Raw genomic sequence first — 54166 nt, forward strand, 5'->3', positions numbered from 1 at the left:
GCTGGCGGGCAGCCATCAAGCGCGCTTTTACCGCGTCGGTGAACGGCTACCAGGGGGCAGCGTGTTGCGGCGGGTCGAGGTGTCGCACGTGGTGCTGTGGCGCAACAACCGCGAAGAGCGCCTGCTGCTCAAGCCGCCCGGTCGTCATGTGTTACCTGCCGGCCAAACGCCCGCCACACCGGCCCAGGCCACCTCCCTTTATCTGCGGCCCCTTGCCGAACAACCTTAGAGAAGCATCATGACCAGGCCCAACGTGTTCGGCATCGGCCGTCTTTTACTGTGTAGCCTTGTGCTCAGCACCGCGCTAGTGCAAAGCGATGTGCTGGCCGATGAGCCGTATTGGCAGTTGGCAATGAAAGACGCCGAACTGCGCGATATCGTGCAGGAAATGTCATCGGTGCTGGGCGCCACCATTGTGCTCGACCCTCGGGTGCAGGGCCGTATCACCGTCATATCTGAGGCGCCGCTGGACCGTGCCGGGGTGCGCGAGCTGTTTTACGCGGTACTGGATGCCCACGGTTTTGCCGTGGTCGACCAAGGTGATCGTTTATTGATCATTCCCGCTGCCGAGGCCAAAGCCCGCGCGGGCAACCCGGATGGCTCCGAGCAGGCCTTTGTCACCCAGGTCATCGAGCTTAATGCCAGCGTCGCGGCTGACGTGGCGGGCCTGCTGCGGCCCTTGGTATCGACCAACGGGTATGTCGGGCCTTCGGCGTCGGCCAATGCGTTGATCATTACCGACACCGCCTCCAATGCCCGGCGTATTGCCGAGCTGGTGCGCCAACTGGATGGCGGCACGCGCCATGACTATTCGGTGGTCGAGTTGCGCCATGCGCAGGCCAGTGATGTGGCCAAGGTCATGCAGCAGTCGCTGGGCAAAAAAGCGGAAGGGCCGGGCAGCCAGGTCATTGCCGATGCGTCGGCCAACCGGCTGGTGATTCTGGGCAACAAGGCGGTGCGTGAGCGCTTGAGCAAACTGGCGCATTCGCTGGACACACAGCCGACCCGGCAGTCCGAAAACTCGCGGGTCATTCGTCTTCGTCACAGTGATGCCAAACAATTGGCCGAGGTGCTCGATACCGTTGCCCAGGGCATGCAACAAGACACCGCGCTGGCTGGCGTTGCACAAAAGACCTCCGCCAGCGAGGTCATGGTGGCCGCCGATGAAAGCCAAAATGCGTTGGTGATCATGGCTGATCCGGCGAAAGTGCGAAGCCTGGAAAGCATCGTGCGCCAACTCGATCAGCCGCGCTCGCAAGTGTTGATCCATGCCGCCATTGTCGAAATCTCCGGCGACATTGTGAACACCCTGGGCGTGCAATGGGGGGTGAACAGTGGCAGCGTCCAGGGCGGTATCACCTTTCCGGGCACCAATATTCAGGTCGGCGCGCTCTCGGGGCCCGCTCCTGCGCTGCCCGAAGGGGCCGTGCTGCAATTGGGCGGTGACCGCTTCAATGCGTTGATCTCGGCGTTGGCCAGTGACACCAACAACAACGTGCTGTCCACACCCAGCTTGCTGACGCTGGACAATCAGGAAGCCGAGATTCTGGTGGGGCAAAACGTGCCCTTCAAGACCGGCTCCTACACGGGCACGGGCGATAGCTCGCAAAACCCGTTCACCACGGTGACCCGCCAAGACATCGGCATCAGCCTCAAAATCAAGCCGCACATCAACGACGGCAGCTCGTTGCGTTTAGAGGTTGCACAAGAAAACTCCGAATTGGCCCCTTCACTGCAAGGGGTGGATTCATCCGACCTGATCACCAACAAGCGCTTCCTGAAAAGCACCATCCTCGCCGAAGATGGCGAAATCATCGTCATCGGCGGCTTGATCAAAGACAGCGTGCGCACCCAGGTCAGCGGCGTGCCGTTGCTGCGCGACATTCCTTATTTGGGGGCGTTGTTTCGCTGGAGCAAAGATACCCACACCAAAACCAACCTGATGGTGTTTTTGCGCCCGACCATCGTGCGCAGCAAACATGATATTCGCGAGATCAGAGAAGACCGCTACAACGCGTTGCGAAACCTCAGCCAGCCATCGTCCAAAGACACTAACTCGTTGCTGCTGCCCAGCGACCCGCACCAGATGTTTGACGGCAACCTGCAAGACCCGAACGCCGTCGATCTGCGCCGTCCCGAGGCTGCCCGCCCATGAACCAGCCGCCGGTGCGCTTGCCTTATAGCTTTGCCCGGCGTTTCGGGGTGCTGCTGGACACCTCGACCCAGCCTGCAAGCCTGCTGATACGCAGCGACACGCCGCTGACCGTGCTGGCCGAAGTGCAGCGCCGGGCGGGCGTAGAGGTGCACGTGCAACGGGTATCGGATGCACACTTCAACGAGCGTCTTACCCACAGCTACAGCGCCGGGCAAAGCGCGGCCGAGCAAGTGGCGCAAGGGCTCGACAGCGAGCTCGACCTGATGAGCGTGGCCGAGCAAGTGCCGCAAACCGCCGACCTGCTGGAGCAGGAGGGCGATGCACCGATCATTCGTTTGATCAACGCGCTGCTGCGTGAGGCTATGCGTGAAAAAGCCTCGGATGTGCACCTGGAAACCTTCGAGCATTACCTGTCGGTGCGCATGCGCATCGATGGCCAACTGCGCGAAGTGCTGCGGCCCAAACGTGAGCTGGCGAACTTGCTGGTGTCGCGAATCAAAGTCATGGCGCGCCTGGACATCGCTGAAAAACGCGTGCCGCAAGACGGCCGCATCAGCCTGCGATTGGCCGGGCATGAAGTCGATGTGCGCGTCTCAACCTTGCCTTCGGCCCATGGCGAGCGCGTGGTGATGCGCCTGCTCGACAAACAGGCCGGGCGCCTCGACCTGCAATGCCTGGGCATGCCCGCAGCCACCCTGAGCCGCTTTGAACACATCCTGGCCCGGCCCCACGGGATTTTTCTGGTCACCGGGCCCACCGGCTCGGGCAAAACCACCAGCCTGTATGCCGCGCTCAGCCACCTCAACGCGCCGACCCGCAACATCCTGACCGTCGAAGACCCGGTGGAATACCACCTGCCGGGCATCGGTCAGACGCCGGTCAACAGCAAGGCCAACATGACTTTCGCCCGTGGGCTGCGGGCGATTTTGCGCCAGGACCCGGACGTGGTCATGGTCGGTGAAATCCGTGACCACGAAACCGCAGACATCGCCGTACAAGCCTCGCTCACCGGGCACCTGGTGCTGTCGACCCTGCACACCAACAGCGCAGTGGGCGCGGTCACCCGCCTGGTCGACATGGGCGTCGATGCCTACTTGCTGGCGTCTTCGCTGGTTGGCGTACTGGCCCAGCGCTTGTTGCGCACCCTGTGTGCCGACTGCAAAACCCCGTATCGCGCCGACCCGCTGCAATGCCAGCGCCTGGGGCTCGATCCACAGGCTGGCATCACCTTGTACCAGCCGCAGGGCTGCCGCCAGTGCCAGCAAGGTTATCGCGGGCGCACCGGGATTTACGAACTGGTCGGCATCACCCCGGCACTGGCCGAGCTGATTCATCAGGGGGCCAGCGAGCCGGATCTCATACGCGTGGCGCGCGAGCACGCTCCCAGCTTGTTTCAGGACGGCCAGCGCTTGGTGATCCAGGGCCTGACCAGCTTTGACGAACTGCTGCGCGTGACCTTGGAGGACTGAGCATGCCGACCTTTGACTACCGGGCGCAGGACGCCAACGGGCGCAACTGCCGAGGCCAGCAAGAGGCCGACAATGCCCGGCATGCGCGGCAGTTATTGCGCGAGCGCGGTTTGCGCCCGAGCCAGTTGAGCGAAGCCAGAACACACCGTGCAACGCGTTCGCGGGGGCGGCTGGGCGTTACGGATCTGGCCCTTGTCACGCGGCAACTGTCGACCTTGATCCATGCCGGTTTACCCCTCGAAGAAGCCCTGGGCGCGGTGGCGGCGCAGAGTGCCAAGCGCCATGTCAGCAGCGTATTGCTCGCGGTGCGTAACCGCGTCACCGAAGGCCATGCCTTGGCGACGGCGCTGTCAGCGTTCCCTCGGGCCTTCCCGGAATTATTTCGCGCCACCGTGGCGGCGGGCGAGCGCAGCGGCCATTTGGGCCATGTGCTCGAGCAGCTCGCCGACTACACCGAAGCCCGCCATGCCTCGCGCCAGAAGATCCAGCTGGCGCTGGTGTACCCGCTGATTTTATTGATTGCCTCGTTCGCCATCGTCGGCTTTCTGCTGGGCTATGTAGTGCCGGATGTGGTCAAGATTTTCGTCAACAGTGGCCAGCCGCTGCCCGTGCTGACCCGGGCGATGATCGCCCTGAGTACAGGGTTGCGTGACTACGGCTGGCTGTTGTTGCTGCTGGTGCTCGCCGCCCTGGGTGCGGCGCGTTGGGCGTTGCTGCAACCAGCCTTGAAGCTGCGCTGGCATGCGCTGCTGCTCAATGTGCCCATGGTCGGCGGGGTGCTGCGCGCCATGGAGGCGGCGCGTTTTGCCAGCACCTTGTCGATTCTGGGCAAAAGCGCCGTGCCGTTGGTGGATGCCCTGGAAATCTCGGCCACGGTGATCGCCAACCTCGCCATTCGCCACCGCATGCTCGATGTCGCCCGCACCGTACGCGAAGGCGCAACGCTGGCCAGCGGTCTGGAACGCAGCGGCGACATCCCTCCGATGATGCTGCACCTGATTGCCAGCGGCGAACGTGCCGGCGAGCTGGACAGCATGCTGGCGCGGGCCGCCGAACAGCAGGAAAAAACCCTCGCAGCGCGCATCGCGCTGGTGGTGAGTTTGTTTGAACCGATCATGTTGGTGCTGATGGGCGGCGTGGTTTTGCTGATCGTCATGGCCATCTTGTTGCCGATCCTTAGCCTCAATCAACTGGTGAATTGACCGATGAATACCCTTCGTACATCAACTCAACGTGGCTTTACCCTGATTGAAATCATGGTGGTGGTGGTCATCATCGGCGTGCTCGGCGCCATTGTCGTGCCGCAGTTCATGAGCCGCCCTGACCAGGCCAAAGTCACCGCGGCGCACACCGACATCCAGGCCATCAGCACCGCCCTGGAAATGTACCGCCTCGACACCTTCAACTACCCCTCGACCCAGCAAGGCCTTGAGGCGCTGGTGACACGCCCGTCCGGCACGCCGCTGGCGAGAAACTGGAACCCCCAGGGTTACCTCAAAAGCCTGCCGGTCGACCCTTGGGGCACGCCGTACCAATACCTCAACCCCGGCACCCATTCGGCCGGGTATGACCTGTTTTCCTTTGGCGCAGACGGCGTGCAGGGTGGCGAAGGCTTTGCCACGGACATTGGCAACTGGAGCAACTGAGGCATGCGCGATTCATCGCTGGGCTTCACCCTGATCGAACTGATGGTGGTGATCGTCATGATTGGCGTGCTGGTCTCAATGGTGCACATCAGCCAAGGTGACAAACGCGCCCGCGATGCGCGGCAAGAAGCGCAGGTCATGCTCGCCCTGATGCAGGGCCTGCGCGAAAAGGCCGTGCTGGAAGGCCAGGAATACGGCCTGCGACTGGAGCCCGAAGCCTACCAACAGATGCGCCTGCAAGGGACGATCTGGCAGGCCGTCGAAGCACCGGTGACGTTACCCCCCGGTGTGCAATTGACCCTGGTGCTGGAGGGGCGTGTGCACCGCCTTGGCGCCGGTGAACACACCCCGCAACTGCTGTGGCTCAGCAGTGATGAAAACACCCCCTTTGCCCTGCACTTTGAGAGCCCGCCGCTGCGCTGGCAGAGCCTCTACAGCGATGGCCTTGGCAACCCGTTGCTCGAAGCGTCCGAGGTCACGGATGCGCACTGAAAAAGGCTTTACCTTGCTGGAAGTGATGATCGCCCTGGCCATTTTCGCGACCCTGGCGGCGGCGGTCATGTCGGCCAGCCAATACGTCTTGGGGCAAAGCGCCCGGGTCCAAACCCGGCTGTTGGCGGGCTGGTTGGCCGACAATCATCTGAGCGAGCTGCACCTGCAAAGCGCGACCCTGGCCATGGGTTCAAAAACCCTCAACCAGCGTTTTGCCCAACGCGAGTGGCGCCTGTTTCAACACATCGCCAGCGAACCCGACACAGGCTTGTTACGCGTGGAGTTGAGTGTCAGCCCGGCGGGCAGTGATCAGGTATTGCTCAGCGTGACGCACTGGCTGGCGCGCAACCATGACTAAACCGCAAGCGGGCTTCACCTTGCTCGAACTGGTGATCGCCATCGCCATTTTTGCCTTGCTGGGCGTGGCCTGCTGGCGACTGTTTGACGGCGTGCTGCGCGCCGAACGCAGCAGCAGTGCCCACGAGCAAACCCTGCGCGGCTTGCAGCGCGCGGTGGCGTTGATTGAACGCGATGTATTGCACCTGCACACCTCGGCCAAGGCGCCGGGGCTGGCGCTGTATCCCAGCCAGCTCAATCTGCGCCGCGCCAACTGGCGCAACCCGCTGGGCCAGCCGCGCAGCGAACTGCAAGACGTCAGCTACAAATTTGAAAACGGCGAGCTTTGGCGCTACAGCCAGGGGCTGGAAGGCGGCGAACTGCAAAAGCAAAAACTGCTCACCGACGTGCGCGATCTGCGTTGGCGGCTGTACGACCCCGCGCTGGGTTGGCGCACCGATTGGCCTACCGGCAAAGCGGCCCCCAAGGGAACGCCTCAAGCCCTTGAATTGCAGTTTTCGGCGGGGCGATTTGAGCAGCTTCGTCGCGTGATGCTACTGCCGGAGGGCCAATGATGCGCAAGGGTCAGCAAGGCATTGCACTGCTCACCGTGCTGCTGGTGATGAGCCTTGCGCTGCTGGTGACTGCCGGTATGTTGCGCAGCCACCGCCTGGCCCTGCACAGCAGCGCTCAGCAACTCCATCAACTGCAATTGCGCCAGTCGGCGTTTGCTGGGGAAGCCTGGGGGCGAGAGCGTTTATACACGCTGCTGGCAGACCCCAAGTTGCCCGTTGCAGCAGGCCAGGCCTGGGCCAAAGGCCGGCCCGAATGGCTGATCGACAACGGCCAGATTGAGGTCGACATCGAAGACCTGGCCGCCCGTTTCAACGTCAGCACCTTGCTCACTCAAGGTGCTGTCGACGAGGTGCTGAAACAACGTTGGTTGCGCCTGCAAACCCGGCTCGACCTGCCGCCCGTCGACGCCAGCGCACTGCACGGCCTGAACCTGAGCGACATCAGCCAATTGCGCAGCGTGCCGGGTGTCGATGCCCGCTGGTACACGCGCATGCAGCCCTGGATCGCCCTGCTGGGCAAAGACGCGACCCTCAACATCAACACCGCCTCCGTCACGTTGCTCGCCACCCTCGAAGGCGTGACACCGGACATGGCCCGTCGCTTGGTGAGCGAGCGCCCGTTGCAGGGGTACGCCAGTGTTGAGGACTTCACCTTCACCCCGGCGCTGATCGGCCTGGGGGTTCAGGCAGCAGGGCTGGGCACCGCCAGCCGCTGGTTTCGCATCACCACCCACGTGCGCGTGGGGCAAAGCCGTTTACGCCTTGAAAGCGATATGGCCCGCAACCTCAAAACCGGTCGCTGGCACCTTCTCCAGCGGCGCTTTTTAGCCCCTGTACACAGCGAACCTTCTTGATGAACAGCCGGCTTTATCTCACCGCGCACAGCGATACGCGGGTCTACCTGTGGCACGGCGAAATAACCGCCCACGAAACCTCACTGAACGAGGCCGCCGAGCGACTGGGCGGGCACGATGTGCAGCTGATTCTGCCGATGGAAATGTGCAGCTGGCTGCTGACCGAGCCCTGGCCGGGTAGGCGCCGCCCCAGCGTTCAGGCCTTGGCCTTTGCGGTGGAAGATCAACTGGCGGATGACCTTGATGAACTGCACATCGCCGTCGGCCCCCTGGATGCGCAACGGCGTTATCCGTTGCTGGTGATTGAGCGTCAGCGCTTCAAACACCTCTTGGCGCAGTTACAGGCGCTCGGGTTGAACATCGTCAGCGTGTACGTGGATGCCGACCTCTTGCCCCGCGAGCAACCGGGCATCGCGTGGTGGGACGGGCGCTGGCTGGCGGGCGGCGCGCTGGACTTGCGCCTTGCGTTAACCCCTCAGGCGCTGGAGGCCCTGAAAGACGGGCCCCTCGGTACGGCGGTTGAACACACGTTTGATCCTGCTAGCGCACCGCCTGGCGCCATCAACCTGCTGCAAGGCGAATACCGGCGCACGTCGCAGCGGCTGCCGTGGCGGGGTGTCAGTGTGGCCGCCTTGCTGATTGTTGCCATGGCTGTGGGGGCGAGCCACCTGCGCAGCAGCTTCCTTGAGAGTGAAGCGGCGAGCCTCTACGCCCAGAGTGAACAGCGCTTTAAAGCGCTGTACCCGGAGCACACCCGCATCGTCGATTTGTCTGCGCAACTCAATGCCCTGCAACAACAAGGCGCGGCCCGGCAAAACGGGCACATGGCGCGCTTGCTTCAGCTAACCCAGCACGTGATCGGTGCCAGCAGCGTGGACGTGCAACGCATGGAATGGCGCGCCACAGTCGGCTGGACCTTAACCATCACCGCCAACAGCTTTGCCGAGCTTGAACACCTGCGCGAGCGCGGCCTGCAAAGCGCGCTGCCGATCACCTTGGGCAACGCCAGCCAACAGGGTAACCGGGTGCAAGCTTTACTCACCCTGGAGGACGCTTTATGAAGGCCCGTGTGCGTGAGCGCTGGCGGCAACTGCCACGCCGTGACCGCCAATTGTGCGGTGTACTCGCGGTATTTTTGCTGGCTGTGTATGGCTTCTACGGTGTGTGGCAGCCCGCGCAACAACGGCTGGCGGCGGCGCAAACGCTGTATGCCCAGCGCGTTGCTCAGGCGGCGGAGGTGCAGCGAGCACAGCCCACGCGCGCGATCCGCGTTTACACGCAACCGTTGAGCAGCCGCCTCAGCGAAAGCGCCGCGAGTGCGGGGCTTCAGGTGCAGCAGTTTGACGTGGACACCCAACGGTTACGCATCAGCCTGAGCGGCAATGCCATGGCGGTGCTGGCGTGGCTTAACCGTATCGAACAAGAAGGCGCCGAGTTCGAGAGCTTGAGCCTGGAAAAAAGCGCTCAGGTGCTGCAGGTGCAGCTACAGATCAGCAATCTATAAATCCGCTCTCACTATTACAGCCTGCTCATTCACGCGTTGTGGGTATTACCCGGCAGCGCGGGCAGCTTGGCCAGACGCAACGCCACCAGCAGGGCAATCACCAGCAAAGCGCCGATAAACGCGCCGATGCCGTTCCAGCCCGCGTAGTGCCAGAAAAAACCCCCGGCGGTCCCGGCCACACTCGACCCGGCGTAGTAGCAAAACAGGTACAGCGACGAGGCCTGGCCTTTGGCTTTGGTTGCACGGCGGCCGATCCAGCTGCTGGCCACCGAGTGCGCACCAAAGAAACCAAAGGTGAACAGCAGCATGCCGATAATTATCAGTGCGATGGGTTCGAACAGCGTCAGCGCGATGCCCGCCAGCATCAGCACAATCACCGCCCACAGCACTTTGCGACGGCCCAGCTTGTCCGCCAGTGCGCCAATCTGCGCCGAACTGTAAATGCCCGACAGGTACACCACCGAGAGTAAGCCCACCACGGCCTGGTTCATGTTGTACGGGTCGGCCAGCAAGCGATAACCGATGTAGTTGAACAGCGTCACAAAGCTGCCCATCAGCAAAAACGCTTCGAGAAACAGCCATGGCAAACCGGCGTCACGAAAGTGCATGGTGAAGCCGTTCAACAGGCTGCGCGGGTTCATGGTTTGCGGGCGGAAGTTACGCGACTCCGGCAAGATCTTCACAAACACCATGGCCAGCACCAACGCCAGGCCGCCAATCACCAGCATCGCCGTGTGCCAGCTGACAAAGTCGATCAACACGCCGGTGATCAAACGCCCGCTCATCCCGCCAATCGCATTGCCGCCGATGTACAACCCCATCGCCAGGCCAATGTGCTGCGGGTGGATCTCCTCGCTCAAGTAGGTCATGGCAACGGCGGCCAGCCCGCTCAGCGACAAGCCCACCAGCGCGCGGGTAATCAGCACGCCTTCCCAGCTCGGCATCCACGCACTGAGCACAGTGAACACCGCCGCGCTGAACAGCGCCGAGACCATCACCGGCTTACGCCCGATGGCATCAGAAATAGGCCCGGTCACCAACAGACCGATAGCCAGCATCCCGGTGGCCACTGACAAAATCAGACTGCTTTGCGCGGCGTTGATCTCGTATTCATGGGACAGCATCGGCATCATCGGCTGCACGCAATACAGCAAGGCAAACGTCGCAAAGCCCCCCGAGAACAGCGCCAGCACCGTGCGCATAAACATCGGCGTGCCTTTCTCGATAAATACGTCATTGAGTTGAGCGACAACATCATCCAGCGCCGTGGGCGGGACTTCGTGAGCGAGCGGGGCGACAGCAGTTTTCACGGGGACCTCATAACGCGTATAGCCAAACGGCAATGGCAAAAGAATATAGCCAGCTAACGATTCTTTCCAATATATTATTCGACCTGTTTGATAGGTTTAACGACTCAATGGAGCTTGCATGGAACTGCGCCATTTACGCTATTTCATCGCCGTCGCCGAAGAACTGCACTTTGGCCGGGCCGCCCAGGTGCTGGGCATCTCTCAACCGCCGCTGAGCCAGCAAATACAGGCGCTGGAAGAAGAGTTGGGGGCGCGGCTGTTTGAACGTACCAACCGTCGGGTCGCCCTTAGCGAAGCCGGGCGATTGTTTCTTGACGAAGCGCGCCAAGTGCTGGCGCAGGTGGATAAAGCCGCCGACGTCGCCCGCCGTGCGCAACTGGGCGAGCTGGGTGAAATGAAAATTGGCTTCACCTCTTCAGCGCCGTTCAATTCAAGCATTCCGCAGGCCATTTTTGCCTTTCGTCAGGCCTTCCCGGCGGTGCACTTAAACCTCCTGGAAATGAGCAGCCGCGACGTAGCCGAGGCATTGGTAGAAGAGTCGATAGAAATCGGCGTCATGCGCCCGTTCCCGCTGGCGGACTCGCTGGTGGCCGTCGAACTGTTCCGCGAGCCTTTGGTGGCGGTCATTCAGGCAGAACATCCGTTGGCCGAAGGCAGCGAAAGCGGCCTCTACATCGGGGCATTGGCTGACGAACCGTTCGTCTTCTTCCCGCGCAGTTATGGCAGCGGGTTATATGCGCAACTGCTGAGCCTGGCGCGCCAGGCCGGATTCAGCCCGCACATCGCCCAAGAAGCGGGCGAAGCCATGACCATCATTGGCTTGGTCTCTGCGGGTTTGGGCGTGTCCGTACTGCCAGCATCGTTCCAGCACATGCGCATCAAAGGCGTGGTCTACCGGCCCCTGCTCGACGCCGACTCCAGCACCGCCGTGTGGCTGGTGCAACGCAAAGGCAACCCCTCGCCAATGGCCAAAGCGTTTGCTGAACTGGTGACACGCAAGATGGTGAAGCCCGAGAAGTGAACGGATATCGCTGACATAACAAAAAGGCCTTCCTGACGAGAGGGAGTGTTAGGGGCTGATTCTTTGGGTGAGTTTCTTGGGTTAAACAAACAAGCGCGACTGATAGCCAAAGACTGGAAGGAGTACACCCTTTGACCGAAAAATTCACCCGCTGGGACAGCGCCGAATTCCTCAAAACTGAAGAGGATATAGGTTATTACCTGGAAGCTTGCATGGAGGAGGCTGGCGATGACCCTGCCTTTATTGCCAAAGCCCTTGGCACCATTGCGAGAGCGCGTGGCATGAGCCAAGTAGCGCGTGATGCAGGTCTTTCAAGAGAAAGCTTGTACCGAGCGCTGTCCGGGGAGGGCAACCCGGAATTTGGAACCATTCTTAAAGTAGCCAAGGCGCTGGGGCTAAAACTACACATCTCCAAGTGAACGGATGGGGCCTTCCTGATTCGGTTAGCGCCATATCACGGTTCATGCCGACGGCTGCGCTCGGCAGCACAGCGGCCAAGATCAAAAGATCGCGAGCAAGCTCGCGCCTACAGGGTGGTGTGGCGCACGCAAATCTTGTAGGAGCTGACGAGGTACGAAGGCTGCGATCGGCAGCGCAACGGCCGCAAAACCGTCCACAAGGGCCAAGATCAAAAGATCGCGAGACAAGCTCGCTCCTACAGGGTGGTGTGGCGCACACAAATCTTGTAGGAGCTGACGAGGTACGAAGGCTGCGATCGGCTGCGCAGCGGCCGCAAAACCCTCCACAACGGCCACGATCAAAAGACCGCAGCCTGTGAACGTTTTTTACCCGGCCAATAACTTATCCACAGACGCTTTGACCTGATGGATCAAATGCACCACCGCCAACGCCACGTCGCGGTTCAGGCCTTGCAGGTTATCGGCCGACGCATACGCCGTCGCAAGCGCGCACCGCAACAGTTCGTCAGTGTGTTCGAGGTTTTGTTCGTATTCGGGTGTGTGAGTCATGGTTCAGATCCTTTTGCTAATGAATAGCTGAACCCGTTTGCTTGCACACAAAGAGGGTGGCAGCCGTACGCGGGTGTGCAAGACCGGGGCAAAAGGAACCCGGCAGACCTGACGATCTCCCACGCACAACCGCCATAAAACCTGGGTATTAGGCGGTGACGCTTGATTTACCTTTTGCTATTCGAACTTGCACGTCCGGCCATCCATGAGGGATGACGAACCGCAGGCTAGCGATCGAAAGAGGCAGGCGCAAGGCCAAGGGATTCTCTAGGAATAGTCCTGCAAAGGAAAGAGACGAGACCTGCGAGTGACTGGGTGAGGCTGGAGATTGAGACATGTGCGGTCATAAAACTCGCCTGGTCCCTTGAAGGCAAAGTTGCTCAGAATCGTTTCTTTTACTTCGGGTTCAACCAATGCCCCTCCTTTATCAGCCAAAAGAAGGCAGCGTACTTATTTGTGACTTCAGGGGCCATGAAGTACCTGAAATGGTCAAAATCAGGCCTGTTGTGGTTATTCGTAAACACCGCACCAATAAACAGTTGGTGACGGTTATTCCTCTTAGCACAACTGAGCCCCAATCCATGCTGGGGCATCACCTTGAGTTGCAGAGTCATTTGCAGGGAGCGAACCCTATGTGCTGGGCAAAATGCGACATGCTGTCGACCGTTAGCCTCGCCCGACTGGATCGAATAAAAACGCGAGACCGTCAGGGCCGTCGTTGTTATGTGGTTTCACAACTTGAAACAGATGAGTTTATTGCAATCAAAGCCGCGGTCCGCTGCGCTCTCGGCTTGTGACACGCGTTTGATTCGACCAACGGGACGTACTCAAGGTTGCCTTAAGCCTCCTTCAGCGCAATACTCGCCACGTTCCCGAAAGGGGCTTGTGAGACTCGGAGGATCCTGGGCAACCAGCCATCACCGAGCCGGACAGACACAGCGCGATGACAAGCCCGTCTGTTTGTGAATAAGGCGCCGCGAGGCGCCTTTGTCGTTTTTGGGGCCAGCCCCCAGACGCTCAATTCACCTTCGACAAATCGCCTTTCAGCGCCACGCCCGCAATGATCGCGCCTGCGTGGCATTCGTAGGTTTTCGGGTCTTTGCGTTCGTTGCGTTTGTAGTAGCTGGTGATGTCGGTCACGGCGTTGGCACCGGCTTTTTTGGCCGCGTCATGCAGGGTGATCAACGCCGATTGCAGCGCCCAGGAACACGCCTGGTAGTCAGTTTTGTTGAAGGCGTTGGTCTTTTTGTTGGTCACGGCGCCGGGGCTGAGTACGCTGACTTTGCCGCTCGGCGTGTTGCCCGCGAGGTAAAATTTGACGCTGCCGTCGATTTTGCCGGTGCTGATGGCTTCGGTGACCACCTGATCAAACGGCAAGTACAAGGTGGTGTCGCGGGCCTGGCTCACGGCAGGCAGGGCGGACAGCAGAAGGGTGGCAGCTGCCAACGTTTTGATGTTCATAGGGGGTCTCCTTGACCTCATGACCAGCGGCGAAAAATCAACGAGGTGTTGACGCCGCCGAAGGCAAAATTGTTGTTCATCACATAGTCGTTGTGCATCACGCGACTTTCGCCGCGCAGGTAGTCCAGTTCAGCGCAGCGTGGGTCTACGTTGTGCAGGTTAAGCGTGGGCACGTAGCGGTCGCGGTTCATCATCTCGATGCTGAACCACGACTCCAGCGCGCCACAGGCCCCCAAAGTGTGGCCCAAAAAACTCTTCTGCGAGCTGATGGGCATGTGTTTGCCAAACACGTCATGGGTGGCCTGGGTTTCGGCGATGTCGCCTTGTTCGGTGGCGGTGCCGTGACCGTTCACATAGCCGATGGCCTGAGCGGCAAGTCCCGCGTCTTCCAGCGCCAGTTCCATGGCCCGGCGCATGGTGCTGACCTCGGGGCGGGTGGTGTGCTGGCCGTCTGCATTGCTGCCAAAACCGACGATTTCAGCATGGATGTGCGCACCGCGAGCCAGTGCATGTTCCAGCTCTTCGAGCACCAGCATGCCGCCCCCTTCGCCGATCACCAGACCATCGCGGCCACTGTCATAGGGGCTTGGGCTGGTGTGCGGGGCGTCGTTTTTAAGGCTGGTGGCGTACAGCGCGTCAAACACCATGGCTTCGGTGGGGCATAACTCTTCTGCGCCGCCTGCGAGCATCAACGGCAGGCGGCCGAACTTGATGGCTTCGTAGGCATAACCAATGCCCTGGCTGCCGCTGGTGCAGGCGCTGGAGGTCGGGATCAACCGCCCGGTAAGGCCAAAGAAAATGCTGATATTCGCAGCCGTGGTGTGCGGCATCATGCGCACGTAGCTGTTGGCGTTAAGACCTTCGGCCACTGAGTTGAGCAACATGTTGCCGAAGGCTTTGATTTCGTCCGTGCTGCCGGTGGACGAACCGCACGCCACGCCCATGCGCCCGTCCTGAATGATCGGGTTGCCCAGCAAGCCCGCGTCTTGCAAGGCCTGCTCCGCTGCCCCCACCGCCAGGCGCGAGACGCGGCCCATGCTGCGCAGTTGTTTGCGGGTCCAGTGTGGGGGCACGGCAAAGTCATCAATGGGCCCGGCCAAACGGGTGTTGAGTTCGGTAAAGCGGTCCCACTCGTCCATGCGCCGAATGCCGCTACGCCCCGCCTCAAAATGGGCCACGATGCTGGCCCAGTCACTGCCCAACGAGGTGATGCCGGTCATGCCGGTAACGACGACGCGCTTCATCAGCACAAGCCTCCGTTGACGGCCAGCACCTGGCGGGTGATATAGCCCGCTTCGGCCGACATCAAAAAGTTGACCGCCCCGGCGACTTCTTCCGGGGTGCCCATGCGTTGGGCAGGGATCATTTTCATCAGTTCTTCAACGGGTACATTCTCGTCCAGCATGGCGGTGTCGATCAGGCCCGGCGCCACACAGTTAACCGTGATTTTGCGCTTGCCCAGCTCAATGGCGAGGGCTTTGGCGGCGCCGATCAGCCCGGCTTTGGAGGCGCTGTAATTGACCTGGCCGCGATTGCCGATCAGGCCCGATACCGAGGTGATGCACACAATGCGCCCGGCCTGACGACGGCGGATCATGGGCATCATGACCGGGTGCAGGACGTTGTAAAAACCGTCGAGGTTGGTGCGCATCACCACGTCCCAATCGTCTTCGCTGAGGGCTGGAAACGCGCCGTCACGGGTCAGCCCGGCATTGAGCACCACGCCGTAATAAGCACCGTGGGTTTCAACATCGGCTTCCAGTATTGCCCGGCACTGGGCGCGGTCCGATACGTCGAACTGCAGCACGCGGGCGTTGCGGCCCAGTGCTTGCACGTGCGCCATGACGCTGTCGGCTTCGCTGCGCCCACTGCGACAGTGCAGCACCAGATCGAAACCGGCCTGGGCCAGACGCAACGCGATGGCACGGCCAATGCCACGGCTAGAGCCGGTGACCAAAATGGACTCAGTCATGGCGAGCCTCCTGAGATGCTTGGGCAAGGTAGTTTTCAGCCTGAGGCGGACGGAACACGTTCAGGCGGGCGGTGGCGTGGATCTGTGGGCCGGTCAGGTGGCACTCAAACACGCCCATGCCGTTGTCGTCTTCGAGCGAGCGCACGGCGTGGATCTGTAACTCAGCGCCGAGCGGGAAGTGCTCAACGTTGCATTCAAACTTGCGGGTGCCGAGCAAAAAGCCCAGCGCCACGGGGTTGCCTGCCTGACGCGCGCGGCAACCGGCATAGGCGGCCACGCTTTGCGCCATCAACTCGACGCCGACCCAGGCCGGCAGGCTGCCGTCTGCGCGGTTAAACAGGCCGCCAGGGCGGACAGTTACGCGGGTGTGGATGGTTTCTTCATCAAATGCCAGCACGTGATCGATCAAGATCATGTCGCCAGCGTGGGGCAGCAATTCGGCGAGCGGCCAATCAATCATGGAGCGTCTCCGATAATCAGGCTGACGTTATTACCGCCGAAGGCAAACGAGTTGCTCATCAGGCAGCGTGGGTGTTCGGGGGCCAGGGTAAGGCCTGGGGTGACCCAGTTCAGCGCGGGCAACTGCGGGTCGGGCTGGCCATCCCAGAGGTGCGGGGGCAAGGCATTACCGTGGCTCAGGCTCAACCAGCAAAATGCGGCCTCCAGCGCCCCGGCTGCCCCCAGAGTGTGGCCGGTCATGGGTTTGGTTGACGAGCACGGTACACCGTGTGGGAACACCTGGGCCACGGCCTGGCTTTCCATGGCGTCGTTGTGCTGGGTTGCCGTGCCATGCAGGTTCAAGTAGCCGATCTGGCTGGCCTGCAACCCTGCACGTTGCAAGGCCTGCTGCATGGCGTTGACTGCGCCCCGGCCGCTGGGCTCGGGGGCAGAAATATGGTGCGCATCCGAGCTGGCGCCTGCGCCCAGCAAGGCGATCGGTTGCGCGCCGCTGGCCTGTTTGCTCATTAAAAACAGGGCCGCGCCTTCGCCAATATTGATGCCGCGACGGTTGACCGAAAACGGGTTGCAACGCTCATCGGCCACGGCTTCAAGGGCAGCAAAGCCATTGAGGGTCAGCGTGCATAAACTGTCGACGCCGCCGCACAGCACCACGTCGCACAGGTTCATGCGCAGCAGGCGCTGGGCGCTCATCAGGGCGCGGGCGCTGGAGGTGCAAGCCGTCGAAATAACATAGGTCGGCCCGCTGATGTTCAGCCACGCGGCCAGAAACTCAGCCGGTGCACTCAGCTCTTGCTGGCGGTAGTCGTAATCGCTGGGGAAATGCTGGTGCTGCGCGTAGTGGGCAATGCCATGGCAGGCTTCGTCGATGCCCGAGGTGCTGGTGCCCAGCACGACAGCGATGCGGTCACGGCCATAGGTCTGGATCGCTTGCTCAATGTCATCGCCAATCTGCAATGCCGCCTCAAGCAATAGCTGATTATTGCGGCTGTTGTGGCGCGCAAGGTGTGCCGGGATCGCTGGCAACTCGCCTTGCACCTGCGCCACTGCGACCGGGCGCTCAGGGATCCAGCCGGCTGTTTGCTGCATGCCCGAGCAGTCACCGGCAAACAGGTGCTGCGCGACGTCCTTGGGCCCGTGGCCCAGTGAACAAACGATGCCCAAGGCATTCAGGTACGCAGTCATGGGGCCGTCTCGGTGTTGAGTGGGCTGAGGGTGTAGTGCACGCCATTGTCCAGATCGATGCTAAACACCTGCGGTTGTACATAGTGCACCTGCCAGCGGCGTTCGAGCGCACGGCGATCAGCGCTGGAGGTTGCCTGCGGGTAATTGTCGGCCAACTGGTCGGCAGGCGTGAGTGCAAACAGCAGCGCGGCGAACAGTTCCCGCGCCTCGGGGTTGGGTGGCAGCAAGCCGTCTGCTTGCCAGTGCTGGTTGTGCAGTAATTGCCGCGCCAGCGGGATCCCCAGAGGGTCCATTAACGACCAGCGTAGCCCGGCGTCCTCTTGCTGAATCACCAGCAGCCAGTCCTGGCGCTGTTCGGCCTGCTGACGCTGGACAAGCAACTGCATCGGCAGCGTCAGGCTGGGCATGTGTTTGGGCAAGGGCAGGCTGGTGCAGCCACTTAACAGCAGGAGCATGAAGATGCCAAGGGCTGCGAACAGGCTATAACGGCGTGTCATTGATCTTTGCCTTGCAACGGTTTGCGGGCCACCACGTTGACCAGGGTTTCTTCCCGCTGGCCCACCGGCTTGGCAGGGCGCAAGCCAAAGCGTTCCAACAGCCCGAAATCGGTCGCACGGCTCCACCACAGGTAGGGGTAAGAGACGTTCTGCGCGTCAAATTCAAAGCCCTGGTCGCGGATCATTTCCAGGTATTGCGCCGCGCTTTTCTGTACGTGCATGGGGTGGCGGAACAGCCAGCGAATCACCCAGGTGTCGATGTAGGCTTCGGTGGACTCGGCGAACAGCAAATAGCCGCCCGGCTTGAGCACGCGATAGAACTCGGCCAGCGCCCGGTCTTGTTGCACCAGGTGGTGGAAGGTCTGGTGACAGAACAGCAGGTCGACGCTGGCATCGGGCACGTTCAGTTCAGCGCAGTCGCTGCCGATCAGCTCAACGTCGAATCCTTGGCGGCGGGCCTCTTCGCGGCTCAGCTCAAGGCTCAGCGGGTCGGCATCGAGCCCGATCAAACGCTTGGGGGCGAAGGTTGCCTGCAGGTACTGGAACGACTTGCCCTGCCCGCAACCGGCATCCAGGATGACCGGTGCAGACGGCGGCGGCTCGCTGAACAAGCCGCGCAAATCATTGATCGCCACCCGCAGTACATGGTGTTGCCAGGTGTGGCTGCGCAAAAACCAAAACCCGAACCGGGTTTCTTCTACGTAGGTATCGCTAAGGGGTTTCATGGGGCCTCCGTGGCAATGAAGAATAACGCGGGGTGTGCGGCGTTTGCTGACCGGCCCACGGCGCGAGCATAAAGCTGAAGGCCAGGCCGAGGCTCACCGACAATCCGAAGTTGCTGACTGCGGGCGTGCTGGACACCGCCAGCAAACCGAACGACAGCCAGGTGGTCAGCGCGGCGAGCAAGGTGCCGAGCAGGCTGACGGCAGCCCCGCCGATGTGTTCACGCATCAAAATCGCGTAATCGACGCTGATCGCCGTCACCAGCAATAACCCGAACAGGCTGAACAGGGTCAGCGGCTGCCCCAACCAGCCGAGGCTGGCCACGCTGCACAGTGCGGCTAACAGCGGCAGTGCAACAATGCGCAGCGCGCCGCTTAAGCCAAAGGGCGCGATCAACAGCAAGACGATCAGCACGCACGACAACAGCTTCAGTTCTGCCGCGCTGATCTGGGTGTCCGCGAACACGCCATTCAAGTCGCCCAAGCGGTCTACCCACTGCACGCCGGGCAGGCCCTGGGCCTGTTCGCGCAACAGGTCGGGGTTGTTCAAGCCTTGCAAGCTGACCATGGCGGCCACGCCGTTGCCCTGTTTGCCCAGCCACAACGCGCGCCACGGTTCGGCCAATGGCCCGGTGAGTGCGGCGTCGATAGTTTGCTCGGGCAACGCTTCTAACTGTGCGAGTTCATGTTGCAGCGCGGCCTCGGGCACGCCCAGTTCCAGCAGCGGTTGCCAGTGCTGTGGCAGTTGCTTCAAGGCCGTGCGCAGGTGTTGTTGCTCGCTCGGCAGGCTGACCAATTGGCCCAGGGCCAAATAGCCTTGTAGCTGGCCGGTGCTGACCAGTTGATCCAGGCGCTCGCGCAGCACGGTTTGGCGTTCAAGCAGTTGCTGCTCATTGTCGGCCCGCACCAAAAAGAACTGGCTGGTCGGTTGGTAGCCGGTAATGCGCGCAATGGCCTGGGCGTGTGCCGTCAGTTGAGGCGGCGCACCGACCCATTGGCGAATATCGTTTTTGCTGGTCAGTTGCCACACGCCTGCTGCACAAAAGGCCAGCAATAAGGCCAATAGCGCGGGCGTGGGGACTTTTTTCAACAGCGCTGCCCGCGCATCCAGCAGGCGTTGTGCGAGGTGCAACGGCCATTGCGCGGGCTGTAACGTCATACCGTTGAGCAGCGCGGGTAGCAGGCACACGGCGCTCAGATACGCCCCGACCAAGCCTGCGGCCGAGAAGATCGCGATTTGGGTCAACGCGGGAAACGGGGTAAACGCCAAGGCCAGATAACCGATGCAACTGGTGGCCAGGCTCAGGCTCAAGCCGGGCAATGTCAGGCGCACGGCAGGCCAACTGCGCCACGGTTTCAGGCTCCAGCTTTTAGACAGGTAATGCAGCGGGTAATCGACGGCCACGCCGATCAGGCTGGAGCCCAGCACTAACGTCATCACGTGCAGGCTGCCAAACAAACCGACGCAGGCCACGGCGCCAAACAGCATGCCCACCAGCACTGGAACAAAGGCCAGCAGCACGCGCCAGCGGCGAAATGCGAGCAGCAACAGGAGCAAAATTCCGAAGGTGGCCCCGCCGCCTACCCAGGTGATCTCACGGGTGGCTTGTTGTTGGCCGCTGGCGGCGTAGAGCAGGCCACTGGCGGCGAGCAGCTGCACGTTCTGGCTGGCAGCCTGTTCGCGGCTGCGTTCAACCAGTGCGGCCACTTGCAGGGGCAGCTTCATGTCAAAGGCATTGCCCTGCGTGCGTGCGCGCAGCAATACCCAACTTTTGCCGTCGGCGTCAGCGATCAAGGCGCCGCTGCCGATGTCCAGTTGCACTGCGCCGCGTTGCGGCTGGCTGTTCTGGATGCGCCCAGTCAGGCCCAGCCAGTCGTCCTGGCTGGGTACCAGGCTAAAGCCGCTGAACGGGTCGAACAGCGCTTGCACGCGTTGCTGGATAAAGGCGTCAGGGTGTTCGATCAGTTGTGTGCGGTCAGCTTGCGCGAGCATTGCCAGGCGCCCGCGCAGCAGTTGCTCGCGCAGGGCGGGCAAGTCGGCTTGCAGGTTCCACTGGACCTTTTCAAACAGCCCGCTGGCCTGCCACTGCTCGCCCAACTGGCGAGCGATGTTAATGGCTTGCTGGCGATCAGCGCTGCCCACCAGCAGCAGCACCTCTCGGTTGAGGGGTTCTTGCATGCGCTGCTCGGCGCTCTGTAGCAGTGCGTCCGGAGTGTGGCCGGGCACCAGTTCCATGAGGTTGGCCGACAGCGGCGGGCCATGCCGCCATTGCCAGCCGGCCAGGGCGAGCACGGCCAGCAGCAGGATCAAAAAGCCCCGGGGCAACCAGCGTTCACTGCGCAAAGTCGTGCTGCTCCGCGTCGCTCAAGGGTAAGTGGCGGGTGCTGTTTTGCAGCTTCAGCACGGTGCTGTCGCCTTGGGTTTCCTGCAACTCAATGCGCTGCACCAGTTCGCCGCCGTCGATGTTGATCTGTGTGAACACCTGCTTGAGCAACAGCGAGCGCGGGGTCAGGGTGAGCGTCCACTGCGTCGGTTGGCCTTGCAGGCGCAGCTCGAAATCACGCGCAAGCCCGCTGCTGTCGCCTTGCAGCACGGCGAGGAACAGGCGGTTCTGCTCGGCGCCTGCGCTCTTGCCGGGGAGCATTTGCCACTCGCTGCCATTGCGTCGGGCAATGCCGAGGGCGGTGATGCGGTAGTCCTGCTTCAGCGGGGAGTTGAGTTGCCACAACAGGCCGTGCTCTTTGGCCAGCACAAAGGTGCCGGTACTGGTCAGCGGCTTGGGTAGCGCGCGCAAGTGTTTTTCCTGGACGAAATCACCGTGGATCACCTGCGGCCTGGCCAGTTGATCGCTCAGTTGTTGCAGGTCGAAGGCGTGGGCCAATGGTGATAATCCGAGCAGCAAAGCGGCTACGTACGCCTTGTAGTCGCTGCCGAAGGCTGCGATAAGAGCCGAAAAACGCGACCCCTTCGGGCTCGATCGCAGCCTGCGGCAGCGACTACACAGAGCAGCAATCAGCTTCATGCCAGCACCTTCGCAATCGCATCGATCAAGCATTTGGGCGACGCCAGTTGCATTTCCCGGTCGGCAATCCTGACCGCGACCTGCACCGTGCAGGCGCGGGTCAGGCGTTCGCCGGTGGCCGCATCGGTGATCAGGTAGTTGATCTTCAGACGGTTCTCCCACTCCACGAGGCTGGCGCGAACGTTGATCCGTTGGCCGAAGGTGGCGCCGCGCACATAGCGCAGTTGCAGGTCGATCACCGGCCACGCGTAGCCCGCGTCGAGCATCTGCGTGTAGTTGTGCCCGATGTGATCGAGCAAGGCGCAGCGGGCGACTTCGAGGTATTTGACGTAATGCCCGTGCCACACCACGTGCATCGTGTCGATATCGAAAAACGGCACCAGGACTTCGGTGTCGACGTGCAAAACGCCTTTGCTACGCATGCAGCCTCCAGTGTTGTTGGGCAATACGGGCCAGGCACAGGCGCAGTTCGGCTTCCAGTGCGCGGTCTTCAATGACGGGGGCGAAATCCTTGGCCAGTTCAGCGTGCATGTCGGCCAGTGCGGTGGGTAGCGGGCGGGCGTCTGCGTCGCGGCTGCGCAGCCACACACCCTGGTGGGCAGCCAGCAACGTCGCGGCGGCCACTTGCTCGGTCAGCTCCAGCACACGAATGGCGTCACGGGCGGCAATGGTGCCCATGCTCACTTTGTCCTGGTTGTGGCATTCGGTTGAGCGCGAGAAGACGCTGGCCGGCATCGTGTTTTTCAGGGCTTCGGCGGTCCAGGCGCTGGCGCCGATCTGTACCGCTTTAAAGCCGTGGTTGAGCATCGCCCGTTCGGCGCTGGCGCCCGAGAGGTTGCTTGGCAAGCCGTGGTTGTAACGTACGTCTACCAACAGCGCGAGTTGGCGATCAAGCAGGTCAGCGACGTTGGCCACCAGGGTTTTGAGGCTGTCCATGGCGAAGGCAATGTGCCCGCCATAGAAGTGCCCGCCGTGCAGCACGCGTTCTTCTTCGGCGTCGATGATCGGGTTGTCGTTGGCGCTGTTGAGTTCGACTTCGATAAACCCGCGCAGCCAGTTCAGGCTGTCAGCCAGAACGCCCAGCACATGGGGCGCGCAGCGCAGCGAGTAACGGTCTTGCAGGCGATGCAGCGGCGCGGTCGGGGCGTCGATGGCGAGGTCCTGGCGCAACCATGCCGCCACTTGCATTTGCCCTGGATGCGGCTTGGCGGCGAACAGACGCTCATCGAAGTGTTCAGGGTTACCTTGCAACGCCACCACGTTGAGTGCCGTGATGCGGGTCGCCAACTTGAGCAGGTAATCGGCGCGGGCGTACGCCAGGCACGCAAGGCCGGTCATCACGGCCGTGCCGTTCATCAGCGCCAGCGCTTCCTTGGGCCGCAGTACCAGCGGCGTCCAGCCCAGTTCGCGGTGCACGTCAGCCGCTAGGCGGCGCTCGCCGTTGAACATGACCTCGCGCTCGCCCGACAAGGTGGCCGCCACATAAGACAGCGGCGTCAGGTCACCGCTGGCGCCTACCGAGCCCTCTTCGGGGATGAGCGGCAAAATGTCGTGGGCGATAAACCCTTGCAGGCGCTCCAGCAGTTCAACCCGCACCCCGGACACCCCGTGGCACAGCGACTGCAAGCGGGCGGACAGCACGGCGCGGGTCGCCTGGGCATCAAGCATTTTGCCCAGGCCACAGCCGTGGAAGGTGTAGAGGTGACGTGGCAGCGCTTCGACATGCTCCAGCGGCACCGCCACCACGCACGAGTCGCCGTAGCCGGTGGTCACGCCGTAGATCACGCCTTCTTTGTCGAGCAATGAGTCAAGAAAGCGCGCGCCTTTGGCGATGCGTTCGCGGTACTCGGCGTCGTCTTGCAAACGGGTCGGCACCTGACGATTGGCCAGGGCCAGCACGTCTTCAATGCGCAATGGGGTTTGGCCGAAGGTTACTGGCTCATGCTGATGCGTCGTCATCGGTTTTCCAGAAAGGGTAAAAGTTAAACCATTGTTGCGGCGCCTCAAGGCAGTAATGCCCCAGCCGTTCGGCATAGCGCGCCGCCCACTCGGCGATCACCTGTTCGCGGTCGCTGCGCCGCCATTCAATGGCCTCGGCGAAGGGTTCGATAACCACCCGATAGCGGCCTTGGTGTTTCAGGCAAAACAATAAATTGACAGGGCACTTGAGCAACCCGGCCAGCAACCACGGGCCTTGCGGGAAGGGCGCCGGGTGGCCGAGAAAGTTGACCTGCGCTGTGCGGGCGCCATGCAGCGGCACGCGGTCACCGGCAATGGCCAGCCACTCGCCGTTTTCCAGGCGTTGGCTCAATTGCAGCATGACGCCGGGGTTGAGCTCGCTGACTTGAATCAGCCGCACATGCGTGGCCCCGGCCTCGCCCAGCAAACGGTTGAAGTGCTCGGCATGGCGGGTGTGCACCAGCACGTTCAGGGTGATCTTCTCACCCAGTTCAGCGAGGGCCCGGCACACCTCAAGGTTGCCCAAATGAGCGCCCACCAGCATTTGCCCGCGCTCACTGCGCATTTGCTCGCGCAGCCGGGCGGGGTCGATGATCTCGATGTCTTGGGTCTTGAGGCGGCCGTTCCACACGTCGAGCTTGTCGAGCAGCGCGTCGGCAAACGCCATGAACTGGCCGAACACCCGCCACGGCGTGGGGCGCAAGGCGGGCTGCCCGCTCCAGTCGGCCAAGTGCTGCTGGTAGTGCCAGATGCTGCGTCGGGCTTTGCGGCCGAAGACAAAAAAGTACAGCACGATGGCGTACAACACGGGGGCCAGCAGGCGGCGACCGAGTACTTTGACCCCGAAGGCCGTGAGCTTCATCAGCCAAAAATTGCCCCGCTCTTTATGCTCGGCCCAATGCTGTGGTGTCTCGCTCATGCCCGCCAGCGCCTCCATAGAATGCTCGGCAAACGCACCAACATGCCGAAAAACAGCTTGGTGTGCATGGCTGAGATCAGGGCGTTGTCATGGAACAGGCGAAAGTGCGACAGGCCGTCTTGCGGGTAATGCACCTTGGTCGCCAGCCACTGCATCGGCTGGTTGCGCCACGCCAGACGCACGAGAATCTCGGGGTCGAAGTCCATGCGTTTGCCCAGCTTGACCGAGTCCAGCAGCGCCAGTGTCGGCGCCAGCGGGTACACCCGAAAGCCGCACATCGAGTCGGGAATACGCAGTGACAGGCTGTTGATCCACACCCACACGTGGGTCAGGTAGCGTGCATATAAACGGCCTTTGGGCACGCTGGCGTCGTATTGCGGGTAACCGCAGATCAGCGCCTCGGGGTTGTGCTGTGAGGCCTGGATAAAGGTCGTGACATCGCTGAGGTCGTGCTGGCCGTCGGCATCGACTTGCAGCGCATGGGTAAAGCCCAGGCGCGAGGCCTCGCGCAAACCGGCCATGACGGCGCCGCCTTTGCCTTGGTTGACGGCCAGGCGCACCAGGTAGATGTGCTCGTGCCGGGCCAGTTCGGTGAGCACGGCGCTGCACGCGGGGCTGCTGGCGTCGTCGACCAGCACACAGGGCAAACCTGCGGCCTGCAACGCCTCGACCACGGCGGGCACGGCGGTTTCATGGTTGTACACCGGGATCACGGCGCAGGGGTTATGCATGACGGTCGGCCTTTGTGGGAGCGGGCTTGCTCGCGATACAGGCGCTGCGGGTTTTCTGAAGCGGCGCGTTGATGCAATCGCGAGCAAGCCTGCTCCCACAGCATTCACAGATCAACTTATCCACAGGCGGCCTCCAGCACGATACGGCCGCTGGAGCAGGCGGCGTTGGCGTTGCGGTAGGCAAAATGCAATTTGCTGCGTTCGTGATCAAAGCGCAGGGTCAACTCGATTTCATCGCCGGGGCGCACCAGTTGCTGAAACTTGAGCACTTCCATCCCGGCAAAGCGGGGCGGCAGGTCGAGCAGTTGCTGGCCCAGGTTGATGGCCCAGTCCACTTGCACCACGCCGGGCAGCACCGGCGTTTTGGGGAAGTGCCCGCTGAAGTACGCAAGGTCAGGCGGGATCGACAGGTTGAGTGTCCAACCGTCATCGCCGAGGTGTTGGCTGAGTACTTCAGGCAGCGTTGGCCGTGGCGCCAGCAGCAACGCATCGACCTGCGCTTGCGGCAGTTTGCCTTGGCTGGTGAGCGGCATTTGCCGCAGCAACCGCCAGCGGCGCGGCAATGCCAGCGCTTCGCAATAGGGCCCAAGGTGCAGGCGCAGGGCTTGGGTCAGGGCTCGGCGGCCGTGTTCACGCAGGGCAAACAGCCCGCTTTGGCTGAGTACCAGCAAGGCGCCCAGCGAGGCGCGGTTTTCATTGACCACGCCCAGGCGTGCTTCTGCAACCCATGGGTGGGTGCTCAAGGCCTGTTCCAGCTGTGGCAGCGAGATGCGTTTTTCTTCAAGTTTGACGATGCGGTCCAGACGCCCCAGCAGTTCAAAGCGCCCGTCGGCTTCAATGCGCGCCGCATCGGCCGTTTGCTCGACATGGCCTGCCATCAGGTACGGCGAGGCGATGCCTAGCGCGCCGTCCTCACTCTGGCTTAGATGAACCCCGGCAAACGGCTGCCACAAGGTTGGACCCTGGCGCCATGCAATGCCGCCGGTTTCTGAGCTGCCAAAAATCTCGGTAGGCCATTGGCCCAAGCGCTGCTCCAGCGCATGAGCCGCCTCGGCAGGTAATGCGCCGCCCGAAGAGAACACCCGGCGCACCTGGCTCAAGGCCGGCCAGTCGAGGTTGTCGGCCATGCGTTTGAGCAGGGCGGGGCTGGCCACCCAGGCAAATGCCGCGTGTTCGCGGCTGGCGCGCTGCATATCTTCGGGGAACGCCAGTTGCTGGCGAGTAAAGACCCGGCCCGCACACAGCGGCCACAACACGCGGAACAACAGCCCATAAATATGCTGCGCGGCCACGCTGGCGATGATGCACGCATCGCCCAGTTCATGGCCCCACAATTGCTCGAGGGTTTCTACCTCATTGGCCATTTGCCGCAGGCTTTTGTCGATCCGCTTGGGCTCGCCGCTGGAGCCTGACGTGCACAGGCTTAGCTGGCACGCGTCCAGATCCAGCTCGGCAGGGGCCAATGGGGCGCCATACAAGGCGTGCAGCTCGGTGCTGGCGGTCAGCCATAGATCGACGTGGCTGGCCCAGCGCTCACGGGTGTGGGCTTGCAGGTCTGCGGGCAATAACACGCTGACCCCGGCGCGCCAGGCGCCCAGCAGCGCAATGGCCAATTCACCCGCGTCGTCCAGGTGCACGGCCATGCGTTGCACGCCGCGTTGCTGCAACCCGCCCGCCAGGCTCAGGGCCTGCGCGCAGAGGGTGTGATGGGTGAGCGTTGGTTCAACGCTGACGGTGCGATGGGCATCGCCCTCAAGCAACAGATGCTCAAGTTTTATCCACTTCATGCCTGGCCTCTTACCTTTTGTCGTATCAGCCATTCAATGGCAAACAGCAGCCCCATCAGCCCGTAGGCGATCAAGCCGTTGTACAACGTCCACCAGCTCAGCGGCGCCCACAGTGTGAGGCTGGCTGCGATCAGGCCGTTGAGCATAAAAAACAGGCACCAGACCTGGGTGACCTGGCGCGTATAACGAATTGCGCTGTCGGGTAGATCTGGCTCACGCAGCCGGGCCAGACGCTCGACCATCGGCGGGCCGAACTTGAGGCTCAGGCCAAACAGGCTGAGCATCAGGCTGCTGATCAGTACGGGGTACCAGCGCAGCAGGGCCGGGCTGTTAAACAGCGCCAGCAGCGCACAAAACACCAGCGCGACCCCGGCGATCCACAGGCTGCCGGGGCGTCGTTCGCCGGTCAGTACCCGTGCCAGCCACAGGCCGCCGAGCAGCAGCGCAAACTGCCACGGAGCAAAGTGGGCTATGCCGAAATGCACCGCGAACGGGTATAGCAGGCCCGCCAGCAGCAGGCCCAGGCCGATCAATCGGCTCATGCGTGCGGTTGCACCAAGTGGTAAACCGCTTCAACCACATCATTGACGGTGCGCACCGATTTAAAGGCTTCGGCGGCAATTTTTTTGCCGGTTTTGCGCTTGATGTGATCGATCAGGTCGACCGCGTCGATGCTGTCGATTTCCAGGTCCTGATACAAATTGGCTTCCAGCGTGACGCGTTCGGGCTCCAGTTCGAAGAGTTCGACCATGGCGTCGCGCAGGATGTTGAAAATGTCTTCACGGGTTTGCATGGTTCGGTCTCAGGCAGCCTGTTTGGCTGTGACAAAAGCCGCAAGGCTGGTCACGTTGGAAAAGTGGTCACGGGTATCTTTGGCGTCGGCATCTATTTTGATGCCATAGGTTTTTTGGATCGCCAGGCCCAGCTCCAGGGCGTCGACCGAGTCCAGCCCCAGGCCTTCGCCAAACAGTGTTTGCTCATCGCCAATGTCGCTGATGCTGATGTCTTCAAGGCCCAGGGCGTCGATGATCAGCTGTTTGATTTCACTGTGTAGATCGCTCATCTGTGGCGAGCTCCTTAATAAAGTAGTCATGCACGAAGTCGTTAAGCAGGCGCGAAGCCTTGGGCGGCGGGCCTGCTGCTGCAAAGGCATTTGGATCTATATCGGCCCCGACACAAAAACTGAAGTGCACGCGGCGTTTGGGGATGCGGTACCACGGCTCGGCTTTGGTCAGCGTGGTGGGGCTGACTTTTATCACCACTGGCGTGAGGATTTTCGCACCGCGCAAGGCGATGGCGGCGGCCCCCCGATGAAAGGCCGGCATCTGGCCTGTCGGGGTGCGGGTGCCCTCCGGGAAGATAATCAGCGTCTGGCCTTGTTGCAGGGCCTCTGCGGCCTTGTCGAGCATGTCAATGCTGCCGTCATTGCTGATGTATTGCGCGGCGCGTACGGGGCTGCGGGTGAACGGATTCTGCCAAAGACTTTGCTTGACCACGCAATTGGCGTTACGCACCAGCCCGATCAGAAACACCACATCAATCAGCGAGGGATGGTTGGCAATGATCATTTGGCCGGGGCGCCCGAGGCGCTCGGCACCTTGCACGTCATAGGTCAGTACGCCCAGGCGGGTCATAAAGCGGATAAACAGCCAGAACAGTCGGCTGACGGTGTAACGCGCGCGCTCGCGCTGGCGCAGGACGTCGCCTGGCAAGCAACTGAGCAGCGGGAAAATGACCAGCCGCAGGCACAGGCACCCAAACCCGAACAGCACGAAGCTGATGGCGGTGGCCAGCAGGCGCCAGTAGTAAGCATTAGCGGTTTTCACGACGTACGTTGCCACTGCCAGAGCCGGTTTTCCCAGGCGTGTTGAAACGACGTCTGGCCGCTGAGCAGGTGCTGTAACAATTGCAATGCATGGGGCCACGGGGCTTGGGCGACATCAGCAGGCCGGGTGGACAACGACAGGTGCCACTGCTCACCGGGTGTCAGCAGCAGGCCCACTGCATAGGCAAAGGGCACGTCGTCAACCCAGGGCCGGTAAGCCTCGGGCGGTTGTTCTTCAGTGATCACCAGCAGCACGGCGGGCGCGCCGTCATTAAGCAGCGCACAGGCTTCGATCAGGCCATGTTCGAGGCCATCACCGGCCGCCGCGAGGGCAGTCATTTCGCTGGTTTCGCCGCGCATGATCGACCACAGGCCAATGACCGCGTTGTGCACCGAGAGGCTGAACTGGGTGGGTGACAAGGGCTGACTGGCTGCGAGCTCGTTCAGCATGTCGAAGGTGCGCGGGGTTTCGCCGTGGCGCGAAACAAACACCAGTGGCAGCGCCTCATGACCCTCAGCCAAGGGCCAGCCGACACTGAATGCCATGCGTGCCAGGCGACTGAGGCGGCGGCGTTGCATGGCCGGTAAAAACGACACGTCGGGGCTGGCATCGCTGGCGGCGATCGCGTGGGGGTGCTGGCTCCAGGCCTGCCAATCGGCCACGCTGTCGAGGCCCGGAGCCCAGGCTCGCCAAGCGGCAATATTGAAGTTAATCACTGGAGGTTTATCCCGCCCTTGCGGGCTTCCTTGATGCGAAGGTAGGCAGCGGTCAATGCGGCACTAGTAACAAAGTGGCGGCATTATCCCGGTGCTGTTGGTTGGTAGCAAATATCGCTTACATTTTTGTGCCGGTTTTTTGGCTTATCGGACGAAATAGCTATCTTTTTGTAATCACTAAACTATGGGCGCCTGTATGACTTTGAAAAAATAGGTCTGTTCCGGCGTATATAGGGATAAATCTGCTTTGGTTGTAGCTCTTTTCTCTGCGAGGTAGCGAAGTTGTTCTCAGGGCATCTACACTCGGGCACTTATTGATACACGGAGGTTTTGAAATGCGTCGCGTGGTGTTCAACCAAAAAGGTGGTGTGGGCAAGTCCAGCATCGCTTGTAACCTGGCGGCCGTCAGTGCCAGCGAGGGGTATCGCACTCTGTTGGTCGATCTGGATGCTCAGGCCAACTCCACTCAATACCTCACCGGGCTAACAGGTGATGACATCCCGATGGGCATCGCCGAGTTCTTTAAGCAAAGCCTGTCTGCGGGCGTGGGGTCGAAGAAGAATCGGGTCGATATTTACGAAACACCGTTCGACAACCTGCACATCATTACCGCCACGCCCGAACTGGCAGACTTGCAGCCCAAGCTTGAGGCCAAACACAAGATCAACAAGCTCAAAAAGCTGCTGGATGACTTGGCTGAAGACTACGACCGCATTTACATCGACACACCGCCCGCGTTGAACTTTTATGCGGTATCGGCATTGATTGCCTGCGATCGTGTATTGATCCCCTTCGACTGCGACAGCTTTTCGCGTCAGGCGTTGTACGGCCTGCTGAGCGAAATTGAAGAGCTGAAAGAGGACCACAACGAAGACCTGCTGGTTGAAGGCATTGTGGTCAACCAGTTCCAGGCCCGCGCCAGCCTGCCACAGCAAATGCTCGATGAGTTGATTGCCGAAGGCCTGCCCGTGCTGCCGGTGTACCTCAGCAGCTCAGTCAAAATGCGCGAGTCGCATCAGGCCAGCCAGCCGCTGGTGTATTTAGAACCACGGCACAAGCTGACCCTGCAATTTGTTGAACTACACGATCACCTGGAACAAAACGCTTAAGCACGCACGCCGTGGCTTTGCAGCCAGGCCTTGAGCTGTTGCAACGGGAAGGCGCCGCTTTGACGGGCGACTTCCTGGCCGTTTTTGTACAGGATCAGGCTCGGAATCGAGCGAATGCCCAGTTGCCCTGACAGTTGCTGGTTGGCATCGCTGTCGAGCTTGGCCAACCGGCACACCCCCACCAATTGGCTGGCCGCCTGTTCAAACACCGGCGCAAAGGCCTTGCACGGCCCACACCACTCAGCCCACACATCCACCAGCAGCGGCAGGTCGCCTTTGATCTGGCTGGCGTAATCGGTTTGTTTCAGATCGAAAGGCTTGGCGATCAGCACCTCATTCTTACAGCGCCCACACTTGGGGTGCTCGCCCACGCGCGCGGCGGGGATGCGGTTAAGGCCGTTGCAGTAAGGGCAGGGGATAAGCAGCGGGTCAGTCATTTCAAATACTCCGGAAATTGCTGTGGCGCGCTCCTGCAAAAAATGAGCACGTCGCGTAGAGGTGCAGTTCAGCAGATGTTGCCCCCGCCCGCCACTGGCTGTGACGTATCTGCTCACAATGTGCCTGCGCCGCCTTGAGCCCTTGAATCTAGGCTGTTGAAACCCGCCTGATGAGACACCGTCGGTCAGATGCCGAATATCGCGCTTTGCGATATAGCGAAAGCGGGCTTACCCTTCATAGCAAGATGCGATAGGGACATTGCATGCGAGTGATTACTGCGAAACGTATTTGGGAGGCCAAGGAACAATGGCCACATTCCGCCAGTGCTCTGGATGAGTGGTATCGCAAGATCAAGGTCCTCAACCCTGAAGATTTCGCTGCGTTGAGGTCGTTTTTCCCTGCGACTGACAAAGTCGGTTCTTTGCATGTATTTAATATTGGCGGCAATAAATTGCGTCTGATTGCGGTAGTGCGGTATCGGGTGCAGCGCCTCTACATTCGTCATGTGCTGGATCATCGTGAATATGACAAAGGTAAATGGAAGGAGTAACCCAATGAATGCACTGATCGAACAGGCTGCCCAGCATTGGCAGTTTGTTTCGCCACTGTTGCGAAAACCTGAAAATGAAGCGGATTACGACCAGTTGGTCGAAGCCCTTGATGAACTGACCGACCGCATCGGCGACGATGAAAGCCACCCGCTGATGAGCCTGGTAGACATCATCGGTGATTGGGTCGAAGCCTATGACCTTGAGCATCGGCCGATGCCCAAAGTCAGTGGTGTTGATGTGCTGCGCTCAGTGATGCAAGAGCATGGGCTGAACCAGAGTGATCTGCCGGGCGTGGGCACGCAGTCGGTGGTATCCGAAATCCTCAGCGGCAAGCGTCAGCTTAACGTGCGCCAAATTCGCTGGCTGGCAGATCACTTTAAAGTGCCGGTAGAGATGTTTATTTGAGGGTGTCGGCCTGCAATACGCTGTCCAGCGTGGCATCCACCAGGCCTTTGCTCATTTCCACCAGTTGCAAGCTGGCAAACGTCAGGCTGTGGCTGGTTTGAGGGCTGGCGACCTGGCTTTCGGCGCACAGAACCGTGGCGCTGCTGAGTAACTGGGCTGCCAGTTCCAGCGCGAGTTTGATGGGGATACCGGCGTTAACGCTGAACAGGCAATCGCCGGTCAGGCTGTGGCCGAAAGGGGTTTGATGAGTGATCAGGGGCATGGGTTAACTCCACTAAAAGTGCGCGAACGAATGTCTAGACTATGCGTTCCACTATGAAGAGCCCGACCGTCAAACCGGATCACGAATGTGTCGTGACGTCGGCGAGGATAGGGGCTGGCGCACAGAGGGTCAATCGGCTGGCAGGTAGTCCGCTTCCCTGACTTCAGACGAATGCGTCTGTTATAGCGGGTGCCCTTCACTGCTATGGGATGTAGGTGCGCCACAGGTCTCGCGACTACAAGAAGAGTAAGTGTTGCCCGCTCATACGCCATATATCTGTAGGAGCGAGCTTGCCTCGCGATCTTTTAAAGATCAAAAGATCGCGAGACAAGCTCGCTCCTACAGGGTTGTGGGCGTTTTAAGAGGAGCAACTGATTTCTAGGTGCTTGCCCCACTCGGGCGGGCGTTCGGCGTAGGGTTGCATGCCCGGCTGTTCGGTGAACGGTTGGGTCAGGACGCTGTGCAAGCGCCGTACTTCGCTGTAATCACCGGCTTGGGCAGCGTCGATGGCTTTTTGTGCCAGATAGTTGCGCAGGATGTACAGCGGGTTGACCGCGTGCATGCGTTCACGGCGTTGCTGTTGGTCTGGCTCGCCGTCGCGGGCCACGCGGGCGAGGTATTGCGCGGCCCATTCGTCAAAGCCCTTGAGGTCGATAAAGTCGTCGCGCAGGCGGGCAACCGCGTGTTCTGCCGGTTCGTCGCCCAGGCGACGGAAGAACAGGGTGTAGTCGATGGCGCTGCCTTGCATGCGTTGCAACAGGTCTTCGATCAGTTTTTGATCACCGTCTTCGGCGGTGGTCAGGCCCAGGCGGCGGCGCATCAGGTCGAGGTAGTGCGTCTGGTACAGCGGCAAGAACAAGCCCAATGTTTCACGCAGGGCGTCAACGCTGATAAACGGTGTCAGTGCCTGGGCCAGGGCGCTGAGGTTCCATTGGCCAATGGGCACCTGGTTGCTGAAGGAGTAACGCCCCTGGTGGTCGGAGTGGTTGCAGATGAACTGCGCGTCGAAGTCGTCAAGAAAGGCGAACGGGCCGAAGTCGAAGGTAATGCCCAGGATCGACATGTTGTCGGTGTTCATCACGCCGTGACAAAACCCGTAGGCCTGCCATTTGGCGATCAGTTCAGCGTTGCGCTCGACGATTTCGCGGAACATCGCCAGATGGGGCTCCGGCTGCTCCAGGCATTCAGGGTAGTGCAGGGCCAGCACGTGGTCGGCCAGTTGCTTTTGTTGTTCCGGGCGCTGGGTGTAGTAGAAGTACTCAAAGTGCCCGAAGCGGATATGGCTGTGCGCCAGGCGCAGCACCATGGCGCCGCGTTCCTGTTTTTCACGCCACACCGGGGTGTCGGAGCCGATCACGCACAGGGCGCGACTGGTGGGAATGCCCAGCGCGTGCAGGGCTTCGCTGGCGAGAAACTCACGAATCGACGAGCGCAGCACCGCACGGCCATCGCCCATGCGCGAGTAGGGCGTCATGCCGGCGCCTTTGAGGTGCAGGTCCCAGTGCTCGCCCGCCTGGTTGTAGACCTCGCCCAGCAACAGCCCGCGGCCATCGCCCAGTTGCGGGTTGTACGAGCCGAACTGGTGGCCGGAATAGATCATCGCCCGTGGCTCGGCATCGGCCCATAAGGTATGCCCGCCAAACAGTTGGGCAAACACCGGGTCGTGGGCCACGGCCGGGTCCAGGTCGAGCAAGGCCATTGCCGCATCGCTGGCGACCACCAGCCGTGGTGCGTCGAGCGGGTCGGGCAGCACGTGGGTTGAAAACGCGTCACCCAGGCGGGCGAAACGGTTGTCAAAGGTCAGTTCGTCGAGGGCTTTCAATGGCCGTCTCCAGCAAAATGTGAGGGTAAACACCCTGTGTAGGAGCGAGCTTGCCTCGCGATCTTTTAAATATCAAAAGATCGCGAGGCGAGCTCACTCCTACAGACGTTTAGGCGTCCTGCTAGTCGGGCTTACCCGGCAGGGGCTTTTGTTCCGGCGTTGGCAGGTCCATGGGCACCAGTTTGTATTCCTGGTTGCTGGTGTTCTTGAGGTACACCTCCATCTGCTGGAACGAGATGTTGATGTTGTGTGCCTTGAACTCGCGGTTGATAAAGCGGTTCACTTCGTCGATCACCGGGTTGCGGTCGCCCAGGTCACGCACGTGCATGCGCAGTTCGTGGTCCAGCGTGCTCTGCCCGAAGCTCAAGAAGTACACATGCGGCTCGGGCTCTTTGAGCACGCGGGGGTTTTCTTGCGCGGCCTTGAGCAGCAAGCTCTTGACCAGGTCCAGGTCAGAGCCGTAATCAACGCCCAGCTTGAGGGTCACGCGGGTGATGGTGTCGGTCAGCGACCAGTTGATCAGTTGCCCTGTGATAAAGGTCTTGTTCGGGACAATGATGTCTTTGCGGTCGAAGTCGGTGATGGTGGTCGCGCGAATGCGGATCTTGCTCACGGTGCCCGACAGGTTGCCGATGGTGATGGTGTCGCCAATGCGCACCGGGCGCTCGAAGAGGATCATGATGCCGGAGATAAAGTTGGCGAAGATTTCCTGCATCCCGAAGCCCAGGCCCACCGAGAGTGCCGCCACCAGCCATTGCAGCTTGTCCCAGCTCACGCCCAGGGTTGAGAGCGTGGCGACAAAGCCGACGCCGATGATCACGTAGGTCAGCAGCGTGGTGGTGGCGTAGGCGCTGCCTTGCGCCAGGTCGAGCCGTGACAGCACCAGCACTTCAAGCAAACCGGGCAGGTTGCGCGCCAGGGCAATGCTGATGCCGACGATGATCAACGCGCCCAGCACGTCACCAATGCTGATGGGCACCATGCTCATGTTGGCGCCGGTACCGCTGGTGTATTCGTACAGCGTGATGTTGTCGAGGTAGGAAAAGACCGAAATCAAGTCGGCCCAGACCCAATACAACACCCCGATAAAGGCCGCGAGCAAGGCCAGACGAATCAGGCGCAGCGATTGCTGGTTGACCTGTTCGATGTCCAGTGTCGGCTCTTCAACGATGGCGTCGTTGCCTTCCCCGGCTTCCTTGGCCGCCTGGCGCTTGGCCAACGCCCGCTGGTAGGCCAGCCGCCGCGCCGCGACCGAGAGGCCGCGCACAAAGGTGGCTTCAACCACCAGCCAGAGCATCAGCAGGTACAGGGTGTTAATAAGTCGGTCGCTGAGTTTGAGCGCGGTGTAGTAGTAGCCAAAACACACCGCCACAAACAGCGCGAGGGGCAGCAGGGCGAACGCGAAACCGAGCAGCTTGCGCACGCGGTAGGCTTTTTTCTCGGTCTGGTCGTTGAGGATCAGGCGGCACAGCAGCCACGCCATGGTGGCGTAGCACGTCAACACCACGAGGATGCCCAGCACGTCGTCGGCCAGCGCCGCCGGTTGCTGTTCGGCAAAGGCGACCACGGCCACCAGTGCCAGCACTACCAGACCGAGTCTGCGGATCCAGTTTTGCAGGAAGGCAACCAGCGGTTTCTCCCAGCGAAAATGCAGTTCGGCCACGCCGCCCGGCGCCAGAATCCGGTACGCGGTGTAGAACACCAGCCAGGCTTCGGCCATTTGCATCAAGGCCGCGCCAGTGTTGGCGTTCATGCCGCGGGCATCGGTTTGCAAGGCGTACCCGCACAGGGCCAGGGCCAGTGAAACCGGCATCGCCAGCAAGATGTTGATGAGGATCGCCAGCGGCGTATGCCACTGGCTGTCGCGCTTGAAGTGGCCAATGTCCTTATGGATATCGTTGAGCTTGTTGTACAGGTAGCGGCGCTTCCACAGCAGGGCGATCATCACCAGCACAAACGGCAAAAACAGCAGCGGCCGCTGGATCAGGCCTTCTGCCAGCTCGGTGACGCTGGAACCCCACGGCAGGGTGACGAGTTGTTGCTTGAGGTGGCGCGGGGCCGACTCCAGCCAGTCCAGATCCAGCGGCTTGTTGCTGGGGATCCAGAACATCTGCTCATCCAGCGTCGCCCGCAGGCCCTGCGCGGTGCTGAGCAGCTGCTTTTGGTTCAGTTGCAGGTTGATCGACTCGCTGAGCAGTGAGCTGAGTTCGCGGTTCAAGCGGTCCAGCAGGTCGCTGCGGGTGTTGACCAGTTCGAGCAGGGTTTTGCGCAGTTGCGGCGTCACCTGGTCGGCGGGCTGGGTCGACAGCAAGTTATCAACATAGGCAATCGGGTTGCTGATCAGCTCGCGCTGTTGGTTGATCTCAAATTGGTACAAGCGGATATCGGCGATTTCATCGGCCAGATTCTTGTCCATCTTTTGCAGGCGCGGCAGGGCTTGTTTCTGCTGATAGAGGATCTTGGACAGCAGCAAACTGCCCCGCAGAACGTTGATTTGCTCATCCAGCGCCTGGTCACTTTGGGTGACGTTGTCCAGCTGCTGCTTGGTTTCAAGGTTCTGCTGGGTGACCACGTTGAGGCGGTCGGTGCTGCGCAACAGGTAATCGGAGAGCCTGAGGTTGGTTGCGCTTTCGGTGGCCAGCAAGCTGCTGCTGCCAGACTTTTGCGCCTCAATCGATTGCTCGGTCACGGTCTGTTGCGACTGGGCCAGACGCTTCTTGTTGATCAGGGTCTGCAGGTCCTGGATTTCCTGGTCCTGGCGCGTGGTTTTTTCCAGCAGCAGGTCGTGCTGGCTGCCGCTCAGGTCTTGCAGTTGGCTATTGCCGGCCAGTTCCTGACGACGCAGCGCGATCAACGCGGTGAGCGCTGCCGATTCGGCACTGAGCTGGTTGCGTTGATCGCCAGTGAGCACTTTGCCGTTGTCGCGGCCGACTTTGAGGATGTTGCCGATCTGCTGAATGCGGGTCTGGCTGTTGCTGATTTCGGCCTGGGCGCGCTCGGGGCGGGTCTGGGCGGCGATGCTCTGGGTGTTGGCGCTGGCCAGGGCTTTTTGCAGCTCACCTTGCTCGGTGGTGCGGTCGGCGAGCATTTGTTCCAGTTGCTGCACCGACAGCGTGGCGTAGCGCTGTTCGATGGGCACCACTTTGCTGGCCTTGAGGCGGGCCAGTTCGCGCTGGTTATCGATGGTTTGGCGCGGGGCACTGTGGAGCTGGTCTTTGACCTCGATCAGGCGCTGTTCGTAGTCGCTTTTGTTGGCCAGAAAGCTCAAGGTTTGCTCGAGCACCGTCTGCAAGGCTTTCTGGTCGGCGTCGGGCAGTTTGCGGTCGGCTATTTTGTCCAGGCTGAGCTGCACGGCCTCGGCCGAAGGCGGGTCACCCGCGTAAACCGGGCCAACGGAAAGGCTCAGGCCGAGCAGGACTGTTGCGAAGAACGTGCGCAGAGTTGGCATATAATCCGGTCAAGCAAGCGTAGGAAATTTGGAGTTTAGAGGAACAACCCCGGTCCCGGGGCACTTCCTTCGGGGAATCTGACGCCCACTTTGCCTATCTTGTTCCCGTCCATGACCGCGACGGTCCAGATGGTGTTGTTCCACTCGACCTGGTCGCCGACAACCGGCGCGCCGCCGACTTTTTGCGCAATAAAGCTGCTGAGCGGAGTGTCCGGGCTGATGCCATCGAGCTTCAGGCCGTAAAGTGCCGAGACGTCGCCCAGCTGGGCATCGCCTTCGAGTACAAAGTCGCCGAAAAAGCGCAGGTCCAGCCCGCGAGTTGGCGGCTGGCTGAACAGTTTGCCCAGGGCTGGCAAGTTGTGTTCATGGCCGATCACACAGAGCAAATCGCCGATTTCCAGCGTGGTGCTACCCGACGGGTGGAGCAACGTCTGGTCGCGGAACAAGGCGGCGATACGCGTGCCTTCGGGCATTTTCAGTTCGCGCAGGGCCGCGCCGATGCACCAGTTTTGTGCGTCCAGCCGATAAACGAACAGCTCCCACTCGCTGGTCACGTGTACTTCCAGGGCGGAGCGGGAGATAGGCGCGAGGTCTGGCGGTACGGTGACCTTGAGCAGCTTGGCGACCCACGGCAGGCTTGTGCCCTGCACCAAAAGGGATACCAGCACGATAAAGAAGGCGAGGTTGAAATACAGCTGTGCGTTCGGCAATCCCGCCATCAGCGGGAACACCGCCAGAATGATCGGCACCGCGCCGCGCAGGCCGACCCACGAAATAAAGGCTTTTTCGCGCCCGTGGAAGGCCTTGAAGGGCAGCAGGCCGACGAATACCGACAGCGGGCGGGCGAACAGGATCATCCACAGGGCCAGAAGCAGCGCGGGTACCGCAATAGGCAGCAGGTCGTGTGGCGTGACCAGCAGGCCCAGCACCAGGAACATGCCGATCTGCGCCAGCCAGGCCATGCCGTCAAGCATGTGCAAAATGCCGTGGCGGCTGCGGATCGGGCTGTTGCCCAGCACCAGACCACACAGGTACACCGCCAAAAAGCCGCTGCCGTGCAGGGCGTTGGTCAAGGCAAACACCACCAGCCCGCCAGCGATCACCAGAATCGGGTACAGGCCGTTGGCCAAGTGGATACGGTTAACCATTTGCAGCATCAGCCAGCCACCGGCCAGGCCGACAATGGCGCCGATGCCGAACTCGCGCAGCAAATCCAGGAGCAGGCTGGCATGCAGCGTGGTCTCGCCGCTGGCGAGCATGTCGATCAGGGTGACGGTAAGGAACACCGCCATCGGGTCGTTGCTCCCGGATTCGATCTCAAGGCTGGCCGAGACCCGCTCGTTCAAGCCCTTGCCGCCCAGCAGCGAGAACACCGCCGCGGCATCGGTGGAGCCGACAATGGCGCCGATCAACAGCCCCTGAATCAAATTGAGGTTAAACAGCCAGGCCGCCACCAGGCCGGTCAGCCCGGTGGTGATCATCACCCCCACGGTGGCAAGCGAGAGGGCAGGCCATAACGCCACGCGGAAACTGGAGACCCGCGTGCGCAAGCCGCCGTCGAGCAAAATCACCGCCAGGGCGAGGTTGCCCACCAGATAGGCGGTAGGGTAGTTGTCAAAAATAATACCGCCGCCATCGACACCGGCGGCCATGCCCACGGCCAGGATAATCACCAGAATCGGGATGCCCAGGCGTGAAGACAAAGAACTGACCAGAATACTTGCGCCTACCAGCAACGCGCCGATCAAGAACAGGCTGTTGATGGTCGTCGCATTCAAAGGCAGTACTCCATAAAAAACAGAAAAGACAGGGCGTACCCATGCAGGCTACGTGCCAGCGATTCTAACCTGCGTTATTGGCGCGCTGTCAAAAAGCTTTTCAGGGTTGCTTGGCCGTGGATGAAACACGTGCTGCGAAGTGTTCTGTAGTCCATTGCCGCCTTGTCTCTGTTGAGTGACGGAGGAAATGGCTTTTTCTTACAAGAGAAATGGAGCCGGCCTGCATTTTAATGTTAGGCAAATTGTGTCTACTCACGGCTCTGTTTAGCCATGGACACGTCATGAAGCCCACAATTGCGACTGATGACAGGCCCGGTGCGTTGTACACCGTGGCAATTCCACACTTCCTGCTGCTGTATGTACTGACATGCGGTTGTTACTTGTTCTATTGGTCTTACCGCAACTGGGCCTTTTACAAAGCCCACTCCGGTGCTGCGATTACACCGGTGATACGCGGCCTGCTCTGGCCTTTTTTTGTCCTCGAGCTGTTCGACAAAGTCCAAAACGCGCTGGACAGAGCGCAGCAACCTTATAGCTGGTACCCCGAAAGCCGGGCGTTACTGATCATGCTGCTGGTGATGCTCTCGGTGCTGCTGTTCACCTTCCCTGATCGGCCGTTGGGCATGGTGTGCGTCTATGTGGCCGAGGCTGTTTTGATTGCCATTAGCGGCTATCTGTTTATGGGGGCTCAGCGGGCGATCAATTTGTTGAGTGGCGATACGCAGTAGTTGTTTGGTTCAGCTTCAACACGTGGCGTCGGCGTTTTTGGCGCACAAAAAAACCGGGCACCCTCACAGGTGCCCGGTTTTTTGTAGCTCGGCGTTTAACCGATGGTCATCAAGCTCGCGTTACCGCCCGCAGCAGCGGTGTTGACGCTCAGTGCGCGTTCGATCACCAAGCGTTCCAGGGCGATATTGGTTTCGCCTTGAGACAACCCTTGCACGCCGACAATGGCGCCTGCACGTTTGGCCACTTGCTGGCACACCTCGCGCAGTTGATCGCTGTCGCCGTGGTGCAGGACCGCGTCGAAAACAACGTCGTCCTTGGTCCAGTCCGCTACGCGCTTGATGCGCGCTTGCACCTCTTTTGGCAGACGGGCAAACAGGGCTTTGCCCAGATCGCTGTCCGGCAGTACCGCCGAGCTGCCCACGGCCAGTACGCCAGCCAGTTGGGTCAGCAGGTCGCTTTCAGTGTCGGCCAGGCACAGCACGTGTTCGCGCGGCAAGATGGCGTAGCTGTTGCGTTCGCCGGTCGGGCCGTTGAGCAGGCGGGTGATGCCGCTTTGCGAGTGGGCGGCGAATTCGCTGCACAGCTCGGCCAGCGCCGCTTGCTGATTGCTTTGTGCCCAGGCTTGCAGGGCGTTGAGCGGCTTGCTCAGCGCCTCGCGGGCTTGGGTGTCTGGCGCGCTAATGGCGTCGACTTTGGCGAACGATTGCTCGATGGCATCGCTTGGGCGAGTCGACAGCAGACGGAACAGGTACAGCGGGCCACCGGCTTTCGGGCCGGTACCCGACAAACCTTCGCCGCCGAACGGCTGCACGCCGACCACGGCACCGACGATGTTGCGGTTGACGTAGACGTTACCGGCGTTGACGTTGTTGACCACTTTGGCAATGGTTTCGTCGATGCGGGTATGCACGCCCAGGGTCAGGCCGTAGCCCGATGCGTTGATCTGGGCGATCAACTGGTCGATGTCTTTGCGCTTGTAGCGCACCACGTGCAGAACCGGGCCGAAGATTTCGCGCTCCAGTTCGTCGAAGCTTTCCAGCTCGATCAGGGTCGGCATCACGAAGGTGCCGCGCTTGGATTCTTCGATATCGGCAATGGCCATCTGGAAAACGTTGCGGCCTTTGTCGCGCATGCCCTGGATGTGTTTCTCGATCCCGGCTTTGGCTTCGGCATCGATCACCGGGCCAATGTCCACGCTCAAGCGCTCCGGGTTGCCCATGCGCGATTCGGCCATGGCACCTTTGAGCATTTCGATGACGCGATCTGCCGAATCTTCCTGCAAGCACAGCACGCGCAGTGCCGAGCAGCGCTGACCGGCGCTGTCGAACGCCGAGGACACCACGTCGATGACCACTTGTTCGGTCAGGGCTGAGGAGTCGACGATCATGGCGTTCTGGCCGCCGGTTTCAGCGATCAGCGGGATCGGGCGACCTTGAGCGTCCAGGCGACCGGCGATGTTGCGTTGAAGCAGGCGAGCGACTTCGGTGGAGCCAGTGAACATCACACCTTTGACCCGATCGTCACCGACCAGACGTGCGCCCACGGTTTCGCCACGGCCCGGCAGCAATTGCAGCACGCCTTCTGGAATACCGGCTTCCAGCAGGATGCGCACGGCCTGGGCGGCCACCAGCGGTGTTTGTTCGGCAGGTTTGGCCAGTACCGGGTTACCGGCGGCTAGAGCTGCGGCCACTTGGCCACTGAAAATCGCCAGCGGGAAGTTCCACGGGCTGATGCACACCACAGGGCCCAGCGGGCGGTGGGCGTCGTTGGTCAGGTCATTGCGCGCCTGCACGGCGTAGTAGCGCAGGAAGTCGACCGCTTCGCGGACTTCGGCAATGGCGTTGGCGTAGGTCTTGCCAGCTTCGCGGGCCAGCAGGCCCATCAGCGGCTGGATCTCGGCTTCCATCTGGTCGGCGGCGCGTTCCAGGATGGCGGCACGTTCGGTCGGCGGGGTGGCCTGCCAGATCGGCGCGACGTTCAGCGCGCACTGGATCGCGTTGTCTGCGTCTTCAACCGTGGCTTCTTGCACATAGCCGACTACATCACGCAGGTCGGCCGGGTTGAGCACCGCGGCCGGGACTTGGGTGCTGGAGGTGCAACCGAGCATCGGCGCGGCTTTCCAGTCGTTGTGAGCCGTGGCCAGCAGGGCGCAGGACAACGATGCCAGACGGTGTTCGTTGGCCATGTCGATGCCGCTGGAGTTGGCGCGTTCGCTGCCATACAGGTCACGCGGCAACGGAATGCGTGGATGCGGCAAGCCGAAGCTGCCTTCGGCCGTGGCCATTTGCTCGATCTGGCTGACAGGGTCGGCCACCAACTGGTGAATCGAGATCGAGTGGTCGGCAATGCGGTTAACAAACGAGGTGTTCGCGCCGTTTTCCAGCAGGCGACGCACCAGGTAAGCCAGCAAGGTTTCGTGGGTGCCGACTGGCGCGTACACGCGGCACGGACGGTTCAACTTGCCTTCGGAAATCTTGCCTACAACTTGTTCGTACAGCGGTTCACCCATGCCGTGCAGGCATTGGAACTCGTACTGGCCCGGGTAGTAGTTCTGACCGGCGATATGGTAAATGGCCGACAAGGTGTGGGCGTTGTGCGTGGCGAACTGCGGGTAGATCGCTTCGGGAACGGCCAGCAGTTTTTTCGCGCAGGCAACGTAGGACACGTCGGTGTACACCTTGCGGGTGTACACCGGATAACCTTCCAGGCCTTCGACCTGGGCGCGCTTGATTTCGCTGTCCCAGTACGCGCCTTTCACCAGTCGGATCATCAGGCGGTGACGGCTGCGGCGGGCCAGATCGATCACGTAGTCGATCACGTACGGGCAGCGCTTCTGGTAAGCCTGGATGACGAAACCGATGCCGTTCCAGCCGCTCAGCTCTGGCTCAAAGCACAGGCGTTCGAGCAGGTCGAGGGACAGTTCCAGGCGGTCAGCTTCTTCGGCGTCGATGTTGAGGCCGATGTCATATTTCTTGGCCAGCAAGGTCAGCGACAGCAGACGCGGGTACAGCTCGTCCATCACGCGCTCGTATTGGGCGCGGCTGTAACGCGGGTGCAGGGCCGACAACTTGATCGAAATGCCCGGGCCTTCATAAATGCCACGGCCGTTGGAGGCTTTGCCGATCGAGTGAATGGCTTGTTCGTACGAGGCGAGGTACTTTTGCGCGTCATGTTCGGTCAGTGCGGCTTCACCGAGCATGTCGTAGGAATAACGGAAGCCCTTGGCTTCAAAGCGCGTGGCGTTGGCCAGTGCTTCGGCGATGGTTTCGCCGGTCACAAACTGCTCGCCCATCAGGCGCATGGCCATGTCGACGCCCTTGCGGATCATCGGCTCGCCGCTCTTGCCGATGATGCGGCTCAGGGAGGAGGTCAGGCCTGCTTCGTTGTGCGTCGACACCAGTTTGCCGGTCAGCAACAGGCCCCAAGTGGCAGCGTTGACGAACAGCGACGGGCTGTTGCCCAAGTGCGGGTGCCAGTTGCCGGTGCTGATTTTGTCGCGGATCAGGGCGTCACGGGTGCCTTTGTCCGGGATGCGCAGCAGCGCTTCGGCCAGGCACATCAGGGCCACGCCCTCTTGGGACGACAGCGAGAACTCTTGCAGCAGGCCTTGCACGATACCGGCACGGCCACCGGCGCTCTTTTGATTGCGCAGTTTTTCGGCAATCGAGGCGGCCAGGGTCTGGGTGGCTTCGGCCATCGGTGCAGACAGGCGCGCCTGCTCCAGCAGCATCGGCACCACTTCGGGTTCCGGGCGGCGGTAAGCCGAGGTAATGGCTGCACGCAGGACTGACTGCGGCAAGATGCTTTCGGCAAATTCCAGGAAGCATTGGTGGGTGTGATCGGTGTTGGTGTCATCAGCGTCATCGCTGGTGCCAGCTGGCACACCGTTCAACTCCGCCAGGGTTGCACCACCCTCGAGTTTTTCCAGGTAATTGAAAATTGCCTGTTTGATCAGCCAGTGTGGCGTGCGATCAATCGAGGCCGCGGCAGCCTTCAGGCGCTCGCGGGTTGGGTCATCGAGTTTGACCCCAAGGGTGGTGGTAGCCATTTTTTTATCCTCATGGGTGCCACATGGGCGCGGCAGCAGCTGGCGGCAAGATTAGCGCTGCGCTGAATTGGGTGCAACTAGGTGCAACCCGGTTTCATCAGAATTTTTTTCCTCACCTGTCGGGGCGATCTAGTCTCGCGAATGGGTGCTCTTTTGATCTTTATCTAAGAGCCCCCCTCACCCTAGCCCTCTCCCGAAGGAGAGGGAACCGATTGGGGGATGCTGAAGATATTCGGTGGCCTGTTTGATGCGCGACAGCGCGGCGTCGAAGACGGGGCGGCCCCTCCTACAGGGAATGTGGGGTTTTCGATTGATACGGGGCGCTTTTGCATCGAAAAAGAAGCGAAAGGTGCAACTAGCGAGGCAGAAACTGGTTGCACCTGATTTGCGTTGTTGCATAGCATTCGCGACTTAGGTGTGACCCTTTGAACCCACAAGGTTCTACGGCTGACGATTTTCCTGGAGAAGCGTCCGTCATAAATGCGCAGCCTGGTTAACCGTCTCAGACAAAACGTTTGTGAATGTGCGGCCAGGCGGCCGTCAACGATAAAAACAATGCCAGGGCTTAATGCAATGAGTGTAAGTAACCCAACCCTGATCACGTTCGTGATCTATATCGCGGCAATGGTGCTGATTGGCTTTATGGCTTATCGCTCCACCAATAACCTGTCGGACTACATTCTCGGCGGCCGCAGCCTGGGCAGCGTGGTCACCGCGTTGTCCGCTGGCGCCTCTGACATGAGCGGCTGGCTGCTGATGGGCTTGCCGGGTGCCATTTACATGTCCGGCCTGTCCGAAAGCTGGATTGCCATCGGCCTGGTGGTCGGTGCGTATTTGAACTGGCTGTTTGTGGCCGGGCGCCTGCGGGTGCAGACCGAGCACAACGGTGATGCGCTGACTTTGCCGGACTACTTTGCCAGCCGTTTCGAAGACAAAAGCGGGCTGCTGCGGATTATCTCGGCGGTAGTGATTCTGGTGTTCTTCACCATTTACTGCGCCTCGGGCGTGGTGGCCGGTGCCCGTCTGTTTGAAAGCACCTTTGGCATGTCGTACGAAACAGCCCTGTGGGCCGGTGCTGCGGCGACTATTGCCTACACCTTCGTCGGCGGCTTTTTGGCGGTGAGCTGGACAGACACCGTGCAAGCCACCCTGATGATTTTTGCGCTGATCCTGACGCCGATCATCGTATTGCTGGCAACCGGTGGTGTTGATACCACGTTCCTTGCAATCGAAGCCAAGGACCCTGCCAACTTTGACATGCTCAAAGGCACTTCCTTTATCGGCATCATCTCGCTGATGGGCTGGGGCCTGGGCTACTTTGGCCAGCCGCACATTCTGGCGCGCTTCATGGCCGCAGACTCGGTGAAGTCGATCGCCAACGCACGTCGCATCTCCATGACCTGGATGATCCTGTGCCTGGTCGGCACCGTTGCCGTCGGCTTCTTCGGTATTGCTTACTTCTCGGCGCACCCGGAAGTGGCAGGCCCGGTCAACGAAAACCCTGAGCGGGTGTTTATCGAGCTGGCCAAGCTGCTGTTCAACCCGTGGATTGCCGGTGTCTTGCTGTCGGCCATTCTGGCGGCGGTGATGAGTACCTTGAGCTGCCAGTTGCTGGTGTGCTCCAGCGCCCTGACAGAAGACTTCTACAAATCCTTCCTGCGTAAAAATGCCTCCCAGACCGAGCTGGTGTGGATCGGTCGCGCTATGGTGCTGCTGGTGGCCGTGGTTGCCATCATGCTGGCGTCTAACCCGGACAACCGCGTGCTCGGTCTGGTGAGCTATGCGTGGGCAGGCTTCGGTGCTGCGTTTGGCCCGGTGGTGCTGATCTCGGTACTGTGGAAAGGCATGACCCGCAATGGCGCGCTGTCCGGTATTTTGGTCGGGGCCATCACGGTGATCGTCTGGAAACACTTCAGTTTGCTGGGTCTGTACGAAATCATCCCGGGCTTCATCTTCGCCAGCATCGCCATTTTGGTGGTCAGCGCCATGGGCCAAGGCCCAAGCAAGAAGATGGTTGAGCGCTTCGAAGCGGCTGAGAATGACTTCAAACTGCACCACTGAGTTCAGTGAGTTGCGGCCCACCTAGTGGGTAACAGACAACGGCCCGTTTCCCATGGAAACGGGCCGTTTTTATTGGGGGTCGCTAAAGACATGGCATTGCGCGTGGGATTAACAGCATGTCCTGCCCGGAGGTTTCTCATTTGTGGTGGGGGTTCTTCTGAAGCGTAAATGACCTGCTCCAGACGTATTAGCCTTGGTTAAGCGCTCACTGATGAGTGCCTCAATCAAGGATGACAACCATGCGTAAAAAGATTTTCCTCGGGCACATCTCCGCCCGGGACTTGCCCTTCTCATTTCAAAGCCACTATCACTGGATTATTTCGGTGTACGCCCGCAAGCCGGGTGGTGTAGAGCGCCTGCTGCTCGAAACGCACGGCTATTACGCCATTCCGGCACCCTGGACGTTCGCCTTTCACGTCGATGACGATGAGTCGCCGGAGCCCGTTGAAGCCCATCAAATCCGCGTGCAAGTGCTGGACAAGGACGTACTGATTGCCGATGCCAGCGAGCAGTTCGCGATTGACTGGGTAGCGAGTGAGGTCAGCGTGCATAACCTGGTATTGGTGCCGCGAGCGATTTGAGCAAGGCACCGTCTGGCGTGGAGCGTGGCTTAACCCCTGACGTTATTCGCTGCACAGGGTAAACTTCGCTCCCTGCGCAGGAGCAACCATGAACTATCGTCACGCCTTCCACGCCGGTAACCACGCCGACGTTCTTAAACATATCGTCTTGACCCGCCTCATCGCGTTGATGTCGCGCAAAGAGCAGCCTTTTGCTTACCTCGATACTCACGCCGGGCTGGGTTTGTATGACCTTCAAGGCGATCAGGCCACGCGCACGGGCGAGTACCTGGAAGGCGTCGCACGCTTGTGGGGCAGAAAAGACCTGCCCGCGATGACTGCGGACTACATGCAGGTGCTGCACAAGATGAACCCGGACGGGCAATTGCGTTACTACCCGGGTTCGCCTGAACTGGCACGTCGCACCACCCGTGCGCACGACCGCGTGTTGCTCAACGAAAAACACCCTGAAGATGGTGTGATGCTCAAGGCCAACATGAAGGGCGACCGTCGTGTGGCGGTGCACTTGGGCGAAGGCTGGCACGTACCGCGTGCGTTGCTGCCCGTGGCCGAAAAGCGTGCGGTGATGCTGATTGACCCGCCGTTTGAAAAGCTCGACGAAATGCAGCGTTGCGTGGAGTCGTTAAAAGACGCCATCAGCCGCATGCGTCAGACCGTTGTAGCGATCTGGTACCCGATCAAGGACAAGCGCCAACTGCGTCGTTTTTATCAGGACCTGGCCGCCTCCGGCGCTCCGAAGTTGTTGCAGGTCGAGTTGTTTGTGCACCCGCTGGACACCCCCAACAGCCTGAACGGCTCGGGCCTGGCGATCGCCAACCCGCCTTGGGGTCTGGAAGAAGAACTGCGCGAACTGCTGCCATGGCTGGCCAAAACACTGGGCCAAACCCAGGGTGGCTGGCAGATGGAATGGATAATCGCTGAGTAACGATCACCTCACCTTGTAGGAGCAGCCGGTCGACGCTCGATTGCCTCGCGATCTTTTAAAGATCAAAAGATCGCGAGGCAAGCTCGCTCCTACAGGGGATGTGGGGTCAGATCGGGCAGGTCACGCCTGTGCCGCCGATGCCGCAGTAGCCTTGCGGGTTTTTCGCCAGGTATTGCTGGTGGTACGCCTCGGCGAAGTAGACCGTTGGCGCCTGGTCGATTTCGGTGGTGATGGTGCCCAGGCCGGCCTTGGTCAATTCAGCCTGGTAGGCCGCTTTGCTGGCCTCGGCCGCTGCCAGTTGTTCTGGCGTGGTGCAGTAGATCACCGAGCGGTATTGGGTGCCGATGTCGTTGCCCTGGCGCATGCCCTGGGTCGGGTTGTGCAGTTCCCAGAACATTTTCAGCAGGTCTTCGTATTTCACTTTTGCCTGGTCATACACCACCAGCACCACTTCGGTGTGGCCGGTCAGGCCCGAGCAGACTTCTTCATAGGTCGGGTTGGGGGTAAAGCCACCGGCGTAACCCACCACCGTACTGACCACACCATCGCGTTCCCAGAACTTGCGTTCTGCGCCCCAGAAGCAACCCAAACCAAAGATCGCAAAACCGACGTCGTCCAGAAACGGGCCCAGCAACGGGTTGCCATTGACGAAGTGGGTTTCGGGCAGTTGCATCGGTGTTTCGCGGCCCGGCAGGGCTTGTTCTTGAGTGGGTAGCACGTTTTTATTCACCAGGATTTCCGAGCGCAAGACCATGTTTCATGTCCTCTCAGTCAGATTGCAGGAAGTTAGAACAGCAGTGTGCCCGAGTGCTGCGTCGCTGTCAGGTCAGCGGTCCGCGCGGGTAGCGTTTAAGTGCGCGTTGCAGCTCGGCACCGGGGATCGGCCGGTCGAACAGGTAGCCCTGGCCCACGTCGCAGCGGTGGCGGCGCAAGAAGGCCAGTTGGGCGGCGGTCTCGATGCCTTCGGCCACCACTTTAAGCTTAAGGTTATGGGCCATGGCAATCACCGCTGAGGTGATTTCCATGTCGTTCTGGTTGTCGGGGATGTCTTTGATAAAGCTGCGGTCGATTTTGATGATGTCGATCGGGAATTTCTTCAGGTAGCTGAGCGAGGAATACCCGGTGCCAAAGTCGTCCATGGCCAGGGTCAGGCCCAGTTCCTTGAGTTGATCCAGTTGCAGGCGGGTGTCGTCGGTGGCTTCCAGCAGCAGCCCTTCGGTCAGTTCCAGTTCAAGCAGCGCCGGGGGCAGGTGTTCTTCCTTGAGGATGCTGGCAATCGAGGCGACCAGATCCGGGTCGGAGAACTGCTTGGGCGACAGGTTGATAGCTACTTGCAAGTTGCCAAACCCCGCTGCACTCAGTTGCTTGCTCATGCGGCAGGCCTGGCGCGCGACCCACTTGCCAATGGGGATGATCAGCCCGGTCTCTTCCGCGACGCTGATGAACTGGTCGGGACGAATCATGCCTTTTTCCGGGTGGTCCCAGCGCAGCAGGGCTTCCATGCCCAGCAGCCGCCCTGTGCGTAAACACAGCTTGGGTTGGTAGAACACATCCAGCTCGTTTTGGGTCAGGGCGCGGCGCAGGTTGTTTTCGACGAACAGCTTATAGCTGGCCTCGGCGTTCAAGGTTTCGGTGAACACCTGCACCTGATGCTTGCCGTTGGCTTTGGCCTTGTGCAGCGCCAGCCCGGCGTTACGCATCAAGGTCTGTGGGTCGAGCCCGTGCAGGGGCGCGCAGGCCACGCCGACAGAGCCGGTGACGCTGATCAACTGGTTATCGACGAACATCGGTTTGTCGAGGGTCATCAGCAACTGGCTGGCGGTTTGCTGGCCGATTTCGAGGGTGGCGTTGTCCAGCAGCACGGCAAATTCGTTACTGGCAAAGCGGGCCAGATTATCTTCGGGGTTCAGGCTGTTGCGCAGGCGGCGCGCCAGGCTGATCAAGAGCTTGTCGCCGGTCTGGTGGCCGAGGCTGTCGTTGATCCGCTTGAAGTTGTCGATGTCCACCAGTAACAGGCACACCTTGGTAGCGCTGTCATGGGTGAACCGCTGATCGAGGTTGCGGATAAACGCCGGGCGGTTGCCAAGGCCGGTCAGGTTGTCGGTGTAGGCCAGGCGTTCGATCCGCTGTTGCGCCAGCTTGGCCTCGGTGATGTCTTCGTAAATACCGATGTAGTGGGTCAGTTCGCGGTTGTCGCCATAGACCTTCGAGATCGACATCTGACCCCAGTAGGGCTCCAGGTTTTTACGCCGGCTCTTGAACTCACCTTGCCAGCTATTACCCTTGCTCAAGCTTGAGTGCGCATCGAACAGCAGGTCGCTGAGGTTCTCCAGCGCCAGCAGTTCAGACAGCTTGTGGCCCTGGACTTCTTCGGCGCTGTATTGGGTGATGGCGGTGAAGCTCGGATTGACGTACTCGACCACGCCGTCGCAATTGACCAGCAAAAAGGCATTGGCACTTTGCTCGACGGCCCGCTGAAACAGGTGCAGGGCGTTAGTGGCAGCGCGCCGGTTGTGGTTGTTGATGACTTGCGCGAACTGGTCGGCCAACTCGCCGGCAAAGGCGATTTCATCGGCTTGCCAGGCCCGCGTCTTGCCGGTCTGTTCAAGGCACAACACGCCAATCACCTGGCCGTCGATGCGAATGCTGGCATCGAGCATGGCGTTGGTGTCGTGGCGGTTCAGGCAGGCTGCCAGTTCCCGGGTGCGCGGGTCGCGGTTGGCGTTTTGCGCGTCGATGGAGCGGCTGGTGTGCAGGGCGTCGAGGTAGTCCGGGAACAGGCTGATGTCGATGGCGTCTTGCGCCACATACGCCTGGCTTTCGCGCTGAAACGCCGAAATCGGCAGCATGCGGTGGCCGTCGAGGGTCCACAGGCTGGCAGCGTCCAGTTGGTAAATGTCGCAAGCGCTGCGGGTGATCAGTTCGGCGGCTTCTTGCAGCGAGTTGTGCTGGCTGTAGCGGTGGCGGGCCAGACGCAGGATCAAGTCCTGTTGGGCGCGCACACGTTCAAGGTGTTGCAGTTGTTCTTGCTGGGCGCGCTGGTTGAGTTCCAGAGCGATGTGCAACCGGCTGTTTTGTGTTTCCAGCTCTGCGACCGGGGCCAGCGCGGTGCTGCTGACCGTGCCCTCTACTACCAGCACATAACCGCGCAACAGCTGGCGGTTGTGTTGCTTGTAGGCCTCGCCCACTTCCATCAGGTTCAGCGCCCCCAGAGGCGTGTGCAGGGTGTAATGCACCACATAGTGGGGGCTGGCGCGCAGTTGCAGCGCAATCGCGTCATGTAAGCGATAGCGCGCTTTGGGCTCCATCAGGCTGGCGTAGGGCGAGCCGACCAGTGCACACAGCTCAGTGGCGGGCAACCCGACGTAGCGCTCGCAGCCTGGGTCGAGGTAAAGCAAGGCCCAGCTGGCTTCATTAAGCCGCTCGAAACGCAGCATCCCGAGCCGCGAGGGCACGGGTAACTGCGTCACGACCTCGGCTGCCGTTCGCAGGGCAGCATCGGATTGGCTTTTCATTGGGGTACTCGCTTCACACTTGCGGATGGCATCAGGGCTCAACCCCTGTTCCTGCGGTCTGCGGCAAGGTTGCATCATGCGTACTGAGCTGACAAGTGAACATGATTGACATCACCCACTTGAAGGTTAGCGCCGCAACGTCAGGATGCAACAGGCTGGCGATCGCTGGTTTCAGTTTTATGACTGTTATTTCAATGCAATCGTCACCGACTCAAGCACCCGACCCTTAGGGTTATAAAAGTCGACCTGCAAGTGCTGCCCGGTGAGGGTCAGGCAGGCGAAGTTATCTTCGCTGACCATGGCGCTGGTCAATGCGGGGGAATAATGGCCTTGCCCATTACTGGCCAGCGGGGTATTGAGCAGCAGATTACTGGCCTTCGCGTACGGTAACAGCCTGCTATTGCACAGCGGTGACGAGACGATGCCGTGCACCACAAAGTCAGGGTCTTCGCTGTGGGTGAGTGAGCAGGTCAAAGAACCGTGGATGTCGCCGCTGACAAACATCACGTTTTTAACGGCGTTGGCGCGGATGACTTCCAGCAGGCGCAAGCGTTGTGCGGCAAATGACTTCCAACCGTCATCGCCATGGCTTTTTTGATCGGGCATGAACATCACGCTGCTGACGATGAACTTCACTTTGGCGGTGCTGTTTTTCACCCATTTGTGAAGGGCGTTTTCTTGCTCGACGCCGATCATCCTGCGGTCAGTGCCGGTTAACACGCGCTCGGTGCGACAGTCCATGACAAACCAGTCGGTGTCGCCATCGGCAAAGGTGTACCAGTATTTCTCTACGCTGCGGTTGATGCACCCGTCTGTGAGCAGGTCGTGGGCGGGGCCGTGGCTGCACTGGAAGGTTTCGTAGGCGCGAATGGCATTGCTGTAGAGCTCGTCATCATAGTGGCTGCGCCTGGAAGGCCAGTTATCTTCGATCTCATGGTCGTCGAGGATCATGTACGTCGGGGTGCTGGCCATGAGCTGGCGGATGTGCGGCTGTGAGAAGGCTGCCCGGTATTTGCGCGAGATGTCTGCGTACTCCCGGTCGGGGGCGAAGATGTTCATGTCATCGACGTACACCTGATCCCCGATCATCAGCACGCCATCAAGCGGGGCGCTGGCGTTCAGGTCGCTGATGGCCTTGAAGATCTTGTCGCCCAGTTCTGGTCGCGAAGGGGTGTTCAGTGTAAGCCGCAGGTAGCGGCATGAACCTACAACGTAGCGATGCGTGCGGTTGCGTTTGGGGGAGGCAGATTTAAACCGGTAGATCGTTGAGGGCCATTCCAGCGCAATGTGTTTGACCGTGTCCGGAGTGTGGTCAAGGTAAGTGGTTCTGAACCAGCCTGCCTGGTATTCGTAGCGCGTGTCTGCGCTCAGCCCGCGCAGGACCAGGGTGTCAGACATGTCGTAAATGTTGCTGAGCTTCGAATAGAGGCCGGCAGACCATTGCTGCGTGCCCGCTCTGCGGTAGCGAACAGCGGCAAAAACGGCATTTTCAGCATCGGCAGCGCCCCTGATGAAAATGCGCGCTTGTTCTGGGGTGGTGTAGCCCACTATGGGGCCAACGGTGGGTGTGTCCATGTCGAAATCCTTTTTGATAAGTGGCGATCCCTGTCGCCGCGGTTAAGTCCTTTCATTAACCGTAGAGGGGGGCAGAGGGATCTTCGCCTCTCAACATCAGCGGGCTTCGTAGTGCCGGGGTGTTGTGTGGTGAGGGAATTTTCTGGTTACAGAATCAAGAACCTGGCGCGCACCTGCTTGTGTGTAGGAGCTGCCGCAGGCTGCGATCTTTTGATCTTCAACGTCAAAAGATCGCAGCCTGCGGCAGCTCCTACGAGGATATTGGTGAGTGTTCAGGCAAAAAAAAGCCCCGCTTATTGGGCGGGGTTGAGGTACGAGCGTGGCGCTCGGAAAACAGTGCGCTATCCCGGCCTTCGGTGAGGAAGGCCGGGACGTGGCTTACAGCAGGATAGTGCGGATGTCGCCCAGCAACTGGCTCAGACGCTGGGTGAAGCGTGCAGCTGCAGCGCCGTTGATCACGCGGTGATCGTAGGACAGCGACAGTGGCAGCATCAGCTTCGGCTGGAAGGCTTTGCCGTCCCAGACTGGCTGCATGGTTGCCTTGGACACGCCCAAGATCGCCACTTCCGGTGCGTTGACGATCGGCGTGAAGCCGGTGCCGCCAATGTGACCCAAGCTGGAAATGGTGAAGCAAGCGCCCTGCATGTCGTCAGCGGTGAGCTTCTTGTCACGGGCTTTGGCAGCCAGTGCAGCGGCTTCACCTGCCAGTTGCAGCAGGCTCTTCTGATCAACGTTCTTGATCACCGGCACCAGCAAGCCGTCCGGGGTGTCTACGGCGAAGCCGATGTGCACGTATTTCTTGCGGATGATCGCTTTGCCGCTTGGCGCCAGCGAGCTGTTGAAGTCTGGCAGTTCCTTGAGCAGGTGTGCGCAGGCTTTGAGCAGCAGCGGCAGAACGGTCAGTTTCACACCGGCTTTTTCTGCGACGGCTTTTTGCGCAACGCGGAAAGCTTCCAGCTCGGTGATGTCAGCCTGGTCGAACTGAGTCACGTGCGGGATGTTCAGCCAGCTGCGGTGCAGGCTCGACGCGCCGATTTGCATCAGGCGGGTCATGGCCACTTCTTCAACTTCACCGAAACGGCTGAAGTCGACTGTCGGGATCGGCGGAATGCCTGCGCCGCCAGTTGCAGCGCCGGCAGCCGGAGCTTCCTTGGCCTTCTGCAGAGCGGTTTTGACGTAAGCCTGTACGTCTTCTTTCAAGACGCGACCGTGTGGGCCACTTGGGCTCACCGCGCTCAGCTCAACGCCGAACTCACGGGCCAGTTGACGCACGGCAGGGCCGGCGTGAACTTTGGCACCGCTTGGCGCAGGGGCCGCCGCCGGTGCCGGAGC

General features: G+C 60.7%; 51 protein-coding genes and 1 pseudogene. 21 read left to right on the top strand and 31 right to left on the bottom strand.

What is annotated here, in order from left to right; all coding sequences use genetic code 11:
* The 11 genes and pseudogenes from GHO25_RS26130 to gspM form a co-directional block, all read left to right on the top strand.
* Window positions 1-229 (top strand): annotated as a pseudogene (locus GHO25_RS26130) (hypothetical protein); the annotation flags it as partial.
* A gap of 9 nt (window positions 230-238) precedes the next feature.
* Window positions 239-2155, top strand: coding sequence for a type II secretion system secretin GspD (gene gspD, locus GHO25_RS15575; protein WP_153391177.1), 1917 nt, complete (start codon window positions 239-241; stop codon window positions 2153-2155).
* On the top strand, window positions 2152-3624 hold the full coding sequence (gene gspE, locus GHO25_RS15580) for a type II secretion system ATPase GspE (protein ID WP_153391178.1): 1473 nt from the start codon (window positions 2152-2154) through the stop codon (window positions 3622-3624). Before gspD ends, gspE begins: the two co-directional genes overlap by 4 nt.
* Before the next feature lie 2 nt (window positions 3625-3626).
* Window positions 3627-4826, top strand: coding sequence for a type II secretion system inner membrane protein GspF (gene gspF / locus GHO25_RS15585; RefSeq protein ID WP_153391179.1), 1200 nt, complete (start codon window positions 3627-3629; stop codon window positions 4824-4826).
* Between the two features lie 3 nt (window positions 4827-4829).
* Window positions 4830-5270: a type II secretion system major pseudopilin GspG gene (gene gspG, locus GHO25_RS15590; RefSeq protein ID WP_153333666.1), complete on the top strand. Its 441-nt coding sequence runs from the start codon at window positions 4830-4832 to the stop codon at window positions 5268-5270.
* A gap of 3 nt (window positions 5271-5273) precedes the next feature.
* Window positions 5274-5762 carry a type II secretion system minor pseudopilin GspH gene (gene gspH / locus GHO25_RS15595; protein WP_153391180.1) on the top strand — a complete coding sequence of 163 codons (489 nt, stop codon included), beginning with the start codon at window positions 5274-5276 and terminating at the stop codon, window positions 5760-5762.
* On the top strand, window positions 5752-6120 hold the full coding sequence (gene gspI, locus GHO25_RS15600; RefSeq protein ID WP_153391181.1) for a type II secretion system minor pseudopilin GspI: 369 nt from the start codon (window positions 5752-5754) through the stop codon (window positions 6118-6120). Before gspH ends, gspI begins: the two co-directional genes overlap by 11 nt.
* The gene (locus GHO25_RS15605) at window positions 6113-6673 is read left to right on the top strand and encodes a type II secretion system protein GspJ (protein ID WP_153391182.1); all 561 of its coding nucleotides are present in this window, start codon (window positions 6113-6115) and stop codon (window positions 6671-6673) included. The genes gspI and GHO25_RS15605 overlap by 8 nt, the downstream gene beginning before the upstream one ends.
* Complete coding sequence (locus GHO25_RS15610; RefSeq protein ID WP_153391183.1) at window positions 6670-7527, top strand: general secretion pathway protein GspK; 858 nt, start codon at window positions 6670-6672, stop codon at window positions 7525-7527. Before GHO25_RS15605 ends, GHO25_RS15610 begins: the two co-directional genes overlap by 4 nt.
* The gene (gene gspL / locus GHO25_RS15615) at window positions 7527-8588 is read left to right on the top strand and encodes a type II secretion system protein GspL (RefSeq protein WP_153391184.1); all 1062 of its coding nucleotides are present in this window, start codon (window positions 7527-7529) and stop codon (window positions 8586-8588) included. The genes GHO25_RS15610 and gspL overlap by 1 nt, the downstream gene beginning before the upstream one ends.
* On the top strand, window positions 8585-9031 hold the full coding sequence (gspM, locus tag GHO25_RS15620; protein WP_153391185.1) for a type II secretion system protein GspM: 447 nt from the start codon (window positions 8585-8587) through the stop codon (window positions 9029-9031). The genes gspL and gspM overlap by 4 nt, the downstream gene beginning before the upstream one ends.
* Before the next feature lie 29 nt (window positions 9032-9060).
* On the opposite strand, the gene GHO25_RS15625 is transcribed toward gspM, so the two are convergent.
* Entirely contained in the window at window positions 9061-10239 is a 1179-nt protein-coding gene (locus tag GHO25_RS15625; protein ID WP_372240944.1) for an MFS transporter, read from the bottom strand.
* Between the two features lie 220 nt (window positions 10240-10459).
* Here GHO25_RS15625 and GHO25_RS15630 point away from each other — a divergent pair, with 220 nt between their 5' ends.
* Both GHO25_RS15630 and GHO25_RS15635 read left to right on the top strand, forming a co-directional pair.
* Window positions 10460-11362, top strand: a complete 903-nt coding sequence (locus GHO25_RS15630; RefSeq protein ID WP_153391186.1) for a LysR family transcriptional regulator — start codon at window positions 10460-10462, stop codon at window positions 11360-11362.
* 131 nt (window positions 11363-11493) lie between these two features.
* Window positions 11494-11781, top strand: coding sequence for an addiction module antidote protein (locus GHO25_RS15635; RefSeq protein WP_048366693.1), 288 nt, complete (start codon window positions 11494-11496; stop codon window positions 11779-11781).
* Between the two features lie 366 nt (window positions 11782-12147).
* Here GHO25_RS15635 and GHO25_RS15640 read toward each other — a convergent pair whose 3' ends face one another.
* A complete protein-coding gene (locus GHO25_RS15640) occupies window positions 12148-12330 on the bottom strand; it encodes a DUF6124 family protein (RefSeq protein WP_048366692.1) in 183 nt (60 codons plus the stop codon).
* Window positions 12331-12743: 413 nt separating this feature from the next.
* Here GHO25_RS15640 and GHO25_RS15645 point away from each other — a divergent pair, with 413 nt between their 5' ends.
* Complete coding sequence (locus tag GHO25_RS15645) at window positions 12744-13127, top strand: type II toxin-antitoxin system PemK/MazF family toxin (protein ID WP_082148601.1); 384 nt, start codon at window positions 12744-12746, stop codon at window positions 13125-13127.
* 220 nt (window positions 13128-13347) lie between these two features.
* On the opposite strand, the gene GHO25_RS15650 is transcribed toward GHO25_RS15645, so the two are convergent.
* The 19 genes from GHO25_RS15650 to GHO25_RS15740 form a co-directional block, all read right to left on the bottom strand.
* Window positions 13348-13791, bottom strand: a complete 444-nt coding sequence (locus tag GHO25_RS15650) for an excinuclease (protein WP_153391187.1) — start codon at window positions 13789-13791, stop codon at window positions 13348-13350.
* 17 nt (window positions 13792-13808) lie between these two features.
* A complete protein-coding gene (locus GHO25_RS15655; RefSeq protein ID WP_153391188.1) occupies window positions 13809-15035 on the bottom strand; it encodes a beta-ketoacyl-ACP synthase in 1227 nt (408 codons plus the stop codon).
* Window positions 15035-15763, bottom strand: coding sequence for a 3-ketoacyl-ACP reductase FabG2 (locus GHO25_RS15660; RefSeq protein WP_048366688.1), 729 nt, complete (start codon window positions 15761-15763; stop codon window positions 15035-15037). The genes GHO25_RS15655 and GHO25_RS15660 overlap by 1 nt, the downstream gene beginning before the upstream one ends.
* Complete coding sequence (locus GHO25_RS15665) at window positions 15756-16223, bottom strand: hotdog family protein (RefSeq protein ID WP_048386350.1); 468 nt, start codon at window positions 16221-16223, stop codon at window positions 15756-15758. The genes GHO25_RS15660 and GHO25_RS15665 overlap by 8 nt, the downstream gene beginning before the upstream one ends.
* Window positions 16220-17407, bottom strand: coding sequence for a beta-ketoacyl-[acyl-carrier-protein] synthase family protein (locus GHO25_RS15670; RefSeq protein WP_153391189.1), 1188 nt, complete (start codon window positions 17405-17407; stop codon window positions 16220-16222). Before GHO25_RS15670 ends, GHO25_RS15665 begins: the two co-directional genes overlap by 4 nt.
* On the bottom strand, window positions 17404-17904 hold the full coding sequence (locus tag GHO25_RS15675; RefSeq protein ID WP_153391190.1) for a DUF3261 domain-containing protein: 501 nt from the start codon (window positions 17902-17904) through the stop codon (window positions 17404-17406). The genes GHO25_RS15670 and GHO25_RS15675 overlap by 4 nt, the downstream gene beginning before the upstream one ends.
* A complete protein-coding gene (locus tag GHO25_RS15680) occupies window positions 17901-18629 on the bottom strand; it encodes a class I SAM-dependent methyltransferase (RefSeq protein WP_048366684.1) in 729 nt (242 codons plus the stop codon). The genes GHO25_RS15675 and GHO25_RS15680 overlap by 4 nt, the downstream gene beginning before the upstream one ends.
* Window positions 18616-20970: an MMPL family transporter gene (locus GHO25_RS15685; RefSeq protein ID WP_153391191.1), complete on the bottom strand. Its 2355-nt coding sequence runs from the start codon at window positions 20968-20970 to the stop codon at window positions 18616-18618. Before GHO25_RS15685 ends, GHO25_RS15680 begins: the two co-directional genes overlap by 14 nt.
* Window positions 20960-21649 carry an outer membrane lipoprotein carrier protein LolA gene (locus GHO25_RS15690; RefSeq protein ID WP_153391192.1) on the bottom strand — a complete coding sequence of 230 codons (690 nt, stop codon included), beginning with the start codon at window positions 21647-21649 and terminating at the stop codon, window positions 20960-20962. The genes GHO25_RS15685 and GHO25_RS15690 overlap by 11 nt, the downstream gene beginning before the upstream one ends.
* Window positions 21646-22071 carry a thioesterase family protein gene (locus GHO25_RS15695; RefSeq protein ID WP_048386338.1) on the bottom strand — a complete coding sequence of 142 codons (426 nt, stop codon included), beginning with the start codon at window positions 22069-22071 and terminating at the stop codon, window positions 21646-21648. Before GHO25_RS15695 ends, GHO25_RS15690 begins: the two co-directional genes overlap by 4 nt.
* A complete protein-coding gene (gene hutH, locus GHO25_RS15700) occupies window positions 22064-23608 on the bottom strand; it encodes a histidine ammonia-lyase (protein ID WP_153391193.1) in 1545 nt (514 codons plus the stop codon). The genes GHO25_RS15695 and hutH overlap by 8 nt, the downstream gene beginning before the upstream one ends.
* Entirely contained in the window at window positions 23589-24527 is a 939-nt protein-coding gene (locus tag GHO25_RS15705) for a glycosyl transferase (protein ID WP_153391194.1), read from the bottom strand. The genes hutH and GHO25_RS15705 overlap by 20 nt, the downstream gene beginning before the upstream one ends.
* Window positions 24524-25258 (bottom strand): glycosyltransferase family 2 protein, encoded by a 735-nt coding sequence (locus tag GHO25_RS15710; protein ID WP_153391195.1) that lies wholly within the window; start codon window positions 25256-25258, stop codon window positions 24524-24526. The genes GHO25_RS15705 and GHO25_RS15710 overlap by 4 nt, the downstream gene beginning before the upstream one ends.
* 116 nt (window positions 25259-25374) lie before the next feature.
* Window positions 25375-27045: an AMP-binding protein gene (locus GHO25_RS15715; RefSeq protein WP_153391196.1), complete on the bottom strand. Its 1671-nt coding sequence runs from the start codon at window positions 27043-27045 to the stop codon at window positions 25375-25377.
* Window positions 27042-27587 (bottom strand): hypothetical protein, encoded by a 546-nt coding sequence (locus GHO25_RS15720; RefSeq protein ID WP_153329377.1) that lies wholly within the window; start codon window positions 27585-27587, stop codon window positions 27042-27044. Before GHO25_RS15720 ends, GHO25_RS15715 begins: the two co-directional genes overlap by 4 nt.
* Window positions 27584-27838, bottom strand: a complete 255-nt coding sequence (locus GHO25_RS15725; protein WP_048366676.1) for an acyl carrier protein — start codon at window positions 27836-27838, stop codon at window positions 27584-27586. Before GHO25_RS15725 ends, GHO25_RS15720 begins: the two co-directional genes overlap by 4 nt.
* Before the next feature lie 9 nt (window positions 27839-27847).
* The gene (locus tag GHO25_RS15730) at window positions 27848-28108 is read right to left on the bottom strand and encodes a phosphopantetheine-binding protein (RefSeq protein ID WP_048366675.1); all 261 of its coding nucleotides are present in this window, start codon (window positions 28106-28108) and stop codon (window positions 27848-27850) included.
* Window positions 28089-28871 carry a lysophospholipid acyltransferase family protein gene (locus GHO25_RS15735; RefSeq protein ID WP_372240942.1) on the bottom strand — a complete coding sequence of 261 codons (783 nt, stop codon included), beginning with the start codon at window positions 28869-28871 and terminating at the stop codon, window positions 28089-28091. The genes GHO25_RS15730 and GHO25_RS15735 overlap by 20 nt, the downstream gene beginning before the upstream one ends.
* The gene (locus tag GHO25_RS15740) at window positions 28868-29587 is read right to left on the bottom strand and encodes a beta-ketoacyl synthase chain length factor (RefSeq protein WP_178110106.1); all 720 of its coding nucleotides are present in this window, start codon (window positions 29585-29587) and stop codon (window positions 28868-28870) included. Before GHO25_RS15740 ends, GHO25_RS15735 begins: the two co-directional genes overlap by 4 nt.
* 335 nt (window positions 29588-29922) lie before the next feature.
* Here GHO25_RS15740 and GHO25_RS15745 point away from each other — a divergent pair, with 335 nt between their 5' ends.
* Window positions 29923-30696: a ParA family protein gene (locus GHO25_RS15745; RefSeq protein ID WP_153391197.1), complete on the top strand. Its 774-nt coding sequence runs from the start codon at window positions 29923-29925 to the stop codon at window positions 30694-30696.
* Here GHO25_RS15745 and trxC read toward each other — a convergent pair.
* Entirely contained in the window at window positions 30693-31133 is a 441-nt protein-coding gene (gene trxC, locus GHO25_RS15750) for a thioredoxin TrxC (protein ID WP_153329383.1), read from the bottom strand. The two genes, GHO25_RS15745 and trxC, sit on opposite strands and share 4 nt — an antisense overlap.
* 263 nt (window positions 31134-31396) lie before the next feature.
* On the opposite strand from trxC, the gene GHO25_RS15755 reads away from it, so the two are divergent.
* Together GHO25_RS15755 and GHO25_RS15760 are read left to right on the top strand one after the other, a co-directional pair.
* Complete coding sequence (locus GHO25_RS15755) at window positions 31397-31684, top strand: type II toxin-antitoxin system HigB family toxin (protein ID WP_048366671.1); 288 nt, start codon at window positions 31397-31399, stop codon at window positions 31682-31684.
* Window positions 31685-31688: 4 nt separating this feature from the next.
* Window positions 31689-32090, top strand: coding sequence for a type II toxin-antitoxin system HigA family antitoxin (locus GHO25_RS15760; protein ID WP_048386318.1), 402 nt, complete (start codon window positions 31689-31691; stop codon window positions 32088-32090).
* On the opposite strand, the gene GHO25_RS15765 is transcribed toward GHO25_RS15760, so the two are convergent.
* The 4 genes from GHO25_RS15765 to GHO25_RS15780 all read right to left on the bottom strand — a co-directional run bounded on the left by GHO25_RS15765 (window position 32083) and on the right by GHO25_RS15780 (window position 39400).
* A complete protein-coding gene (locus tag GHO25_RS15765; protein ID WP_048366669.1) occupies window positions 32083-32352 on the bottom strand; it encodes a DUF3077 domain-containing protein in 270 nt (89 codons plus the stop codon). The two genes, GHO25_RS15760 and GHO25_RS15765, sit on opposite strands and share 8 nt — an antisense overlap.
* Before the next feature lie 358 nt (window positions 32353-32710).
* Window positions 32711-34174 (bottom strand): protein adenylyltransferase SelO, encoded by a 1464-nt coding sequence (gene selO, locus GHO25_RS15770; RefSeq protein WP_153391198.1) that lies wholly within the window; start codon window positions 34172-34174, stop codon window positions 32711-32713.
* Between the two features lie 121 nt (window positions 34175-34295).
* Window positions 34296-37622 (bottom strand): mechanosensitive channel MscK, encoded by a 3327-nt coding sequence (gene mscK / locus GHO25_RS15775; protein WP_153391199.1) that lies wholly within the window; start codon window positions 37620-37622, stop codon window positions 34296-34298.
* Window positions 37623-37657: 35 nt separating this feature from the next.
* The gene (locus tag GHO25_RS15780) at window positions 37658-39400 is read right to left on the bottom strand and encodes a potassium/proton antiporter (RefSeq protein ID WP_048386312.1); all 1743 of its coding nucleotides are present in this window, start codon (window positions 39398-39400) and stop codon (window positions 37658-37660) included.
* Between the two features lie 281 nt (window positions 39401-39681).
* Here GHO25_RS15780 and GHO25_RS15785 point away from each other — a divergent pair, with 281 nt between their 5' ends.
* The gene (locus GHO25_RS15785) at window positions 39682-40128 is read left to right on the top strand and encodes a hypothetical protein (protein ID WP_153391200.1); all 447 of its coding nucleotides are present in this window, start codon (window positions 39682-39684) and stop codon (window positions 40126-40128) included.
* A gap of 95 nt (window positions 40129-40223) precedes the next feature.
* Here the strand turns inward: GHO25_RS15785 and putA are convergent, their stop codons facing one another.
* Complete coding sequence (putA, locus tag GHO25_RS15790; protein ID WP_153391201.1) at window positions 40224-44177, bottom strand: trifunctional transcriptional regulator/proline dehydrogenase/L-glutamate gamma-semialdehyde dehydrogenase; 3954 nt, start codon at window positions 44175-44177, stop codon at window positions 40224-40226.
* 573 nt (window positions 44178-44750) lie between these two features.
* On the opposite strand from putA, the gene putP reads away from it, so the two are divergent.
* The 3 genes from putP (at window position 44751) to GHO25_RS15805 (ending at window position 47744) form a co-directional block, all read left to right on the top strand.
* Window positions 44751-46238 carry a sodium/proline symporter PutP gene (gene putP / locus GHO25_RS15795; RefSeq protein WP_153391202.1) on the top strand — a complete coding sequence of 496 codons (1488 nt, stop codon included), beginning with the start codon at window positions 44751-44753 and terminating at the stop codon, window positions 46236-46238.
* Window positions 46239-46477: 239 nt separating this feature from the next.
* Window positions 46478-46819, top strand: coding sequence for a hypothetical protein (locus GHO25_RS15800; protein WP_153329391.1), 342 nt, complete (start codon window positions 46478-46480; stop codon window positions 46817-46819).
* An 88-nt stretch (window positions 46820-46907) separates the two neighbouring features.
* Window positions 46908-47744, top strand: coding sequence for a 23S rRNA (adenine(2030)-N(6))-methyltransferase RlmJ (locus GHO25_RS15805; RefSeq protein ID WP_048366660.1), 837 nt, complete (start codon window positions 46908-46910; stop codon window positions 47742-47744).
* Between the two features lie 106 nt (window positions 47745-47850).
* Here the strand turns inward: GHO25_RS15805 and msrA are convergent, their stop codons facing one another.
* The 4 genes from msrA to GHO25_RS15825 all read right to left on the bottom strand — a co-directional run.
* Window positions 47851-48498 carry a peptide-methionine (S)-S-oxide reductase MsrA gene (msrA, locus tag GHO25_RS15810; RefSeq protein WP_153391203.1) on the bottom strand — a complete coding sequence of 216 codons (648 nt, stop codon included), beginning with the start codon at window positions 48496-48498 and terminating at the stop codon, window positions 47851-47853.
* Between the two features lie 67 nt (window positions 48499-48565).
* The gene (locus GHO25_RS15815) at window positions 48566-51259 is read right to left on the bottom strand and encodes an EAL domain-containing protein (RefSeq protein WP_048366658.1); all 2694 of its coding nucleotides are present in this window, start codon (window positions 51257-51259) and stop codon (window positions 48566-48568) included.
* 186 nt (window positions 51260-51445) lie between these two features.
* Entirely contained in the window at window positions 51446-52834 is a 1389-nt protein-coding gene (locus tag GHO25_RS15820; protein WP_153391204.1) for an alkaline phosphatase D family protein, read from the bottom strand.
* 378 nt (window positions 52835-53212) lie between these two features.
* Window positions 53213-54166: 2-oxo acid dehydrogenase subunit E2 (locus GHO25_RS15825; protein WP_178110107.1), on the bottom strand; the 954-nt coding region annotated here is incomplete at its 5' end.

This window comes from Pseudomonas sp. FSL R10-1350, assembly GCF_009600525.1.
GTDB lineage: Bacteria > Pseudomonadota > Gammaproteobacteria > Pseudomonadales > Pseudomonadaceae > Aquipseudomonas > Aquipseudomonas helleri.

Excerpts from the sequence above, each read along its gene's own strand:
- gspD (WP_153391177.1), top strand. The coding sequence starts at position 239 with ATGACCAGGCCCAACGTGTTCGGCATCGGCCGTCTTTTACTGTGTAGC.
- gspE (WP_153391178.1), top strand. The coding sequence starts at position 2,152 with ATGAACCAGCCGCCGGTGCGCTTGCCTTATAGCTTTGCCCGGCGTTTC.
- gspF (WP_153391179.1), top strand. The coding sequence starts at position 3,627 with ATGCCGACCTTTGACTACCGGGCGCAGGACGCCAACGGGCGCAACTGC.
- gspG (WP_153333666.1), top strand. The coding sequence starts at position 4,830 with ATGAATACCCTTCGTACATCAACTCAACGTGGCTTTACCCTGATTGAA.
- gspH (WP_153391180.1), top strand. The coding sequence starts at position 5,274 with ATGCGCGATTCATCGCTGGGCTTCACCCTGATCGAACTGATGGTGGTG.
- gspI (WP_153391181.1), top strand. The coding sequence starts at position 5,752 with ATGCGCACTGAAAAAGGCTTTACCTTGCTGGAAGTGATGATCGCCCTG.
- GHO25_RS15605 (WP_153391182.1), top strand. The coding sequence starts at position 6,113 with ATGACTAAACCGCAAGCGGGCTTCACCTTGCTCGAACTGGTGATCGCC.
- GHO25_RS15610 (WP_153391183.1), top strand. The coding sequence starts at position 6,670 with ATGATGCGCAAGGGTCAGCAAGGCATTGCACTGCTCACCGTGCTGCTG.
- gspL (WP_153391184.1), top strand. The coding sequence starts at position 7,527 with ATGAACAGCCGGCTTTATCTCACCGCGCACAGCGATACGCGGGTCTAC.
- gspM (WP_153391185.1), top strand. The coding sequence starts at position 8,585 with ATGAAGGCCCGTGTGCGTGAGCGCTGGCGGCAACTGCCACGCCGTGAC.
- GHO25_RS15625 (WP_372240944.1), bottom strand. The coding sequence starts at position 10,239 with ATGTTTATGCGCACGGTGCTGGCGCTGTTCTCGGGGGGCTTTGCGACG.
- GHO25_RS15630 (WP_153391186.1), top strand. The coding sequence starts at position 10,460 with ATGGAACTGCGCCATTTACGCTATTTCATCGCCGTCGCCGAAGAACTG.
- GHO25_RS15640 (WP_048366692.1), bottom strand. The coding sequence starts at position 12,330 with ATGACTCACACACCCGAATACGAACAAAACCTCGAACACACTGACGAA.
- GHO25_RS15645 (WP_082148601.1), top strand. The coding sequence starts at position 12,744 with ATGCCCCTCCTTTATCAGCCAAAAGAAGGCAGCGTACTTATTTGTGAC.
- GHO25_RS15650 (WP_153391187.1), bottom strand. The coding sequence starts at position 13,791 with ATGAACATCAAAACGTTGGCAGCTGCCACCCTTCTGCTGTCCGCCCTG.
- GHO25_RS15655 (WP_153391188.1), bottom strand. The coding sequence starts at position 15,035 with ATGAAGCGCGTCGTCGTTACCGGCATGACCGGCATCACCTCGTTGGGC.
- GHO25_RS15660 (WP_048366688.1), bottom strand. The coding sequence starts at position 15,763 with ATGACTGAGTCCATTTTGGTCACCGGCTCTAGCCGTGGCATTGGCCGT.
- GHO25_RS15665 (WP_048386350.1), bottom strand. The coding sequence starts at position 16,223 with ATGATTGATTGGCCGCTCGCCGAATTGCTGCCCCACGCTGGCGACATG.
- GHO25_RS15670 (WP_153391189.1), bottom strand. The coding sequence starts at position 17,407 with ATGACTGCGTACCTGAATGCCTTGGGCATCGTTTGTTCACTGGGCCAC.
- GHO25_RS15675 (WP_153391190.1), bottom strand. The coding sequence starts at position 17,904 with ATGACACGCCGTTATAGCCTGTTCGCAGCCCTTGGCATCTTCATGCTC.
- GHO25_RS15680 (WP_048366684.1), bottom strand. The coding sequence starts at position 18,629 with ATGAAACCCCTTAGCGATACCTACGTAGAAGAAACCCGGTTCGGGTTT.
- GHO25_RS15690 (WP_153391192.1), bottom strand. The coding sequence starts at position 21,649 with ATGAAGCTGATTGCTGCTCTGTGTAGTCGCTGCCGCAGGCTGCGATCG.
- GHO25_RS15695 (WP_048386338.1), bottom strand. The coding sequence starts at position 22,071 with ATGCGTAGCAAAGGCGTTTTGCACGTCGACACCGAAGTCCTGGTGCCG.
- hutH (WP_153391193.1), bottom strand. The coding sequence starts at position 23,608 with ATGACGACGCATCAGCATGAGCCAGTAACCTTCGGCCAAACCCCATTG.
- GHO25_RS15705 (WP_153391194.1), bottom strand. The coding sequence starts at position 24,527 with ATGAGCGAGACACCACAGCATTGGGCCGAGCATAAAGAGCGGGGCAAT.
- GHO25_RS15710 (WP_153391195.1), bottom strand. The coding sequence starts at position 25,258 with ATGCATAACCCCTGCGCCGTGATCCCGGTGTACAACCATGAAACCGCC.
- GHO25_RS15715 (WP_153391196.1), bottom strand. The coding sequence starts at position 27,045 with ATGAAGTGGATAAAACTTGAGCATCTGTTGCTTGAGGGCGATGCCCAT.
- GHO25_RS15720 (WP_153329377.1), bottom strand. The coding sequence starts at position 27,587 with ATGAGCCGATTGATCGGCCTGGGCCTGCTGCTGGCGGGCCTGCTATAC.
- GHO25_RS15725 (WP_048366676.1), bottom strand. The coding sequence starts at position 27,838 with ATGCAAACCCGTGAAGACATTTTCAACATCCTGCGCGACGCCATGGTC.
- GHO25_RS15730 (WP_048366675.1), bottom strand. The coding sequence starts at position 28,108 with ATGAGCGATCTACACAGTGAAATCAAACAGCTGATCATCGACGCCCTG.
- GHO25_RS15745 (WP_153391197.1), top strand. The coding sequence starts at position 29,923 with ATGCGTCGCGTGGTGTTCAACCAAAAAGGTGGTGTGGGCAAGTCCAGC.
- trxC (WP_153329383.1), bottom strand. The coding sequence starts at position 31,133 with ATGACTGACCCGCTGCTTATCCCCTGCCCTTACTGCAACGGCCTTAAC.
- GHO25_RS15755 (WP_048366671.1), top strand. The coding sequence starts at position 31,397 with ATGCGAGTGATTACTGCGAAACGTATTTGGGAGGCCAAGGAACAATGG.
- GHO25_RS15760 (WP_048386318.1), top strand. The coding sequence starts at position 31,689 with ATGAATGCACTGATCGAACAGGCTGCCCAGCATTGGCAGTTTGTTTCG.
- GHO25_RS15765 (WP_048366669.1), bottom strand. The coding sequence starts at position 32,352 with ATGCCCCTGATCACTCATCAAACCCCTTTCGGCCACAGCCTGACCGGC.
- mscK (WP_153391199.1), bottom strand. The coding sequence starts at position 37,622 with ATGCCAACTCTGCGCACGTTCTTCGCAACAGTCCTGCTCGGCCTGAGC.
- GHO25_RS15785 (WP_153391200.1), top strand. The coding sequence starts at position 39,682 with ATGAAGCCCACAATTGCGACTGATGACAGGCCCGGTGCGTTGTACACC.
- putA (WP_153391201.1), bottom strand. The coding sequence starts at position 44,177 with ATGGCTACCACCACCCTTGGGGTCAAACTCGATGACCCAACCCGCGAG.
- putP (WP_153391202.1), top strand. The coding sequence starts at position 44,751 with ATGAGTGTAAGTAACCCAACCCTGATCACGTTCGTGATCTATATCGCG.
- GHO25_RS15800 (WP_153329391.1), top strand. The coding sequence starts at position 46,478 with ATGCGTAAAAAGATTTTCCTCGGGCACATCTCCGCCCGGGACTTGCCC.
- GHO25_RS15805 (WP_048366660.1), top strand. The coding sequence starts at position 46,908 with ATGAACTATCGTCACGCCTTCCACGCCGGTAACCACGCCGACGTTCTT.
- msrA (WP_153391203.1), bottom strand. The coding sequence starts at position 48,498 with ATGGTCTTGCGCTCGGAAATCCTGGTGAATAAAAACGTGCTACCCACT.
- GHO25_RS15815 (WP_048366658.1), bottom strand. The coding sequence starts at position 51,259 with ATGAAAAGCCAATCCGATGCTGCCCTGCGAACGGCAGCCGAGGTCGTG.
- GHO25_RS15820 (WP_153391204.1), bottom strand. The coding sequence starts at position 52,834 with ATGGACACACCCACCGTTGGCCCCATAGTGGGCTACACCACCCCAGAA.